Annotated in this window: 44 protein-coding genes; 28 read left to right on the forward strand and 16 right to left on the reverse strand. The window is 48.5% G+C overall.

The genetic code is table 11. From position 1 onward, the window contains the following. The first annotated feature begins 33 nt into the window (after nucleotides 1-33). The 3 genes from FHP88_RS14040 to FHP88_RS14050 all read left to right on the forward strand — a co-directional run bounded on the left by FHP88_RS14040 (nucleotide 34) and on the right by FHP88_RS14050 (nucleotide 2,636). Nucleotides 34-960: an electron transfer flavoprotein subunit alpha/FixB family protein gene (locus FHP88_RS14040; protein WP_144359723.1), complete on the forward strand. Its 927-nt coding sequence runs from the start codon at nucleotides 34-36 to the stop codon at nucleotides 958-960. Nucleotides 961-1,031: 71 nt separating this feature from the next. Next, on the forward strand, nucleotides 1,032-1,607 hold the full coding sequence (locus tag FHP88_RS14045; RefSeq protein WP_260843319.1) for a chalcone isomerase family protein: 576 nt from the start codon (nucleotides 1,032-1,034) through the stop codon (nucleotides 1,605-1,607). Nucleotides 1,608-1,928: 321 nt separating this feature from the next. Further along, on the forward strand, nucleotides 1,929-2,636 hold the full coding sequence (locus FHP88_RS14050; RefSeq protein ID WP_144359724.1) for a DUF3581 family protein: 708 nt from the start codon (nucleotides 1,929-1,931) through the stop codon (nucleotides 2,634-2,636). Between the two features lie 41 nt (nucleotides 2,637-2,677). Here FHP88_RS14050 and FHP88_RS14055 read toward each other — a convergent pair whose 3' ends face one another. Both FHP88_RS14055 and FHP88_RS14060 read right to left on the reverse strand, forming a co-directional pair. Beyond that, nucleotides 2,678-3,622 carry an MBL fold metallo-hydrolase gene (locus FHP88_RS14055; RefSeq protein WP_144359725.1) on the reverse strand — a complete coding sequence of 315 codons (945 nt, stop codon included), beginning with the start codon at nucleotides 3,620-3,622 and terminating at the stop codon, nucleotides 2,678-2,680. A gap of 114 nt (nucleotides 3,623-3,736) precedes the next feature. Further along, nucleotides 3,737-4,051: a hypothetical protein gene (locus FHP88_RS14060; RefSeq protein ID WP_144359726.1), complete on the reverse strand. Its 315-nt coding sequence runs from the start codon at nucleotides 4,049-4,051 to the stop codon at nucleotides 3,737-3,739. A 286-nt stretch (nucleotides 4,052-4,337) separates the two neighbouring features. Between FHP88_RS14060 and ubiM the strand changes: the two genes are divergently transcribed. Then, nucleotides 4,338-5,540: a 5-demethoxyubiquinol-8 5-hydroxylase UbiM gene (ubiM, locus tag FHP88_RS14065; protein WP_144359727.1), complete on the forward strand. Its 1,203-nt coding sequence runs from the start codon at nucleotides 4,338-4,340 to the stop codon at nucleotides 5,538-5,540. Here the strand turns inward: ubiM and FHP88_RS14070 are convergent. From FHP88_RS14070 to FHP88_RS14080, 3 genes are all read right to left on the reverse strand, one after another. After that, nucleotides 5,535-6,269, reverse strand: coding sequence for a DUF599 domain-containing protein (locus tag FHP88_RS14070; protein ID WP_144359728.1), 735 nt, complete (start codon nucleotides 6,267-6,269; stop codon nucleotides 5,535-5,537). The genes ubiM and FHP88_RS14070 overlap by 6 nt on opposite strands. Before the next feature lie 146 nt (nucleotides 6,270-6,415). Beyond that, on the reverse strand, nucleotides 6,416-8,224 hold the full coding sequence (locus FHP88_RS14075) for an AMP-dependent synthetase/ligase (RefSeq protein ID WP_144359729.1): 1,809 nt from the start codon (nucleotides 8,222-8,224) through the stop codon (nucleotides 6,416-6,418). A 222-nt stretch (nucleotides 8,225-8,446) separates the two neighbouring features. Beyond that, the gene (locus FHP88_RS14080) at nucleotides 8,447-9,157 is read right to left on the reverse strand and encodes a TetR/AcrR family transcriptional regulator (protein ID WP_144359730.1); all 711 of its coding nucleotides are present in this window, start codon (nucleotides 9,155-9,157) and stop codon (nucleotides 8,447-8,449) included. A 153-nt stretch (nucleotides 9,158-9,310) separates the two neighbouring features. Here FHP88_RS14080 and FHP88_RS14085 point away from each other — a divergent pair, with 153 nt between their 5' ends. Further along, nucleotides 9,311-9,574, forward strand: a complete 264-nt coding sequence (locus FHP88_RS14085; RefSeq protein WP_260843320.1) for a sulfurtransferase TusA family protein — start codon at nucleotides 9,311-9,313, stop codon at nucleotides 9,572-9,574. Between the two features lie 76 nt (nucleotides 9,575-9,650). Further along, complete coding sequence (locus FHP88_RS14090; protein ID WP_144359731.1) at nucleotides 9,651-10,280, forward strand: MBL fold metallo-hydrolase; 630 nt, start codon at nucleotides 9,651-9,653, stop codon at nucleotides 10,278-10,280. 15 nt (nucleotides 10,281-10,295) lie between these two features. On the opposite strand, the gene FHP88_RS14095 is transcribed toward FHP88_RS14090, so the two are convergent. Next, entirely contained in the window at nucleotides 10,296-11,480 is a 1,185-nt protein-coding gene (locus FHP88_RS14095; protein WP_144359732.1) for a PLP-dependent aminotransferase family protein, read from the reverse strand. 110 nt (nucleotides 11,481-11,590) lie between these two features. Here FHP88_RS14095 and FHP88_RS14100 point away from each other — a divergent pair, with 110 nt between their 5' ends. Beyond that, nucleotides 11,591-12,520, forward strand: a complete 930-nt coding sequence (locus tag FHP88_RS14100) for an AraC family transcriptional regulator (RefSeq protein ID WP_186297732.1) — start codon at nucleotides 11,591-11,593, stop codon at nucleotides 12,518-12,520. A 159-nt stretch (nucleotides 12,521-12,679) separates the two neighbouring features. Further along, the gene (locus FHP88_RS14105) at nucleotides 12,680-14,035 is read left to right on the forward strand and encodes a GGDEF domain-containing protein (protein ID WP_144359734.1); all 1,356 of its coding nucleotides are present in this window, start codon (nucleotides 12,680-12,682) and stop codon (nucleotides 14,033-14,035) included. Here FHP88_RS14105 and rarD (FHP88_RS14110) read toward each other — a convergent pair. Together rarD (FHP88_RS14110) and FHP88_RS14115 are read right to left on the reverse strand one after the other, a co-directional pair. Then, complete coding sequence (gene rarD, locus FHP88_RS14110; protein WP_144359735.1) at nucleotides 14,030-14,962, reverse strand: EamA family transporter RarD; 933 nt, start codon at nucleotides 14,960-14,962, stop codon at nucleotides 14,030-14,032. The two genes, FHP88_RS14105 and rarD (FHP88_RS14110), sit on opposite strands and share 6 nt — an antisense overlap. An 88-nt stretch (nucleotides 14,963-15,050) precedes the next feature. Further along, complete coding sequence (locus FHP88_RS14115) at nucleotides 15,051-15,518, reverse strand: Lrp/AsnC family transcriptional regulator (protein ID WP_144359736.1); 468 nt, start codon at nucleotides 15,516-15,518, stop codon at nucleotides 15,051-15,053. A gap of 160 nt (nucleotides 15,519-15,678) precedes the next feature. Here FHP88_RS14115 and FHP88_RS14120 point away from each other — a divergent pair, with 160 nt between their 5' ends. From FHP88_RS14120 to FHP88_RS14160, 9 genes are all read left to right on the forward strand, one after another. After that, nucleotides 15,679-16,644 carry a hypothetical protein gene (locus FHP88_RS14120; RefSeq protein ID WP_186297733.1) on the forward strand — a complete coding sequence of 322 codons (966 nt, stop codon included), beginning with the start codon at nucleotides 15,679-15,681 and terminating at the stop codon, nucleotides 16,642-16,644. Further along, complete coding sequence (rarD, locus tag FHP88_RS14125) at nucleotides 16,641-17,561, forward strand: EamA family transporter RarD (RefSeq protein ID WP_144359738.1); 921 nt, start codon at nucleotides 16,641-16,643, stop codon at nucleotides 17,559-17,561. Before FHP88_RS14120 ends, rarD (FHP88_RS14125) begins: the two co-directional genes overlap by 4 nt. Before the next feature lie 116 nt (nucleotides 17,562-17,677). Beyond that, the gene (locus FHP88_RS14130) at nucleotides 17,678-19,501 is read left to right on the forward strand and encodes a diguanylate cyclase (RefSeq protein WP_144359739.1); all 1,824 of its coding nucleotides are present in this window, start codon (nucleotides 17,678-17,680) and stop codon (nucleotides 19,499-19,501) included. Between the two features lie 87 nt (nucleotides 19,502-19,588). Then, the gene (locus FHP88_RS14135; RefSeq protein WP_144359740.1) at nucleotides 19,589-21,202 is read left to right on the forward strand and encodes a response regulator; all 1,614 of its coding nucleotides are present in this window, start codon (nucleotides 19,589-19,591) and stop codon (nucleotides 21,200-21,202) included. A 24-nt stretch (nucleotides 21,203-21,226) separates the two neighbouring features. Next, the gene (locus FHP88_RS14140; RefSeq protein ID WP_144359741.1) at nucleotides 21,227-21,895 is read left to right on the forward strand and encodes a sensor histidine kinase; all 669 of its coding nucleotides are present in this window, start codon (nucleotides 21,227-21,229) and stop codon (nucleotides 21,893-21,895) included. Nucleotides 21,896-21,982: 87 nt separating this feature from the next. Then, nucleotides 21,983-22,717, forward strand: coding sequence for a DUF4124 domain-containing protein (locus FHP88_RS14145; RefSeq protein ID WP_186297734.1), 735 nt, complete (start codon nucleotides 21,983-21,985; stop codon nucleotides 22,715-22,717). Between the two features lie 102 nt (nucleotides 22,718-22,819). Then, complete coding sequence (locus FHP88_RS14150; RefSeq protein ID WP_144359743.1) at nucleotides 22,820-23,062, forward strand: CDGSH iron-sulfur domain-containing protein; 243 nt, start codon at nucleotides 22,820-22,822, stop codon at nucleotides 23,060-23,062. Nucleotides 23,063-23,120: 58 nt separating this feature from the next. Beyond that, nucleotides 23,121-23,651: an HAD family hydrolase gene (locus FHP88_RS14155; RefSeq protein ID WP_144359744.1), complete on the forward strand. Its 531-nt coding sequence runs from the start codon at nucleotides 23,121-23,123 to the stop codon at nucleotides 23,649-23,651. Nucleotides 23,652-23,747: 96 nt separating this feature from the next. Beyond that, a complete protein-coding gene (locus tag FHP88_RS14160) occupies nucleotides 23,748-24,176 on the forward strand; it encodes a hypothetical protein (RefSeq protein ID WP_144359745.1) in 429 nt (142 codons plus the stop codon). A gap of 10 nt (nucleotides 24,177-24,186) precedes the next feature. On the opposite strand, the gene FHP88_RS14165 is transcribed toward FHP88_RS14160, so the two are convergent. Both FHP88_RS14165 and FHP88_RS14170 read right to left on the reverse strand, forming a co-directional pair. After that, nucleotides 24,187-24,708 (reverse strand): ferritin-like domain-containing protein, encoded by a 522-nt coding sequence (locus FHP88_RS14165; RefSeq protein ID WP_144359746.1) that lies wholly within the window; start codon nucleotides 24,706-24,708, stop codon nucleotides 24,187-24,189. A 185-nt stretch (nucleotides 24,709-24,893) separates the two neighbouring features. Continuing rightward, nucleotides 24,894-25,574, reverse strand: a complete 681-nt coding sequence (locus FHP88_RS14170; protein WP_186297735.1) for a thiol:disulfide interchange protein DsbA/DsbL — start codon at nucleotides 25,572-25,574, stop codon at nucleotides 24,894-24,896. A 247-nt stretch (nucleotides 25,575-25,821) separates the two neighbouring features. On the opposite strand from FHP88_RS14170, the gene FHP88_RS14175 reads away from it, so the two are divergent. Both FHP88_RS14175 and FHP88_RS14180 read left to right on the forward strand, forming a co-directional pair. Continuing rightward, nucleotides 25,822-27,540 carry an HAD family hydrolase gene (locus tag FHP88_RS14175; protein ID WP_260843321.1) on the forward strand — a complete coding sequence of 573 codons (1,719 nt, stop codon included), beginning with the start codon at nucleotides 25,822-25,824 and terminating at the stop codon, nucleotides 27,538-27,540. Between the two features lie 23 nt (nucleotides 27,541-27,563). After that, nucleotides 27,564-27,890 (forward strand): hypothetical protein, encoded by a 327-nt coding sequence (locus FHP88_RS14180; protein WP_144359748.1) that lies wholly within the window; start codon nucleotides 27,564-27,566, stop codon nucleotides 27,888-27,890. 26 nt (nucleotides 27,891-27,916) lie between these two features. Here FHP88_RS14180 and FHP88_RS14185 read toward each other — a convergent pair whose 3' ends face one another. Then, nucleotides 27,917-28,132 (reverse strand): hypothetical protein, encoded by a 216-nt coding sequence (locus tag FHP88_RS14185; RefSeq protein WP_144359749.1) that lies wholly within the window; start codon nucleotides 28,130-28,132, stop codon nucleotides 27,917-27,919. Between the two features lie 125 nt (nucleotides 28,133-28,257). Here FHP88_RS14185 and FHP88_RS14190 point away from each other — a divergent pair, with 125 nt between their 5' ends. Next, on the forward strand, nucleotides 28,258-29,325 hold the full coding sequence (locus tag FHP88_RS14190; protein WP_144359750.1) for a hypothetical protein: 1,068 nt from the start codon (nucleotides 28,258-28,260) through the stop codon (nucleotides 29,323-29,325). A gap of 359 nt (nucleotides 29,326-29,684) precedes the next feature. After that, nucleotides 29,685-29,867 (forward strand): hypothetical protein, encoded by a 183-nt coding sequence (locus FHP88_RS14195; protein WP_144359751.1) that lies wholly within the window; start codon nucleotides 29,685-29,687, stop codon nucleotides 29,865-29,867. Between the two features lie 60 nt (nucleotides 29,868-29,927). On the opposite strand, the gene FHP88_RS14200 is transcribed toward FHP88_RS14195, so the two are convergent. Next, entirely contained in the window at nucleotides 29,928-30,404 is a 477-nt protein-coding gene (locus FHP88_RS14200) for an Lrp/AsnC family transcriptional regulator (RefSeq protein ID WP_144359752.1), read from the reverse strand. Nucleotides 30,405-30,584: 180 nt separating this feature from the next. Here FHP88_RS14200 and ipdC point away from each other — a divergent pair, with 180 nt between their 5' ends. The 5 genes from ipdC (at nucleotide 30,585) to FHP88_RS14225 (ending at nucleotide 35,441) form a co-directional block, all read left to right on the forward strand. Continuing rightward, complete coding sequence (ipdC, locus tag FHP88_RS14205; RefSeq protein ID WP_335341535.1) at nucleotides 30,585-32,216, forward strand: indolepyruvate/phenylpyruvate decarboxylase; 1,632 nt, start codon at nucleotides 30,585-30,587, stop codon at nucleotides 32,214-32,216. Nucleotides 32,217-32,336: 120 nt separating this feature from the next. Then, nucleotides 32,337-32,885, forward strand: a complete 549-nt coding sequence (gene sigZ, locus FHP88_RS14210; RefSeq protein ID WP_144359753.1) for an RNA polymerase sigma factor SigZ — start codon at nucleotides 32,337-32,339, stop codon at nucleotides 32,883-32,885. A 101-nt stretch (nucleotides 32,886-32,986) separates the two neighbouring features. Further along, nucleotides 32,987-33,892, forward strand: coding sequence for an arsenite methyltransferase (locus tag FHP88_RS14215; protein ID WP_144359754.1), 906 nt, complete (start codon nucleotides 32,987-32,989; stop codon nucleotides 33,890-33,892). Between the two features lie 274 nt (nucleotides 33,893-34,166). After that, on the forward strand, nucleotides 34,167-34,358 hold the full coding sequence (locus FHP88_RS14220; protein ID WP_144359755.1) for a hypothetical protein: 192 nt from the start codon (nucleotides 34,167-34,169) through the stop codon (nucleotides 34,356-34,358). Between the two features lie 306 nt (nucleotides 34,359-34,664). Next, nucleotides 34,665-35,441 carry a hypothetical protein gene (locus FHP88_RS14225; protein ID WP_186297736.1) on the forward strand — a complete coding sequence of 259 codons (777 nt, stop codon included), beginning with the start codon at nucleotides 34,665-34,667 and terminating at the stop codon, nucleotides 35,439-35,441. A 306-nt stretch (nucleotides 35,442-35,747) separates the two neighbouring features. Here the strand turns inward: FHP88_RS14225 and FHP88_RS14230 are convergent, their stop codons facing one another. Together FHP88_RS14230 and FHP88_RS14235 are read right to left on the reverse strand one after the other, a co-directional pair. Then, on the reverse strand, nucleotides 35,748-36,674 hold the full coding sequence (locus tag FHP88_RS14230) for a bifunctional helix-turn-helix transcriptional regulator/GNAT family N-acetyltransferase (RefSeq protein ID WP_144359757.1): 927 nt from the start codon (nucleotides 36,672-36,674) through the stop codon (nucleotides 35,748-35,750). Between the two features lie 115 nt (nucleotides 36,675-36,789). After that, nucleotides 36,790-37,179 carry a hypothetical protein gene (locus FHP88_RS14235; RefSeq protein ID WP_144359758.1) on the reverse strand — a complete coding sequence of 130 codons (390 nt, stop codon included), beginning with the start codon at nucleotides 37,177-37,179 and terminating at the stop codon, nucleotides 36,790-36,792. A gap of 158 nt (nucleotides 37,180-37,337) precedes the next feature. On the opposite strand from FHP88_RS14235, the gene FHP88_RS14240 reads away from it, so the two are divergent. Beyond that, nucleotides 37,338-38,807, forward strand: coding sequence for a 2Fe-2S iron-sulfur cluster-binding protein (locus tag FHP88_RS14240; protein WP_144359759.1), 1,470 nt, complete (start codon nucleotides 37,338-37,340; stop codon nucleotides 38,805-38,807). 251 nt (nucleotides 38,808-39,058) lie between these two features. Here FHP88_RS14240 and FHP88_RS14245 read toward each other — a convergent pair whose 3' ends face one another. Beyond that, complete coding sequence (locus tag FHP88_RS14245; protein WP_144359760.1) at nucleotides 39,059-39,418, reverse strand: group I truncated hemoglobin; 360 nt, start codon at nucleotides 39,416-39,418, stop codon at nucleotides 39,059-39,061. A gap of 170 nt (nucleotides 39,419-39,588) precedes the next feature. On the opposite strand from FHP88_RS14245, the gene FHP88_RS14250 reads away from it, so the two are divergent. Further along, complete coding sequence (locus tag FHP88_RS14250) at nucleotides 39,589-40,293, forward strand: winged helix-turn-helix transcriptional regulator (protein ID WP_144359761.1); 705 nt, start codon at nucleotides 39,589-39,591, stop codon at nucleotides 40,291-40,293. Nucleotides 40,294-40,421: 128 nt separating this feature from the next. On the opposite strand, the gene FHP88_RS14255 is transcribed toward FHP88_RS14250, so the two are convergent. Further along, entirely contained in the window at nucleotides 40,422-41,777 is a 1,356-nt protein-coding gene (locus FHP88_RS14255) for an SLC13 family permease (protein WP_260843322.1), read from the reverse strand. Nucleotides 41,778-42,029 lie beyond the last annotated feature (252 nt).

The following is a 42,029-nucleotide window of genomic DNA, read 5'->3' on the forward strand; positions in this document are numbered from 1 at the left end:
CGAAAAACTGCGTAACGAAGCGAAGGTGATCTCATGAGTATCCTGGTCATAGCCGAACACGACAATGCCCAACTGAAGGCCGCCACCCTCAACACCGTCACAGCGGCCAGCCAACTGGGGGACGATATTCACCTGCTGGTGGCCGGATCCGGTTGCGGTGCGGTCGCCGAAGCGGCCGCCCAGATCAACGGCATCAGCAAAGTGCTGGTAGCGGATGACGCCGCCTACGAACACCCGCTGGCGGAAGGGCTCTCGCTACTGATCACCCAACTGGCGGAAGGCTACAGCCATGTGCTGGCCTCCGCCACCACCTATGGCAAGAACTTCATGCCCCGAGTGGCCGCATTACTGGATGTGGCGATGCTCTCTGATATCACCGCCATAGAGAGCGAAGACACCTTTGTGCGCCCCATCTATGCCGGTAACGCATTAGCAACGGTACAGAGCCGTGATCGGATCAAACTGATCACCGTACGCGGCACCGCGTTTGATGCGGCAGGCGAGGGTGGCAGTGCCGCGATAGAAAACATCGCGGCAGGCGAGGCCTATGGCCAGTCCAGCTATGTAGGTTCTGAACTGACCGTATCGGAGCGCCCTGAACTGGCCGGAGCCAAGATCGTGGTCTCCGGTGGTCGTGGCATGGGCAGTGGCGAGAACTTCAAACTGATCGAAGCGGTGGCAGATAAGCTCAACGCTGCGATTGGCGCATCCCGTGCGGCGGTGGATGCGGGTTATGTCCCGAATGACTACCAGGTGGGACAGACCGGCAAGATTGTCGCACCAGACCTCTATATTGCAGTCGGTATCTCCGGTGCCATTCAGCATCTGGCGGGTATGAAAGAGAGCAAGGTGATTGTGGCGATCAACAAGGACGAAGAGGCACCGATCTTCCAGGTGGCCGATTATGGTCTGGTAGCGGATCTGTTTGTGGCGTTGCCTGAGTTGGCGGAAGCACTTTAACGCATCACGCACTCAGTCATGATGGCGGTACATGGCCGGGTGTTTTTTCAAATTCAAAAGGAGAAGCGAGGATGAAAAAAACCATCATCAATTTGCTGGCAGGTTTATGTCTCATTATGGCCTTACCGTCATCAGCTATGGAGATTGCAAAACAGACTATTCCTGATCAGGCCACTTTAGACGGGGTTGAACAATCCCTGGTACTGAATGGGGCCGGTATTCGTTACAAGTTTGTTTTCAAGATTTATATCGGTGCACTCTACCTGCCTGAGAAGAGTCAGGATGCGGAGGCTATCATCGCCAGTGAAGGTCCAAAACGAATCCTGATGCATTTCCTCTATGACAAGGTCCAGAAGAAGGATATGGACAAGGCATGGAAAGAGGGTTTTGCGGATAATCTTGATAAAGCAATGTTGGTACAACTCGGGCAACGTATGGATGATTTTTCCGACTTATTCACTGATACGGTGGAGGGGGATACCATTTGGCTCGATAACATCCCTGGTAGTGGAACGCGAGTGACAATTAATGGTGCAGAAAAAGGGCTTATTCCTGGTGATGATTTCTATCCTGCATTGATACAGATATGGATCGGTAAGGATCCAATCACAACCGATCTTAAAAAGCAGATGTTGGGGCTGGAATGACGCCTTAAAAGAAGTCCGTAGCGTTTACTGACGTTCTTGATTATGTTGTTTCGCTGAATCCACAATCCCGGCGAAAGCCGGGATCTTGTACGCATCCTGCTCAGAATGGTTGATAGGTAGTGTGAAAGATCTCTTTTCACTCGCCCAGCCTGACTCCTCGTTACTCATTTTAGTAGGGCCTCCAGCCACAATTTTTTGACCAACTCCCCATTTTTACGCAGAAAAGCAGATCTGATGCCTCTGTCAGGCTTTCTTATTACGGCTTTGTGACAACACCTGTTATCATGCGTTCGGCAGCACCCATAAAACCGGACAATAAATATGGTATTGAAGAACTATTACAACGAAGATGAGTCAGGGCTTCGTTTCACCCGAATTCAGGCCAGTGAATTTGCTAAAAAAATAGCCGATGACTTCAATCCTCTACATGATCAGGACGCCAAACTGTTCTGTGTGCCAGGGGATCTGCTGTTTGCAGTAACTCTGGAAAAATATGGATTGAGTCAGCGGATGTGCTTTACTTTTTCCGGAATGGTGGGTGACGGCATCAATCTGCACTACCTTGAACATGAAAATCAGGATTTGGTCCTCGTCGATGAACAAGATAAGGCCTGTCTTGGTATCGAACGCGATGGGGAGATCAGCACAAATAGTCAGCTCGTATGGGAATTTTCCAGGCGCTATGTGGAATTTTCCGGACATAATTTCCTGCAGGTATTGGTGCCAATGATGGAACGGGAAGGTGTGATGATAAACCCTGATAGGCCTTTGGTGATGTATCAAAGTATGTCGATTGATTTACGGCGCCTGGATATTGAAGACCCGGCGCTTGAGTTGATGGAGACTGAGATTAAGGTAGAGGGCAAAAGAGGGGACGTCCGGATGCGTTTCTGCCTGAAATCGGCTGGCAGCATTGTCGGTGAAGGGGAGAAACGGATGGCCTTACGAGGTTTGCGACCCTACGAGAAGAGCGGCATGAATAAGATGGTGAATGCCTACAAGGGTTACAAGCTCGCGCATACCGCCTGAATGTTGTTGCGGAGCGTCTGAGCAGACGCTCCATTCCGATATTAAAATTGTTCTTTTTCCACTTCCAGGTAGGCACGATTGATATGTCGACCTATCTCATCTTCAAAGCCCACCCAATTTGTGAAATCTCCCAGTGTGCTGATGATTTTCGGCTTCATCTCAAAATCTGACAGTCCCTCTTCGATGAGCGAAGTGACCTGAGTGCGTATCTTGTTTAGGTAGGTACGGTAGTGTTCCGCGACCTCTCGTCCACCAGCCGGTCCGTGCCCAGGAACAAAGTTTTTGCTGGATGATGTGAGGGCTAGATCAATTGCTGCAATATTCCCTTTGAATGTGCCGTGGGTCATCTGTCCGAAGCGCTTGCTCATGACATTATCACCTAAAAACAGTAAATCCTCTGTTGGGATATCTATCATCAGATCCGTATCGCTGTGTGCTTCGGCGACATACAGTGAATGGAATGTGATATCGCCAATGGTGATGACGTCTGCGTGTTCCAGTGCATGGTCAGGACCGATTACCTGAGTGCCGGCAGTGGCCTGTTCAGTCATCGAAAGCATAGATTGGCGCCAAGACTCTCCCTCTCCCAGTTTCACTCGTTCCAGCATTTTGCTGTGGCCGTAGATAACCGCCGTCGGGTAATGTTCCCGTATGGCCTGATTGCCTAGCCAGTGATCGCCGTGAATATGTGTGTTAAACACGGCGATGACCGGATCGCTGGTTTTTGTGGCGACCTGTCGTAATACCATTTCGCCAATTTGGACACTGCCACCAGGATCAATGACAACAACGCCGTCTTGGGTGAGGATAAAACCAGGATTGTTCATGAAGCCCTGATTCTCTGCTGATGGACGGCCAAGTGGTCCCTCTATCAGATAACTGTTGGGTCCTATCTGTTTTAGCGGATAGTCAGGAAGTGGTGGCGCCTTTTCTGCAATCAGCAGTGTTGGTAATACCAAAAGAACGAGTGAGAGTAAAAGACGCATGGTTTCCTCCTGATAATGTCCACTCCATTCTAGCTGTCTGAAATGGCGGAATCAGTTGTGGAATATACCAATGATCTAGGGGTAATCCGGAGGAGTGTGCTGGTGCTGTGAAGGCTATACAAAGAAGAAAATGGTAAGTAATGCGCCGATGCCAATAAGCACATAAGGGGCAGGAGAGGGTGGAGCGCCTTTTTTTTGCATGCCGACAAAGCCTTCAAAACGTGACCGGGTCAGCAGGCTGAGAATGCCAAGTAGAATAAAAAAGAGGCCGGCATACGAGGCAATTTGTTTAAGGATGCCCAGTTTATGACTATCTTCCCCACTCACCCCGCCACCAATGGTGGTGAATTTATTGGCCAGAGCAATTTCGGGTAACAGTATCGCCGCAAGCACCATGACTAACAAAGTGAATAATATGGGTCTGCTCATAGTGTTTTATCCAGACGTCCAAAGTGTTGATTGAGCCAATAACTGCTTCAAGGAAAATGTATAGCACGGTTTATTAGCGTCCTCAATGTCTATAACCTTTAATTCTCTAGTGGAAATGGATGGGGGTGGCTTAATGGCGGGCGTTGTCATTTACATAATATGAAGGCTTGCCGTGTTTTTTGACAGGCCTGTCCGTCATCTTCGTTAGCCGTTATCATGTAGTATAAGGATTAGGATTGATGATCCGGGAATCGAACTCAGCATGCACTGCTCAAATGAGGCATTTATGAAGTATGACATTGTCATTATCGGTGGTGGTCCTGCCGGACTGAGTTTTGCGCGCTCCCTCTGCGACAGCAAATTCAGTGTTCTGGTGGTTGAACGTGCTACGGTTGATGATCTAAAAGCCCCATCGATTGATGGGCGCGATATTGCGTTGACCCATCTCTCGAAGAAGATTCTCACTGAAATGGGGGTGCTGGCGCGTATCCCGGAGAGTGAAATATCACCTATAAAACAAGCCAAAGTAATCAATGGCAACTCATCTTATTGCCTTGAGATCGATAGCAAAAAGGCCGCTGTGGAAGCGCTCGGGTATCTGGTGCCCAATTATCTGATTCGAAAGGCACTCTATGAGGTAGTTGCACCACATAAGAATGTGCAGATTCTAACGGAAACTACGGTGAGTAATGTTGAGATTGGTGAACAGCAAGCCACTGTATATCTTTCCAATGGCGAGGCGGTAAATGCCACATTGGTGGTGGCCGCTGATAGTCGCTTCTCTGAGTCCCGGAGAAAAGTGGGCATCTCTGCCTCGATGCAAGATTTTGGGCGTGTCGCGATTGTCAGCCGCATGACCCATGAAAAACCCCATGAGCAGATTGCCTATGAGTGCTTTCATTACGGCCGCACACTGGCTGTCTTACCACTCGCCGGTAATCTCTCATCCACAGTAGTGACGGTATCTGCTGATGTGGCTCAGCAGATAATGGCTTTAAGTGATGAGGCCTTTGCAGCAGAAGTGCAGACGCGTTTTAAAAACCGCCTTGGAAAGATGCAATTGGTGGGTAAGCGGCATGCCTATCCTCTGGTTGCGGTGCATGCCAATAAATTCGTTAAATCTCGCTATGCCTTGTTAGGTGATGCGGCTGTTGGCATGCATCCCGTTACGGCACATGGCTTTAATCTGGGTTTGCGGGGGCAGGATACGCTGTATCGCGAGATTATGGCGGCGCATCTTCTGGGGCAGGATATCGGTTCTCTTTCTGTATTGGAGAAATACCAGCGTAAGCATCAGCGCGTCACCTGGCCGTTATATACCGGGACCAACGAGATCGTAGACCTCTACACAAATGACTCCGTTCCTGCAAAGATTCTGAGAGGATTGGTGCTAAGATTTAGTAACAACTTCCCGCCGATTAAACAGATGATCTCTCGTAAGCTTACCGAACTGGGTGGACATGAAGAGGCAGGACTGCCTTTTTTATAAGGGGTCCGACGTCCCCTCTTCGGCGCGGCTGGTGATCAGCTCTTCCAGTGTGCGAGATTTGAACTCGCGTCGATAGAGTACCCATACAATGCCGGTGCTCAATGCCAGGAATAGCCAGGGATTGATAAACCAGCCAATCACCGCGAGGCTGAAGTAGTAGGTCCGCAAGCCCTGGTTGAAATTGTTGGCCGCAAGGGATGCAACACGGGCGATACGTATCGCGTAAGCCTTGCGTTCACGGTCAGATACCTGGTTGTCAGGTGTGGGGGCTCCACCTAACATGACGGCGCAGAAACCATACTGACGCAGACTCCAGGTGAATTTGAAAAAGGCATACATAAAGAGCCCAACCAGCAGTACCAACTTCATCTCCCACTCCGCACGACTCGCTACAATCGCGAAAGGGACGTCCGCCACCATATCGATAACCTTGTCGGTAGATCCCATAACCGTCATGAGGCCCGCCAAAATCAACATGGTCGAAGAGGCAAAAAATGCGACGCTGCGCTCGAGATTTGAGAGTACGGTTGTATCTGCCACGCGCACTTCCCGTGACAGCATGTGTTCCATCCATTCCTGGCGGTATTGATGCAGTACGCTGGAGAGGCAGTGCGTGGTTGCAGCCATGCGCTGTGAATAGAGCATGTAACCGTAAAAGCAGACTAAGAACCAGAAAAAAGCGAGGATACTTTCCCAGTGTGCTTTAGAAAATAGAATAAACTCATTCATACGCGCCAGGCCAGTGTGATCGAAGGGAGAGTGAGGGCTCCACTATAGCAGGGCTCGATGGGAGAGATAACCACCATTGATGGTGGACTAGCAAGCGCTGTACCCAGGGTTTAATCTGGGCACAGCGTTGAATGCTGTGTGTCAGGCTAGTGTCCGCTATAGATATCAGCGATCACCTGACTGTTGTGTTCGACGATCAGTTTTCGTTTGGTCTTGAGTGTCGGAGTCAGATAACCGTTTTCTACACTCCAGGCTTCACTTAGCAATACTGCCTTACGAACCTGGGCATAGCCGGGGAACTCGCTGATCTGCTCACTAATCCGATGATTGATGTGTTCCAATACCTGTGGGGCTTTATAGGAGGATGGATCATCTGGATCCAGCCCCAATCCTTCAGCGAAGTTTTTCCAGTGTTCAGCTTCCGGAACGATCAAGGCGGATAGGAATGCCCGGCCTTCGCCAATGATCAAGACCTGTTCAAACAGGGCGTCCATGGCTATGGCGATCTCCATGTCTGCAGGTGAAACCTTCTCCCCATTTGCCAAGACGATAATGTCTTTTATGCGACCGGTAATATACACATGACCATCGGGGTCTATGCGTGCAATGTCTCCCGTGTGAAACCAACCGTCCTGATCAATAACCCGATCAGTCTCGGCCTGGTTATTCCAAAACCCCAGCATGATAGCGGCACCTTTGGCGAGTAATTCACCATTATCCGCAACCTTTAATTGCGTACTGGGCAGCGCTAGACCAACACTCTCAGGAATATTGTCATCAATCCGGCTGACTGCCAGTACCGGGCTGGTTTCTGTCAGGCCATAACCCTGTAATACCGGTACGCCAAGCGCAAGAAAGGTGCGTGCCACATCCGGTGGTAGTGGGGCACCGCCACTGATCGCGGTCTTTAGTCGGCCACCGAGTTTCTCAACAATCTTACTGGCGACCAGTTTATTTAATAGCGGCCAGAGCAGCATTGACAGTGACCAGCGGCCTCTCCCCTGCAAGTATTCAAAACGCGTCCAGCCAACATCAACAGCCAAGTTGAACAGTTTTCGTGCGATGGGTGGCTTTGCATCCAGCCCTTCCTGAATCTTTGCGTAGATACGCTCATAGATCCTTGGCACGCTAATCATAAAGGTTGGACGGATAATCACCAGATCTTCAGCCAACTGCAGTATTGAGCGCGCATACGCGACAGTAATTCCCGCCATCATGGGCAGATAGTAGCCGCCTGTTCGTTCCAGCATATGCGAAAGGGGCAAGAACGAGAGCAGTATGTCGTCATCATTGATGGTAGTGGTTTGCAACGCCTCGTGAGTATTGCTCAAAATATTGTGATGGCTCAGCATCACGCCTTTAGGATGACCCGTGGTACCGGACGTATAGACGATTGAACAGAGCTCATGAGGATCAATGCCATCCACTACCTTATAGTTTTCGGTTGTCTCAGGTAACCAGGCGTCAAGCAGACGCACACGATCATCGTGTGCCATGCCATCCAGTGATTCAATGGAGACAATCCGGTGAATGGTGGTGATTTCATCCCGGACCGGCTCCAGGCTTTTCCACTGTTCCCGGCCAAGAATCACCAGCAGTTTGATGCCTGCCGCTTCAGCGATATAGGAGACGTTGCCCCCACGGTCATTGTAAAATAGCGGAACGCTTACCAAGCCGAGCCCCAATGCGGCCTGATCAAACATGACCCACTCGCGCCGGTTGGACATCATGATGCCAACACGGTCGCCACGTTTTAATCCTTCTTTCTCGAATGCCGCCTGCCAGCGGGCTGTCTCACGCCCCATTTCAGCCCAACTGCAATCATGCCAGCTTGCTCGATCTGGATCGAAATAGCGGTAGGCGACACGATCAGCGCTTTGCCGAATTCTGGCCTGGAAAAGTCCTGCTAATGTAACGGCCTCATCCAGGGAGATGATTTCCTGGTTGGCTTTCATAATGCTCTCCTCTCACGAAGCGAATGTGTGCCAAAGATCTTTTTGTCTGTTTGTACACAATTGACTTCTTTTCAACCTGGGTAAAATAGGTATCCCGGTTGGCGTGGCGGGGGCTTTGTCACCTTCTTCGCCGGGTGGTTTTTAATTATTGTTTTAGTTTAATTGTCGGGCCTGTGCCCATTATTTATCAAGTTTTGTATTGACTGGCTTTTGGGTCACCTCTCAATCAATTGTGGATTTGGTCAGAGCAGCAGGAGCCGATAGGCCCCCCTGCAGAAAAGGCAGCAGGCGTTGGATTATTCCTTCAATATCTGCCGGATCGCAATACCGGCATGATTCAATCATCTCTAAAGCATCAGTGCCTGCAAGTGTGAAAGCGATTGTGCCAATCACAAAATGTACGCGCCAAGAAAGTTCTTCTTGTGACAGTTCAGGTAGTGTCAGCGCCAATGCTGAGCGGTACCGATCCTTTACTTTCTCATACAGCAAAGGGAGAAAATCATGCACTTCAGGCCCGGGCTCGGCATGTGTCCGTCCCAGCAGTCTGATGAAGTTTGTCCCCCCTTGATTGGGATTGAGGCTGGCACGCAGCGCCGGTTCAATAAAGGCGCGCAGGATATCTTCAAGTGCCAGCGGGTTTCCGTTGGCTTTCTGTTCCAGCGTTTCCAACATATCGATACGCTGCTTATTCATGGGGGCAACGCGACGTTGAAATACCGCTTGATAGAGCTGTGCCTTAGACCCGAAGTGATAGTTGACGGCCGCCAGATTGACATTGGCCCTGGAGGTGATCGTCCGCATGGATGTGGCGGAATAACCTTTCTCAGCAAAGATCTCCTCGGCTACATCAAGTATCTTGTCCTTGGTGTCGACGGGAGGCTTCATGTGCTGGCTGACTGTTTCAGCAACAGCATTTGCTCTGAACGGGTTCATTCGTCATATTACCTGATAAACTATGCCATAATAGGTTTCAGTTAAACGTTCGTTTTAATTTTTGTCAAGACGTTTTTTTGCACTATTATGTCGGTGAGTGTCCCTTCAAACAGGCACTCAGTCTATTAACTCAATGATTCCCTGGAGGGTGAGTTGACCCAAGTAATTGAAGAGATACGCAGTGATCAGCAGTTGGACGTGAGTGGCTTTATCTGTCCACTTCCCGTGTTAAAGACCAAGGCGGCGCTCTCGAGAATGGCGGTGGGTGAGGTACTAAAAGTGATCGTAACCCATCCCGATTCCCGCAAGGAGTTTCCGGTACTTTGTCGGTTGCCAGAATTTGAACTGCTGTCGAGCGCTGAGGAGGATGGGCATTTCCTCTACTGGATAAAGAAGGTCTCCGGCCATAAGGTTTAATTCGGGACTTTCTTTGCGACTACCGGAGACTCTTCCGGTATACTTTTTATTTTTCAACAATATCTGATGGTTTCATATGAAGTTTACGGTAATCCCTGTTACAGCATTTGAGCAAAATTGCACGCTGGTTTCTTGCGATGAAACTAAACGGGCAGCCGTGGTAGATCCGGGCGGTGATATCGATCGGATTCTCCAGGAGGCAGAGGAGCAGGGAGTAACGCTCGAGAAAATCCTTATAACCCATGCCCATATTGATCATGCAGGCGCGGCGGGTGAGCTTTCCAGACGTTTAGGGATTCCCATTGAAGGGCCACACAAGGAAGATCAGTTCTGGATTGATGACTTGGCACAGCAGGCGAAGATGTTTGGTTTTCCCCCTGCCGAGACCTTTGAACCGGCGCGCTGGCTTAATCAGGGTGATCGTGTGCAGGTGGGGAATCAAGAGCTTGAAGTACGTCATTGCCCCGGTCATACACCTGGTCACGTAGTCTTCTTTAATCCCAATGATAAAGTAGCCATCGTCGGTGATGTCTTATTCAGTGGCTCGATTGGTCGAACAGATTTTCCGAAAGGGGACCATGCCACCTTACTGCGCTCTATTCGTGAGCAGCTCTGGAGTATGGGGGATGATGTGGAGTTTATCTCCGGTCATGGCCCGGTCTCTACCATCGGCCATGAGCGGGCTACCAACCCTTTCCTGAACTGATCAATCAGTGGGCGTTTATGCGATGGATGAACGCCCTTCCAGGCGTTCATTATTGATCAGTGAAGCAAGTCGTTTCACGCCTTCGTTGATCAGATCCACATGGCTGTTGGAAAAATTGAGTCGCATGCTGTTATGTGACTCACCAAAGGCATAGAAGGCTTCTCCTGGAACGAAGGCGACACCCTGTTCAATGGCTGATTTGAACAGGGTCATCGTGCTCTCATTGCTGGTTAGGGTCGCCCAAATAAACATGCCGCCCTCGGGTTTGGTGAATTGAACCTGATCTGGCATATAAGTCGTCAAGGCGGCAGCCATCGCTTCAAGCCGTCTGCCGTAGGCCGTGCAAATCGTTTGTAGATGGGGTAGCAGTGCGCCGCTCTGGAGATAGTGCAAAACCAAGTGCTGATCATATCCACTAGAGTGGAGATCGGCGGCCTGTTTCAGCTTTTCCACAATTTTGATCACCTCCCGTGGCCCATTGATCCAGCCAAGCCGGAGTGCCGGTGCAATCACCTTTGAGAATGATCCGAAATGGATCACCCGATGGGGCATCAGTGTGTGCAGGCTGGGGAGAGATTCGCCTGAATAGCGCAGCGATGAATAGGGGGCATCCTCCAGAATCAAGAAATCATACTTTTCTGCCAACTCAACCAGCCCCTTTCTCCGCTCTAGTGAGTAGCTGGCGCCGGTAGGATTCTGGAAATCCGTTACGGTGTAGAAAAAGCGGATCGGCTCCAGTTTAACGATCTCTTCCAGGGCAGATAGGTCGGGCCCCTGATCATCAGATGGGATGGTCACCAGTTCAGCCTGATTAGCCCTGAGAACCTGCAAGGCGCCCAGGTATGTGGGCGCTTCGACAACGACCTTCTGACCGGGATCAATCAGACAGCGTACAACCAGATCGAGCCCTTGTTGTGAACCCGTGGTGATGATGATGTTATCTGGCTGGCTCTCTGCAATGGTCAGGTTCTGGGCAATATAGGACCGCAATGGTAAAAGACCGGCCGTTTCACTGTATTGATAGAGTGCATTACCCAGCTGCTGATGCATCTGCTGGGCGGCTTGCTGTAACTCATCAACAGGAAAAAGTTGGGGGTCAGGTAGCCCGCCCGCAAATGAGATAATGTGCGGCTGTTGGGTGACGGCAAGGATGTCCCGGATGAATGAGCTATTAAGGTTTTTCGTCCGTTGGGCAAACATCCGCTGATCCTCTCGTTCTAATAGTGATCATCGGAGCATAAGGCAGGCCACTGATTCCGAGTTTGATTGGAAGAGGGTATTCTTTTGTCGAAATGTGCTATTTTTGCACTATGGGGCTGCGCAGAAATACATCCTACGAACATCAGACGCGTATTAATGAGGCGCTGTATCGTATTCATGCCGATCTTTCCGCAGAACTCACTATAGCGGATCTGGCAAAGCGCGCCTGCTACTCACCTTATCACTTCCAGCGCATCTTCAAACAGATAACCGGCGAGAGTGTGCATGACTACATTCGCCGCTGTCGATTGGAGTGGGCGGCCAATCTGCTGATCTACAATCCAGACACGGTGATTGTTGAGATTGCCACGGAGTGTGGTTTTCATTCCAACGCCTCTTTTAATCACGCCTTTAAGTCTTTTTTTGGCTGTTCTCCCAGCATTTGGCGTAAGGAGGGCTATGCACAGAGGAGCCGCAGTTTAAAGGCGCTTTGGTCGACTTCAGCGGTCAATCCGCATCGCAAATTTTATGAGGATACACTCCGGGAAAACGAGCGGCCTCTGTTGCCGCCTGTCGTTATAAAACGCCTGGCCAGTCAATCGGTCGCCTATATTCGGCACATAGGTTATGACCAAGGTATTGGTGAGGTGTGGGAACGCTTATTGGACTGGGGGGCGGATCATGGATTTGATGTCGATAAGCAACAGATGATCGCACTACACCACAGCAATCCGGATTTGATCCCTTTCGATCAGTGTCGCTATGTGGCCTGTCTGACGTTACCCAAAAAAAGTTATCCCAGTGATGGCGTTGGCGTCATGGAGATACCCGGTGGTCTGCATGCGTGCTGCGAAGCGGAAGGGGTATTTGGAGACCTACTCTACCTGATGCGAAATCTGTATATGTACTGGTTGCCGGCCAGTGATTATCAGGCGAGAAGCATCCCTCCACATGCCTGTTACCAGGATAATCACTTCATTAATCAAAGTCATCGATTTCACCTCGAATTCCGCATTCCAGTAGCGCATAAGCGGCGTTAGCGGGTAGTCTATATATTTGATATTAATCAAGAAAGTAATTTATCAACCACATTGCCGGCGTGTTTTTTGCGCCATCACCTGACGCACATCATTAAGTTTGATCTGTTCCCTATGCTGCATATGGACAGGCCTATTATGAGTACATATTCTTGAATCGTGATGAGAACATTAAACGCCGTGCTTTACAGTGTGATTCTCTCCTTCCTAGTTGGTGGCGCGGTTTTTTTCGGTATTTTTTCTGGTTCCTGGATTAACTATCCCCTGCATGCCTTTATCGAAAGTCTGGGTGCCTTTATTGCCCTGCTGATTGCTGTCCTTATTCTGATGCTGCGCATCTATGATCGCCTGCCTGTTCGCTATATCTGGATCATATCGGCCTTAGTCAGTATGGGCGTGCTGGATGGTTTTCACGCGGTTACACAAGAGATTCAGTCTTTTGTCTGGTTACACTCGATGGCGATGTTAAGTGGCGGGTTGATATTTGCCTGCATATGGCTACCCGATGAGATTGCGCGGCGTGTTTATCGAAGGGGACTGCCACTCATTTTTCTTGCGTCTATGTCGATCATCGGCGTATTTGCGCTTATTAGTCCCTCTTCAGTTCCGGTGATGATTGAATCGGGGGCGTTTACCGCGTTAGCCAGAATAATGAATTTGGCGGGTGGCATACTCTTCCTCACTGCTGCGGGTTACTTTTTATTGCAGCAGCGTTCATCCATCAGCCGGGATAACACGATCTTCAGCAGTCACTGTCTCCTGTTTGGACTGTCAGGACTATTATTCGAATATTCAGTGCCTTGGGATGGGATTTGGTGGTACTGGCATCTCTTGCGATTTGTCGCCTATGCGTTGGTGCTTTATTACTTCTTTATGTTGTCCCATGCTGAGGAGCGACAACTGCATCTCTTAAACAGCGAATTGGAAAATCGGGTTGCGCTGCGCACGCTTCAGTTGAGTAATGAGCTGAAAGAACGCAAAAGGATGGAGAAAAAACTGAAGCATTTGGCAACACATGATCCGCTGACGGGGCTCTACAACCGAAATGAACTTGAGCGCCGAATAGCCGAGGACCTTGAACGTGCCGCCCGTTACCAGCATCCCCTCTCTATCTTTATGGTGGATATCGATCACTTTAAAGAGATTAATGACAACTACGGGCATGCAGGCGGGGATCGTGTTTTGCGAAGTATTGCCTTCGAATTGGAGCGCTCGCTACGAAAAACGGACTATGTTGCCCGATTTGGGGGTGAGGAGTTTCTGGTTGTGTTGCCTGAGACGTCACTTGCCCGGGCAATCGAACTCGGTGAACGATTACGCCATAGGATTGCCAGCCATGAAGCGATACTGGGTGATGAGAAAGTGGCTTTGACGATCAGTATCGGTGTGGCCAGTTTTCCAGCTATCTCGACCAACTGGAGTGATCTATTGGATGCCGCCGATACGGCTATGTATCAAGCCAAGCATGATGGGCGGAATTGTCTGCGCTCGGCTCCTGAGCGAGGCGGTGGATTATGAAGAGAGTTGACCTACTTTTCTGGCCAAAGACTCCTGCCTGATCCGATTCCTTGAGTCGAGCGTAAACACGATCAGACCGAGCCAGATAAGGGCAAAAGTGATTAAGTGAGGCTGCGAGAACGGTTCATCAAATAAAAATACAGCCAGCAGAAACTGGCAGGTTGGATTTAGGTACTGTAATAGACCAACGGTTCCCAGCCGCAGGCGTTTTGATGCCGAGGTGAAGAGGATCAGGGGCAGGGCGGTCATCAGGCCTGATCCAATCAGCAACAGGTCAAAGCTTATCGTTTGGGTGCCAAAGACAAGTGTCTCCTCTCGATGCAGTAGCCAGAGGTAACCCACTGCGAGCGGTGCGAGAAAAAGGCACTCCATGGTCAGGCCCACCAATGCACTCACATCAATCTTTTTTCTAACCAGACTATAAAACCCAAACGAGATGGCCAACAGCAATGCTATCCAGGGGAGTTGCTGGATCGCAATCAAAAGATTCAGTACGCCTAAACAGACCAGAATCAGAGAAATGATCTGGTTGCGGTTTAGCCGCTCGTCGAGAAACAACCTGCCCAACACAACCATCACAATGGGCATGATGAAATAGCCCATGCTGGCTTCCAGTGCTTTTTCGTTGTTGACCGCCCAGATAAATCCAAGCCAATTGACCGAAACAAGAATCGAGCTGGTGAGTAGCGTCAGCAACATTTTACGGTTAGAGAACAGCCTTATAAAAATCCGAATCTGTCCGCTGAAACCAACCAGGATCAGTGTGAACAGCAGTGACCAGATAGCGCGGTGGGCAATGATTTCGAGGGCTGGGGCCTCGCCAATAGCCCTATAGTAAAGCGCAGAAAAGCCCCAGATGAGAAAGGCACCCAATGCACTGGCAACGCCGATGTTTACAGCACGATCAGATTCTGTGGGCGAGTTCATGGTTATGCTGTTTCCAGACGATAGTTGGTTTCAACTGTAACAGTCAACCAACAGGCAGGTCGAGTGATCCCTGGATAATACAGGTTGGTTATAGCTTGACAGCCGTTTCAAATTTTACCCGATCCAGTGAGATCAGGCTGCGGAATTTTCTGAGATTGGGTTGGGTATAGAATACTTTATGGGTGAAGGCATCATAGGCCTGCATGTCTGGCACTGAAACAACCAGAATGAAATCGACCTCTCCTGTGACGGCATAGCATTGAGTGACCTCAGGGGAGGCTATTATTGTCTTCCGGAATTGCGCTGATAACTCCAGATGATCCCTCTCCATCTCCACTTCAACAATAATATTAATAGTATGTCCCGCTATATGCGGTTCTACCAGCGACACATCACCTGAGATGATTCCCTCGTCCCGCAGGCGTTTTACCCGTCTGAGGCAGGCGGGCGGAGATAGCCCAACTCGTTCGGCAAGTTTTAAATTGCTGATTTGGTTGTTTTTTTGTAATTGATTGAGGATGTGTCGATCAATTCGGTCAAGGGTATCTGATTTCATAGTTAATTAAATTACAATTAATATTGATAATATAAAATAAAATTAAGAAAATTCTAATAATAAAAAATTATATTACATAATCATATGCATAAACAAAATCATAGCAGAGATTCATTGATTACAATATGCACTATTGATATCAACTGATTTGAGGCCTCGCTTGAAAAACTGGTTTAAAGAACTGTTACTCGATATCTACCAGGTAACCAGCACACTCTTCAAAATCATGATTCCCACACTGCTGGTGGTGAAGCTGCTGGAAGAGATGGGAGGTGTTGAACTCATCGCCTGGGTCTTGGGGCCGGTGATGGCGTTTGTTGGTCTTCCTGAGTCAATGGGATTAGTTTGGGCAACGACGCTTCTAACCAATATCTATACCGGCATGATTATCTTTTTCAATGTGGCGCAGTCTGAATCGCTCACTGTTGCCCAGGTGACGGTAGTAGGCACCATGATGCTGGTTGCTCACACCTTGCCGATTGAGGCGCGAATTGCACAGAAAGCGGGCGTACGTCTTGGCGTCACACTGTTGATCCGCCTTTCCAGTGCCTTGCTACTTGGGTTTATGCTGCATCATCTCTATGCCTGGGGAGGCTGGTTGCAACAGCCTAATCAACTGCTCTGGTCGCCCAGCGTGATTGATAGCTCGCTGCAGGCTTGGTTGGTTTCCCAAGTGCAGAGTCTTGGTATGATTTTATTGATCATATCCCTATTGCTGACGACACTAAAATTACTGCGTTTGTTGCATATCGAAAGGCTGCTTCACTGGCTGCTTCAACCCGTTCTTAGACTACTGGGGATAGGACCCACGGCAACCACTATTACCATTGTGGGGTTCACTCTGGGATTGGCGTTTGGTGGCGGACTGCTGATCAAAGAGGCGAAGGCAGGTCATGTACCGTATCGGGATGTATTCAGCGCCATGACACTGCTGGCGCTCTGCCACAGCGTTATTGAGGATACCCTATTGATTCTTCTGCTGGGTGCCGATATCAGCGGCATCCTCTGGATGCGCTTGCTGTTTGGTTTTTTGGTGGTGGCGCTGGTCAGTCGTCTGATGAATCGCAGCAGTGAGCAGTTTCACCGACGCTATCTAGTTCGTGAACCAGAGGCGGCAAAGCCATGAGTGCGCCTATCATATCGCCCAGTGAGGCGCGTACAGGGTTTATTTACGGACTGCTGGCATTTGCCATGTGGGGCTTTGGGCCTGTCTATTTCAAGGCCGTTTCGTCGATATCACCCATGGAAGTGTTGGCGCATCGAGTCATCTGGTCAGTGGTTTTGCTTGTGTTGCTCATTACTTGGCAGAGACAGTGGCGGGATCTGGGACGCTTGCTCAAGGATTTTCGCAGGGTGAGTTGGTTGTTGGTGACTGCGTTACTGGTCGCGGCCAATTGGTTGACCTTTATCAGTGCTGTATCTCAAGGTGAGATTGTTGCCTCTAGCCTGGGCTATTTCATTATCCCTTTATTCAGTGTCTTGTTGGGTGTTCTCTTCTTTAGCGAACGATTGAGGCCGCTACAGATGATTGCCATTCTTTTGGCAATCTGCGGTGTTGCTAACCAAGTCATTACCTTGGGTGAGCTACCGATCATTGCGCTTACACTGGCAGTCACATTTGGACTATACGGCTTGATTCGTAAAAAGATTGCAGTTGATCCCCTGCTGGGATTAGGTGTGGAAACGCTGCTGTTATCGCCGTTCGCCTTCGGTTATCTCTCATGGCTTGATGGCCAAGGTGGGCTGGGTTTCGGATCAATCTCCATCACCATGGACCTTTTGTTGGTGCTGGGAGGGCTGGTGACAACACTGCCTCTGGTCTGCTTTGCGGCCGCCGCCAATCGCCTGTCACTGACTACGATTGGGATTTTGCACTATCTGGCCCCGAGTATCACATTTCTACTGGCCATCTACCTCTATAATGAACCCTTTGGCAGTTATCAGCTGATTACATTTGGCTTTATCTGGACGGCGTTGGCGATCTTCTCCTGGGAGGGTTGGCTGAACCAGAGAAAGGTTGTGCCGGCATTTCAGGGGGTATGAGTAGAATTATCCCGTTTTTTTGAACAGTGGCGCTCTATTGCGCCATTTTTTTATTAAACTCCTCTCACTATGCTGCCGATAGGTTCTTTAATGAGCCAGGGGTTAACGAGGGGATAATGAATCAACCGTCTGACGAGTGGAAAAAAAAGTATTTTGACAGCTTGGCTGATCTCGAACGCAAGGAGAAACAGTGGGAGACGGTCGAATCAGCCTTGAGGCGTTGTATCTCCCGTATCTCTTTTATTGGCGACGGCCTTGATCCGACGTTGGATGAACGGCTGGAGCATTTGCGTAACCGTGTCAGGGGCGAAAAAGATACCCGGGCCTTACTCCGATTGGTGGAGGATATTGCAGCCAAGGCCGAGGGTATTCAGGGTAAATCGGAACCTTTGGGTGGCATGGCGTCATCTGATAAATTCCTCGGCGACCTTTTTTCCCAGGCAACTTTCCCCAAAACAGTTGAAAAACGGGCGCGTAAACTTGCCAAGGCACTGAGTCAGCCGGCGGTTTCAACTGATACGCTGCAGGCCGCTAAGGCCTTGATATTGGATGCCTTGTCTCAGCCGTCTACCCCTGAGGCAGAGAAGGGGAAAGGGTTGATAGGGAAGCTGTTCGCGAAAGATAAAGAGAAGGAAGATGAGCGCACGTCAGCACCTGCCACAGCCTCTGATCATTCGGCTCCTACGGTACAGGAGGAGCGGATCGAGGGGCAGACGTTACTCGTATCCCTGATAAACCAGCTCGAATCGTCCCTGCGGCAGATGGATGAATTGCATGCGCTTGCCAAGAAAGCTGCATCAGCTTCTAGCCATCGTGAGTTGGAGCTACTCGCGACTGATCTCGTGAAGGTGTTGTCATTCAATGAAACGTCCGCCGCAGCCGATTTGCTTCCTCCCGTTGATCAGGTACTACTACAGCTGATTGAACGGATAGATATCACTAAACAACTCGAGCCCAGGATTCAAGCCCTCAAAAAACAACTGGTTCGAGGCATCATCGCTAAAGATATCCCTTCAATTCTTACAGAACTGCTACAGCTGGTAGAGTATGCCAAGACTCAGGCTGAAAATGAGCGTCAGGAGGTAGAGCGTTTTCTTCTGCAGATGACGGAACAGTTGCAACAACTGGACCAGGAGGTCACTGGAGTCAGTGCGATAGGTGGTGAGCTTATTGAGGGTAGCAGGCAACTTGACCAAGAGATGCAGACTCAAGTCGACCATATCCAGTCCAGTGTGGATCATGCGACAGAGTTGAATGACCTCAAACTATCTATCACAGAAAGATTAAACGTGATTCAGGAGCGTCTGAGAGACAACCGGAGCGACAATGAGCGGCTGGTAGAGGATTTTGAGCACCGCATTGATCTACTCACGACAAAGATCGGGAGCATGGAGCAGGAGACTGCTTCATTAAAAGAATCTGTCCAGAAAGCCAGAACAGAGGCATTCACCGATGCCCTGACCGGTTTACACAACAGACATGCATTTGATTGCAAGTTGGAAGAGGAGTTTGCACGTTGGAATCGCTACGGCTTTCCGCTCAGCATGATTATCGTGGATGTTGATCACTTTAAGAAGGTGAATGACACCTACGGTCACTTAGCGGGGGATAAGGTACTGCACGTAATAGGTGCGCATCTGAAAAAAGCGACTCGAAATGTTGATTTTCCTGCGCGCTATGGTGGTGAGGAATTTGTGGTACTGTTGCCAGAAGTGGATTTAAAAGGCGCCAAGATTGTGGCTGAAAAAATTCGGCAAGCAGTTGAAGAAAAACCGTTCCGCTCTGGTGACAATCGGGTCAATATAACAGTCTCTTGTGGTATCGCCTCATTCAGGAAGGGTGATGCTCGAAAAACGCCTTTTGAGCGAGCAGATGAAGCGCTGTATCTGGCAAAGCGGGGTGGACGTAATCGATGTTGCAGTGAAGAGCAGGTCAAATAAAGCAGTTGAGACAAATTGATTCGATAGCCCCTTTTTCTGATAGAAGTGCGGATAACGGTAGACGACAGTGCAGTATGAGATCGTTGTATGACACACAAAATTGAACAGCTTAATTTTCTGATCGTTGATGACTATGGCGATATGCGTGGTGTGCTGCGCAATATGTTGCAGTCATTTGGTGTGGCCAATATCGATTCTGTGGCCAATGGGCGAGAGGCTATCGCGCACATCGAGGCTAAAAGGTATGACGTAATCCTTTGTGATTATAATCTGGGTGATGGTCGGGATGGTCAGCAAATACTTGAAGAAATCCGCGCCAGAAAACTGATAGGCGTAAGCAGTATATTTGTCATGATCACTGCAGAGAATACAAGGCTCATGGTCATGGGGGCTGTAGAGTATGAACCGGACTCATATCTAACCAAGCCCTTCACCAAAGATCTGCTTGCGCAGCGGCTTGAGCGCCTACTGAATAGAAAGGCCGATTTATTAGAGATCGAAAATGCCATTGATCATAAAGAGTATGAGCTTGCTAACGTAATGCTTGATAAGCGAATTGCGGAAAATCCACGCAATGTAAATGAGTTCATAAAACTCAAGGCTGAACTCTGTATTAAGGCGGGTGCCTATGATCAAGCCGAGGCTATCTACTCCGATGTGCTGGTTCAGAGGGATATCGCCTGGGCACGCCTCGGCATTGGAAAGGCCTACTATGGCAATCGGCGTTTCGATGATGCCAAGCGCGTGTTCGAAGGCTTGCTTGAGGGTAATGAGCGTTTCATGGCTGCCTATGATTGGCTAGCGAAGACCCAGTTGGCATTAGATGAGCCACAGAAAGCACAAAAAGTGCTGGAGACAGCGACAGCGCACTCCGCCAAGGCAATAGTCCGACAACGCGCACTAGGGGAACTGGCACTCTCTAATCATGATGAGAAAGTAGCCGAGCATGCCTTCAGTCAGGCAATTCATCTGGGTCGACACTCTATCTATAAGCATCCATCAATCTACGCCAACCTGGCAAAAGCCAAGGCGACGACCACAAACGGGGAAGCGGGTCTAAGGGTGCTTCGTGATCTAAAAAAGGCCTTTAAAGGAGATAAAGAGGCGGATCTCTACTCCTCCATGACGGAAGCTGTTTTACAGGAAGACATGGGCAATGGTGAGCGGGCCAGGACCTGCATGATCAATGCCCATGAACTCTACAAGGAGTTGGGTACCCGGGCCGCACCCGAACTTGCACTGGATATGGCACGCTCATGCAGCAAAATGGGTGAGACGGAGCGGGCGCATGAACTGTTGCAACAGGCGGTCAAAAACAACCACTCAGATGAAACCTTCTTGAAACAAGTTGGATCAACCTTGGCTGACCTAGGCCTTTCGGACGACCCCAATGCGCTTATTGCCGATATCAAGAAGGGCATTGTACGTCTTAATAATCGCGGTGTTGAACTGGCCAAGGTTGGCAAACTGGATGAAGCGATGCTGCTGTTTGAGGAAGCCGTAGAGGGCATGCCGGGGAACAAAGTGGTAAATCTTAATGCGGCGCGTATCTTTATGTTACAGATGAAAAAATCTGGAATTGATCCTAAGCGGTTAGATCAGGTGCGCGAATACCTGACACGAGTACGGCAGATGGATTCCGAGAATAGGACATTGCATAAAATGGAACGAATGCTCAAGCAGCTTTTGAGCGGTTCATAGAAAGCAGTAACAAGGAGATTTCAAATGAAATTTTATGATGTACTGGCTTCGTTGATCCATGATATGAAAAATTCCCTGAGTATGGTCGTGCATACCCTGGAACAGCTCACAAGTGATCCATCGTTTCACTATGATAAACCGGAGCAGGTTACGGCCCTACAGAATGAAGCACGGCGACTGAATAATAACCTTATAGAACTGCTCACCCTGTATAAGATCGAGAATGAACGTATCTCGCCTACGATTGAGGATGTGGATGTGGCCAATTTTCTCGCCGAGATTGTGGCTGAAAGTTCCTCATCGGCCACTGCCAATCATATTAAACTGAGTTACGATTGCGACCCTGATCTGTATGGGTACTTTGATGAGGGATTATTACGTGGGGTGTTAAATAACTTGGTGGGGAATGGCCTGCGCTATACCATGGATGAATTGCGGATTTCGGCTGCTCAGGAGGATAACTACCTGGTTTTTAGGGTAGAGGATAATGGTGTAGGATATCCCAAACAGATGCTTGCTGCTCAGACCTCAGAAGATCTACATCGAGACCTGGCTGAGGGGCGGACGCAGTTGGGTATATATTTTGCCACTATGATTGCCGAGATGCATAAGAATAAAGACCAGTCAGGATTTATTCGGCTTGAAAATAATTACCGGTTACCGGGAGGCTGTTTTTCTGTCTGGTTGCCGTAATAGTTCGGAAAATACAGTGTATTAGATAAAAACAAATTATTTGTTCTGGAACACCAATTAAATTGATTGCGAAGTCTTATGATTGTAATGAATAGAGAGCCTCTGGTGTTGATTCCATGGTTGGTACTGTGTCTCTGTTTATCTGGATATGGTACTGCGTTCGCTGCCAAGATGTATAAATGGGTGGATGAGAATGGCGAAGTACATTTTAGCCAGACCCCGCCCATTCCAAATGAAACATCGGTCGACCAAGATCAAGTGCAGGTACAGACCACTTCTGGATCGGTGCTGATTCCCATGGTAGTCGAGGGTCAACCCTATTGTGGTGAATTAAAATTAACCAAGCCACGGGAAAATCGGCAGATGAGTGTGAAAACACTCAGTGAAAAGATTAAATATTGGAATCAATCTCTGGATCGATCCAAGCAAGCGCTTGATAGGTATCTTGCTCCAAAAAGAAAACGCTACTCCTCCTATAATAAGTCATCCACTAATAAGTCATCCACCTTCAACGAAGAGCTGGCACGCTATCAGAAACCGGTCAATGAGTATCAGTGTGCGATTGAGTGGGCTAATAAAAAAATGGATGATGTGCGGCAATCTGAAGCCGAATATATGCGGGATGTAAGCAAGGCTCAAAAAGATGTCGATGTGGCAACGGCACAGATGCATCGCCTCTGTGGGGAAGAGCCTGAAGAGTATAATGAGTACAGTAAAAAACGTGAGCGGTATCTGGCCTGGAAAAAATGTACTCGAAAATACGGTGCCGTAGTACGTGAAATGCAGAATAAATTGCACACGGTCGAAAGAAAACAGTACTGAGTTTTAGCTTGAACGGTGATGCATAGCGCGCGCTAGTACTCAATGGAATGGCGTATACAGCTGTGTATTGATCAGATAATCAGTAACAAGGGAATTGACATAATGGATAAGCCAGTGCGGGCTGCAGAAAGCCCTTTTGCTATTGATGTTGAACAGGGTAAATCCTATTTTTGGTGTGCCTGTGGAAAAAGCGCCAAACAACCTTTTTGTGATGGTTCACATAAAGATACAGCATTCAAACCCGTCAAGTATGAGGCTAGTGAAACAAAGACGGTCTACTTTTGTGGATGTAAAGTGACACAGACGGCCCCTCTTTGTGATGGCAGTCATAAGAAGACAGGGTGAGTTTAAGTACATCCATGCCAGGGCCTGCTCTAGTTATATCAGCGCTGGATGATCTTGGGTGACTGTTGTTCAAACTCTCCATGATTTAGAGGGGAAGCCCCCCTCTGGTTATGTGCGCAAGCTTGATATTCAGCACTGCATATTTGACTGGGGTAATACCCTCATGGTCGACCTACCAGAGATGGAAGGTCCCATGTGTAGTTGGTCACAGGTGTCTATGGTGGAAGGAGCTGACCGCGTTTTAGCGGCGCTCTCTGCTCAATATAGGTGCCATTTGGCGACCAGTGCGGCTGACTCTGACGAGCATCAGATCAGGCAGGCACTGGAGCGTGTTGGGCTGTCCCGATTTATTGAACGTATTTTTTGCTCCCATACACTTGGATGCGGCAAAGATTCCCCTCAATTTTATACGCAAATTCAACAATCCCTCGGCTGTCCATCGTCTAATATCGTGATGATAGGTGATTCCTTTAGTAGTGATGTTGCGAGTGCTATCGCGAGTGGTCTGCAGGCGGTCTGGTTTAATCCAATGCGTCAGTCGGTACCTGAGGGGATAATCGCTATCCATTACCTTGAAGAACTGATCTAAGAAGCGAAATGTTTTGCTTCTGATCAATTTGATGCCACTTTTTATTGGTTTATAATCAGACAGCTAACGAAAAGAGGAAGCCGAATGAACGGTTTTATGAACTTGAAGATATTTGCCACAGCTCTGGTGGTTACTGTGCTGGTTGGGCCGGTTGTTCAATGGCTGATGCCCGCTTGGTCTGTCTTGGCAGAAGATGTAGGTGCTGGCGGGGCTTGGTTTGCCTCGATCATGTACCATATTGTCTACGGCATTATAATTGGTGCGGGTGCGGCACTTGCGGTGACTGTTTTACGACGTTTTGGAAAGGTTGTTACCGTACAGGCGGCCGTTATAGCGGCCTGTACGACGATTGTGCTGTTCGATGTCGGTTTTGTCCTGCTCGGGCAAAAGGTACAAGCCTTTACTTATCTGGCGCTACTGCTGGCACTCTCCAGCTTTATTCTGCAGACAGTGATCTCTATTTCACCCATTGGTAAAGCGACAGCCTCTTCAAACGATCATGCGGCAAATACTACTGATGCCTGAAATTGTCGCATTAACCTGCCATGGTGCCGTGTTCTCTATCGGCAAAGAAACCCTGGGGGTCTTCCAGCATCTGGATTGAATCCTGGATGGCTTTTAGATGGTGAAACTCTTCATGGGCCAGTTGGGTATAAAAATTCTTCTCGAATAAATCAGTGACCTCTTCGGCTCTTTTGGCGTAAAAGTGTTCGCCATTTTGCTCAAAGACGGCGGCCTGTCTGAGTGCCTCAATATCATCGGCATTTACGGTCTGTTGTTCTTGTAGCTCATGTAGTGCATCAGAAAAGATTGTTTTCACCGTCTCTTCAGGTGTGTCAGCCTGGGGTGGATTTTGAGGCCATGTGCCCGAAAGTTCCAAAGCATGGTAAATCTCGCGGATTCGCCGAATATGTCCTTCTTCTGATTTGCGCAGATACTCAAACATATTTCGACCCATTTCACTGCTGGCCTTGTCCCGTGATGCGGCGTAGAAGGCCATGCCTTCTTTTTCTAATTGCATCGCCTTCTTTAGCGCGTCTAAACGTACATCCAACATAGGATTGGCCTCGGCTATAACACATAATCATGGAATTCAGTTAAGGATAGGATTCAAAATATATCCCGTCGCTGAAAAATATGTATCATTATTAGCATGGTTTGTACGTACTAGGCAAAGGAAATATCAGTTGCCATTCATATTCGAGGCAATCCTGGTTTGTGTGCTCATTATAGGAGAGTAAGTTATTTTTTTCCTAAAGATAGGATGGTTTGCATGAAGTCTGCGGCGAAGTTTTCACTACTCAGTTTGGAGAATTCAAGCTGGTATTTACCGTTAATAATTAAGGATGGCACTCCGGTTAGCTCGGCCTGATCAAAGAGCTTCTTTGAGCGTTCGATCTGGATGGAGACTTCATCACTGTTCATGCTGGTTTCAAGTACCTCTTTTGTGATGCCTTGTTGATCCATTAGGCTAACGACTTCATCCAAGGTGGGATACCGCTTTTCATTGCGTTTATCTGCATAGAGTTTAAATACTCGATCAAGCAGGGCGTCTTTTATACCCAGTGCTTCCATTGCGTAAAAAAGCCGCGCTTCAATTTCCCAGCGGCTGTTAGGTGCAGCAGGTATCATAATGAACTGGAAATCTGGATTATCCTCCTTAAACGCCTTGGTCAAGGGCTCTAGGCTGTAGCAATGGGGACAGCCGAACCAGAAAAATTCAACCAGGTAGGGTTTTTGAGACGCTAATTCTGCGCTGGGCAGTGGGGACTTTAACGTCGTGTATTTTCCTTCAGTTGGATCGCTTACAGGCTGCGCAGTTTTATTCAGTTGGTCCGTGGGACTGGGTGGCTGTGTGCTGTTATCACAACCCGTTAAGAATATGAGCAGTGTCAGAACAGCGATGAGAAGGCCTTTTTTCATTATAATACCGTTAGTTAGGTTGTCTTTATGTGTGTGTCTTGCGGGACTGTTGCAAACAGGAAGCATAGCCGTTGACTATTAGGACTTCAACTGGAAAGCGCGCTATAGGGATGAACCTGATTGCCTTGTTGTTGTCTTCACGGAATCATATTGAGTATGTAATACTCGAGACAGCAAGAATTGCCATGCTGGGCCTTCGAAGTAAGGCGGCGCTTAATTTAGAGAATTGATTGAGGAGATTTATCCATTGAGTTATCGAATCGACCACAGTGTGCCACAGCTTGTTCCTCCTAAGATCTTGTTGTTGGATTGGCATGCAACACTGGTTGATTCTTTGGATGCGATGTACCTTGCCATTGATGATCTATTGCCTCAGTTCGAAGCGTTGGGGTTATTAAACCGCCTGGCTCCTGAGGAGTTGAGTAAGACACCCGATGATCGGAAGCTGGTCCGCTTCGTTCGTATCTTCAGACGCTTGCATCCGAAAATTCGGGCGGAACGGCGCGTTTCCCGCACCGATATTTTTGATGCCTTATTTGGTCCGGATTTGGAAGCCATATCCATTGCCCACAAGGCATTCAATAAGTGCTATCGGGATCATTATGGTGCTGTAGCCCCTTTTGAAGAAGGCATGCGTGAGCGTCTACAGTTTTTGCGAAAATTAGGCATAAAACTGGGCGTGCCAACCAACCGCAGTCGAGAGTTTCTTGGGCATGAGATGAGAAGCCTGGAAGGTGGCAGTTGGATTGATCTTTTTGATACCACGGTGTGTGGTGATGAGGTGAATCATCATAAACCGGCTCCCGATGTATTGCTGAAATCAATCGCTAATTTAAAGGCGACACCGGGTCCTGATGTGTGGTATCTGGGTGATAGTCGAACCGATACCATAGCGGCAAAAGAAGCGGGTATTACAAGCATTTTCTATAACGGCGCAATGTGGGAGTGGGATTGGATAGAGCGGATTTTTCCCCGCACTCAACAGCATCCGCATAAACCCGATGCGGTCGTTGATGATCTCGATTCATTGCTGGATTTGATTCAAAAAATAGACGGGCCTGAAAGGGCCGAGATTTGGGCAGAGCGTCCTGAGCGTGCTCCGGCAAGACGCAAGCCACCTGCACGCATTGAACCTGACTGGCATCCGGCCGTCGTTGAGTTAACTGCGCCTATATTTTTATTGTTTGACTGGCACGCCACCTTGGTGGACACCCTGGATGCCATGTACCACGCTGTAGACGATATGCTGCCAGAACTTGACACGTTAGGACTTGCGGAAAGACTGGTAGATCCCTCTCAGAGTAAAACCGTTGAAGATGCCAAGCTGGTGGAGCATGTACGTGACTACCACCAGTTGCACCCTAAAATTAAGGCGGACCGAAAAATATCGCGGACCGATATTTTCGAAGTGCTTTTTGGGGCTGATGAAGAGGCAAAACAGATCGCCCATGCGGCGTTTAATCGGCACTATAGAAATCACTACGGCGCAGTCTATCCCTTTGAGCCTGGAGTAAAGGATATGCTCATTGGATTGCGTGCACTCGGTTTAAAATTGGGCGTGCTAACGAATCGTGATCGTGAGTTTTTTCAGCATGAGCTGGCTGCGGTTGAAGGAACGGGCTGGGCTGACCTGTTTGATACCACCGTTTGCGGAGATGATACAGCGTTGCGAAAACCCCACGCTGATCCCATTCTCAAGGCACTGGAGAATTTGCACTTCTTGCCTGGGCCTGAAATCTGGTATATCGGGGATAGCACCACAGATACCATTGCGGCCAAGAAAGCTGGAGTGACAAGTGTTTTCTTCAATGGGGCCCAGTGGGATCAAAAGTGGCTGGATAAGATCTTTCCAGGAACAGAGCGCCATCCCCATAAACCCGATGTGGTGGTGAATGATTTTGGTGAGTTATGGGCCCTTACCTTAGCCTGTCGTGCCGCCCGACCCAGGATAGGGTGGAGTATTTAAGTTACCTAGGGATCTGATTGTTTGTGGCGCAAAGTATTAACCATTTTGATTGTCCGGTATGCAACACCCAGATTGCATCATGGGTTGTGCGGCGCCCAGTGTTCACCTGCACTGCTTGTGGTCAAGCCTTCACATCAAACTACCGTCGATCACTTAAAAGGAGCGCGCTATTAGGTTTGTTACTCTGGATAGGTGGTGCATTGGCTGGTATTCTATTTATCGATCCGTGGCAGATGGTGCTCGCCTTTTCGCTGGAATTTGGTGGCCTCATAGCTTTTCTTTTCGCTTATCTTGTTCATCATTTTTCCATTCGGATAGACATCAACAATGAAACATCGTCTATTGAATAGACGCGCTTAACACGGGTGTATATGTACTAAGTCGTTGGTCCCATTCCAACCTTGCTGAAGTCAGTGCCTTGCTTGAGCCCATAGTGCTGATCAAGATTAAAATATTCGATCAGCTGATCAACGGCATGCTGGCCCTGAGTGCGCTGAATGTCCCCAAGGATCATGCGTACGGCATTGCGGTTATAGCCGCTATTGAATTGCAATTGAACCTGTATCAATTCTTTGGCTCTGTCGATATTCATAATGCGGCCTCTGAACAGGGTCTCTGAGTCATACTGTACCTCTAACCCTATAGTATTTGTGATTTTTATTTCGCCAATTGACGTTAGACTTTCCTATAGATGCCTATTACGGACAAGGATTTCCCATGATGCGAAAAAACACGGACGAAATTGAAAAGCTCTACCAGCGTATAGTGCTACTGCATCAAGATGTTGACACAATCCGACAGCCTCTGCTCAATATCAAGTCGATTATTGACGAAATGAAAAAGCTATTGGATCTGCCTGACACTATAGCAAAAGATCTGAAGAAACTCAGGACAGTTATTTTAGCGCTGAATGAAATCACACAGTTACTTGAGTGGGTCCCTGGTCAATTAGGCAGTGCCTGTAAAGCCGCGCACAATCTACTCTCTCCATTGGTGTCGCCAACCAATAAAGGTGTCTTGGATAAGATGATCAAGACAACCGAAGATATGGATAAAATGGCGTCTAGAATAAAACAGTATCTTGAAAAGGTTGAACCGCTGGTTAATAAGGGGCTTGAGGAGTTAAACGCGCTACGTGGCCGCGTGATCTCACTTGAAGAGAAACTGGCCGAATTAGTTGAGCACTATAAACGTATTCCGCCCTCAGCCGATACCGTGGCTTGTGTGCATGAGATTAACCACGCGCTTGATCAACTGGACCAGTCCGTTCAAGAAATTAAAAATCAGTTTAATAAGGCCATCCAACCGCTCGTAATGGTATTGCAAACGATTAAGAATACGCTTGATCCTATCGCTGATCTGGCACAGAAAATCACCCAGCTACTAAAACAGATTGATATTAAACCAATCAATGATCTCATTCGTCAGGTAAACCAGTGCAGAAAGAAAATTGAAGACTTTAGAAAAAAGGTTGTATCAAAAGTAGAGGCGGTAGTTAAAGCGGCATTCAAACGCTTTGGTATTGATATTGATGCCGTAGACAAACTGATTCGCGGATTGATTGATTCGGTGTTGAAGCCAATAAGGAAGTTCATTGACCAGATATGTGACAGTATAAATGGCATGCTGGAGCAACTCACCCGAATGATTGATGGCATGCTCCCTGTTGATCAACTGAAGCAGATCATTGCTACACTTGAAACCTGGCGAGACAAGCTTGAGTGCGAACTGGATAAGCTGGCAGGGTCGACCTGTAAATCTGTTTTAAAGGTCTGGCGGTGTTAGGTCGTGAATAAAATCGCAGCAGCATTTATTCTCTCGGCATTTGTAAAGCAAACGTGTAAAGACTGCATAGGGTAGAGAAGATATGCCTTCCATGGATGACGTAAAGGGAAAAGGCCTAAAAATTCGGTTTGCAATGGGTTTGTGATTTGGCGACTTGTCATCTCTCACTGGTCAGTATTGTAAAGGCGCTGCAGGAGACCTATGCCCATTAGAGTGACTTATGCAGTTGTTCTAGGTCATGTAAATCGCAAAGTGGTTTTATTTGGAAAGTAAAACGGTATAGAGTCGGAATAGGTCTAGATACGGCTTGGTTTTCTGGATTCTGGGCTCTATATCAACCAAACAGTGGAGAAGTGATAATGGGAAAAAAGAAAAGTGATAAGAAAGACGATAAAAAAGCTGATGAGCTGAAGAAAAAATTAAAAGCAAAGACTAAAAAGCGTAAAGCCAAGAAGAAGGCGAAGAAAAAAGCTGCGAAAAAAGCTAAAGCTAAGAAAAAGAAATCGAAGAAGAAAAAAGGCAAGAAGTCGAAAAAGAAATGAATAATAGCCCCCTGCACGTTAAGTGACACCCGCTTGTGCGGGTGTTTTTACTTTAGCGCTCTATTCAATATCGAGTAGGGGTAGGGGAGCGCGGGCCTTTATTTGTGATAGCTGAATATTCGACTTGATGGAAGAGACCCCAGGCATTCTCATCAGATGCTCAGAGATAAAGCGCGAAAACTCTTGCAGGTTCTTTGCAATAACGCGCATTTCGTAATCACCATCACCTGTAATCAATAAGCATTCCAGAATTTCAGGTCTTTCTTGAACGGCCTTCTCGAATGCCGCTGCAATGTTCTCCTGATGCTTCTCCAGTGTGATGTTAATCAGCGCAACCACATCCATACCCAGTGCCTGGGGATCCAGTATGGCCGAATAACCGCGTATCACGCCCTCGTTTTCAAGCTGTTGAAGCCTCCTGGCGCATTGAGAGGGCGAGAGATTAACGCGTTCTGACAACGCAACGTGCGAGAGGCGGGCATCCTCCTGCAGATGGTGAAGTATCAGTCGGTCGTACTTGTCGAGTTTGATGCTCATGGGCTGATTCTTTGTTTTGTAAAGAGTATCTAAAGCGATAAAAGCGCAGTTAAATAGCAAAAAAATAAAATATATGCATGAATATAGCATATCTGGCTTATTTGGCTATGGATAACACCCGATAACGTCATGTCAGATCGACTATGCTAGCCTCCAAATTGAACCACTATTTTGGAGAGCATGATGACACTGGCAGAGGCGTTACTGAACGGGTTGAAGCTGCATGGGGCAAAGGAGTTGTTCGGCATCCCCGGGGATTTTGCATTGCCTTTTTTCAAGGTCATTGAGCAGTCAGAGATTCTGCCGTTCTATACGTTGAGTCATGAACCGGGTGTTGGCTTCGCGGCTGATGCGGCGGCACGGGGAAGAGGATCACTCGGCGTTGCTGTAGTGACCTATGGTGCCGGGGCCTTCAATATGGTCAATAGCGTTGCCTGCGCCTATGCGGAGAAGTCTCCACTGGTGGTCATTTCGGGTGCACCGGGTATTTCTGAACTGCAAGGCGATCTGTTGCTGCATCATCAGGTGAAGACACTGGGTTCGCAGTATGAGGTCTTTAAAGAGTTCACCTGTGATCAAGTGTTGCTGAATGATCCGTTGAAGGCACCCGAGCAAATTGCCCGGGTGTTACGCCGTTGTCTTGAAGAGTCCCGACCCGTCTATATCGAATTCCCGCGCGACTTGGTGAATGTACTCTGTGATCCGGTTCCTCAGTTACCCCCTACAATGGCCGATCCACAGGCACTGTCGGCCTGTGCGGATGAGATACTCAGCCGATTGTCGGCGGCTGAGAATCCTGTGATTCTGGCGGGTGTAGAAGTGCGCCGCTATGGGCTGGAAAATAAAGTAGCCGAACTCTCTCGTCGCTTGAAGCTGCCTGTAGCAACCAGTTTTATGGGTAGAGGGCTTTTCTCAGATGCTGACTGTCAATTGATCGGCTCCTATATCGGCATGGCAGGCGATCAGGCCATTAGTAACACGGTGGAAACATCCGACCAGTTGTTGATGTTGGGCGTCATTGTCTGTGATTCAAACTTTGGTGTTTCAGCCAAGCGATTGGATATCCGCCATACCATTAATGCCTCCGATCAAGAGGTGAAGGTGGGCTATCATCTTTATCAGCAACTCTCACTGACTGAACTGATTGATGAGTTGCTTTCCAAGACAACGCCCAATTCCCATCATGCTTCTCCAATGAAGCCTAATTATCCGCGCGGCCTTGAGGCTGATGATAACCCAATTGTGCCAACCGATATTGCCCGGGCTGTTAATGATCTTTTTGATCAGCGTGGTGCCATGCCCATTGCCTCGGATATTGGTGATTGCCTGTTTACCGCCATGGATATGGATAACACGCAACTGGTTGCGCCGGGCTACTACGCCACCATGGGGTTTGGTGTGCCTGCAGGATTGGGATTACAAGCCTCAACGGGTCAGCGTCCCCTCATTTTGGTTGGTGACGGCGCCTTTCAAATGACCGGTTGGGAGTTGGGCAACTGCAGACGCTATGGCTGGGATCCAATTGTGCTGTTGTTCAATAACAGTTGCTGGGGCATGTTGGCTACGTTTCAACCGGAGAGTCGTTTCAATCAGCTGGATGACTGGCATTTTGCCGATATGATGGGTTCGATGGGCGGTGATGGTGTGCGTGTGCAGACCCGTGCAGAACTACAACAGGCGCTGAGCCAGGCTGTTGAGCGGCGCGGGCGCTTTCAGCTGATAGAGATCATGATGACCGCCGATGCGCGCAGCGCTACGCTACAACAGTTCGTTGAGGCACAGGGACGGCGTACGGGTATGCGCAAGGGTTAAAGGTACGAGTATCATAAGGGTCGCACTTAAATGGCACTAGCTTAATGCCGGGGTCCTGTTATTTTATGGCGGATTATTCTACAGCTGCGTTAGCTGCGTTATGTCATTGGATGAAACAGCATGAATACAACTGAAGAAATGTGGAATAAGTATCACACCAATCTTCGCGCTTTCATAGGCAAGCGGGTCAACGATAAAGATGCGGCTGAAGATATTCTTCAGGATATCTTTGTTCGGGTTCATTCTCGGATTGATACCCTTGAAAACAGGAACAAGCTTGAAAGCTGGCTCTATCAAATAACAAGAAATGCGCTCATTGATTACTATCGTTCTCACAAGCCGCTGGAAGCATTACCGGAGTGGCTTGAACAACCGCAAGCCAACAGGGAGGAGACTAACAGGCGGGAGTTATCGTCGTGTCTTGCCCCGATGATTCAGCAATTACCGGAAAAATACCGCCATGCGGTTCAGCTCTCTGCGATGGAAGGGAAGACCCAAAGTGAGATAGCGGAAAAAGAAAACATTTCACTGTCCGGGGCGAAGTCGCGCGTCCAACGGGGAAGAGCGCTGTTGAAAACCATGCTTTACGACTGCTGCACAGTAGAAATTAACGCGATGAACCAAATAGTTGATTACGACAAAAAAGAGGGCGATTGCAAATTCTGCTAAGAAGTTTTACTGATTTTGCGTCTTTTTCGTGATGTCTCCGTCTACCTGTGTAGGAAGCAGAAATCGTTCTGATTCAATTGTAATCATGAAAGGAGACACAGATGAAACCACTCAACACGGATCAAGTCCGCGAAGCGGTACGTAGCCACTATGGCAAAGTAGCGGAAGGCTGCTGCGGTGGGCCAGCCCCGAAAGAAACTGATGCCTGCTGCGTGGCAGATGCCGAGGCAAAAGTAGCCGGTGAAGACGGTTGTGGTTGCGACACTGCAACACCATCAAGTGATAACAACAGCGTACAAGGCGCGTGTTGCAGCGGCCCGGCGCTATCGCCGGATGAAACCTCAAAAGCACTTGGCTATTCATCAGGCGAGCTGGCTTCCTTGCCGGAAGGGGCGAATCTTGGCCTTGGTTGCGGCAATCCTCAAGCCATTGCCTCAATTAAACAGGGAGAGACCGTTCTTGATCTGGGAAGCGGCGCCGGAATTGATTGTTTTTTGGCGGCAAAGGCCACGGGTGATAAGGGCTTTGTGATCGGGGTGGACATGACGCCCGAAATGATCTCCAAAGCCAAGTTAAATGCCGAAAAGACCGGCGTGCAAAATGTGGAGTTTCGACTGGGTGAGATCGAAAATCTTCCCGCAGCAGACAACAGTGTAGATGTCATTATCTCCAATTGTGTGATCAACCTGTCCCCGGAGAAGCGGAAGGTTTATTCGGAGGCCTTTCGTGTCCTGAAACCTGGTGGCCGTATCGCCGTCTCCGATATTGTTCTAACAGCGGCGTTGCCGGAAGCACTGCAAAATGACCTATTCCTTTACACCGGTTGTATGGCAGGGGCCAGTTCACTTCCAGACATTGAAGCCTATCTGAGTGATACGGGGTTTGGGAATATCCGCATCTCGCCTAAGGATGAAAGTCGTGACTTCATCCGCGAATGGGTTCCGGGCAGCAAAATAGCGGATTATGTGGTATCAGCTACAATCGAGGCAACTAAACCCATGGCATAGCCAACAAAAAACGGGTCAGAGAAGAATAGTACTTACTTAAGCAGATTCGTATCCAATGTAGGGTGGGTTAGGCGCGTTGTTTGCGCCGTAACCCACCAACGGTGCCGTCAGGCACACCTTAAATAAACGCCTTGTGTTGCTGCGCAACGCTTGGTGGGCTACGCAAAAAACGCTAACCCACCCTACATTTGAGCTTAAGTAAGTACCATTCGGGTCAGAGAACAATTAACTCTAATATTGGCGACAATTGTTCTCTGGCCCGGATTGCTATGTGATGGGTTCAATGGGCGGTGATGGTGTGCGTGTGCAGACCCGTGCAGAACTACAACAGGCACTGAGTCAGGCTGTTGAGCGGCGAGGGTGCTTTCAGCTGATAGAGATCATGACGACCGCCGATGCGCGCAGCGCTACGCTACAACAGTTCGTTGAGGCACAGGGCCGGCGTACGGGTATGCGTAAGGGTTAAAGGTGCAAAGGTTCAGATCGTTTCTGACACAAGGCTGCTATTAGAAAAATCTAGGTGCTGGTTAAGAAACATCCAAAAGCGGCCGCTTACTCCTGCACCGGCTTGTACGTAGAAAATAAATCTGCCCTTTTTAATTCATGTGCAAACAACACAAAGTGTCAGGTAATTTTACAGGTCGGCTGAAGGAACACTAAATAAGTCGTTGATTTATATTGAATGGCATCATAATTGCAATCCTCGTAAAGTGTGATATCGACGGATTTATTTCAAGAATTCTTTAAGGAAGTAAAGACTATGCTAACCCACATGAAAATAATAACCGCTGTCGGATTGATGAGTATTGCAGGATCTGTTTTTGCCGTTCCGACACCCATCGACCTGAATACCTTCCAGCAGGAGGGGCCTCTGGGCAATGGCAATTGGGTGGTATCGGGTGACGGAAACAGTGTACTGCAAACAATCAACGGCAATCCTACAGCCTTTGTAAGCCCTGGGAACTTTTTCAATACGCAATTCCAGGGATCATTTTCCGCCGCCAACGACGGGGATGATGACTACATGGGCTTTGTGTTTGGTTTTGATGCGAATGATACAACACCATTTTTCCTGTTTGACTGGAAACAGGGCCAGCAGTCGGGCTCCGCGCCTGGATTCTACCTCTCCGAGGTGTCTGGAGGTTTGAACGCAATTCCGTTCGGAAACCACCATCTGGACGCGACCGGTTACGATGTACTGGCCACCAACCTGGGAACTGGCTGGGTGGATAACGTTATTTACGACTTTACGTTGGAATACACTGCATCCCTGATCAAGATCGACATCTCCGGAGGCAGTTTCGGGACCGGTACCAACATCTTCAACTACGCTACGTCCGGCAACACCACGGGCCGCTTTGGATTCTACAACTTCTCCCAGTCTCAGGTTGCTTACCAGGGATTCACCGAGACGGTTGCCCCCACATTCTGTGAGCTGAATCCGACAGACCCCCAATGTACTGGTGCACAGGTACCCGTACCGGTACCGCTCAGTCTTATAGGTCTTGGCCTTGGCCTGCTGGGATTGTCCCGCCGGATTAAAAGGTAATCACCGGGGGGGCTACACAGCCCCCCTTTTTTTGTTGCGAAAGCAAACCGACAGACTTACTCAGCCAGGTAGGGTGGGCACGTTTTTTGTGCCCACGGGTATGCGCCATAATTATCGCGTGGGCACACACGGCGTGCCCACCCTACCGATCTGGGTTGAGTGGCAGCTATTGGATGGTTTCTGCCGAACAAACTGAATGACTCAATGGTCGCTTTTGGCAACCAAACGAGAAAGTAACACCGCAATCAGCAGTAAACAAAATACACTCGACAGTAACTGCCAGATCCAGGCACAAGGTACTGTACCTTAAAGCACCTTATCCCAGCTTTCACTGGTCAGATCGGCGCCAAATATATGTTCATCCCACGCCTTGGTGCAGGTGAAACCCGATTTGGTATAGAGCTTTCGTGCCTGAGTAAGGCAGGAGCAGGTCCAGAGCGTCATCTTCTTGTATCCACATTGGCGACAGAAGTCGATGCACTGTTGAATCAGTTGTCGGCCAATCTGCATGCCGCGAAATTCGGGTTCGACTAACAGGGCACGCAGCCGAGCTGTTTCAGTATCTTCTTTGACAGCAAATATACTGCCAGCGAATCGGCCATCTACTTCAGCAATCCAACCTCGTTCGCAGGTTTCATCATAGTTGTTGGCAAACGATGCAAGCACTTCCAGCACGGTACGCTCAAAACTTTTATCCCATTGATATTCTGTGGCGTAGAGCACCGCGTGACGATTGATTACTGTGCTGATATCACCCAGTTGTAGGGGGCGTATCAGTACAGAGCGCTTTCGTGTCGGCTCAAGCAGGTCCATTATGCGATGCATGGCGTCTACCAGTTCGCGGCGTTGATGCATGAGCAAGGGCTTAAGCAGTTGATCCAGATTGTCCCGGGCAAGTCCATCCAGCGCTTGTAATGTTGTCAGTCCGGCGGGGGACAGCGTAAGCCGTTTTCTGCGTCGATCCGTTGGATCTGTTGTTTTCTGCAACAGGCTCTGTCTGAGCAGTTTAGCCAGTATTCGACTGACATAGCCGGGATCCATTCTCAGGTAGTCCGCAAGCGTGGTGGCGGTCAATGTGCTCTCTTTTGCCACCTCAAACAGGACGCGAATCTCTGGGAGATTAAGTGCTTGTCCCAAGAACCCTTCATCCAGGATACCTATGTGACGGGTATAGAATCGATTAAAGGCACGTATCTGATCAATTTCGTCCAGCGAGTCTGCGATTTGTTTCATGACGACCACCCATGATGCTCTATTGCATGCAATATGCAACTTATTAATTGACTATGTCAACTAATATTGAATGAAAAATAATCCATAGGGTGGAAATAGATGCGGATGTGGCTATCTAGTTAAAGCTGAAGCGGCCAATGATGGGATACCGGAATTCAGCGCCAGCCATGGCTTTGGCCAATCCTACGATACCCAATAGGACCAGTGTGGAGTGGACGGTGGTAAAATAGAGAATTAATACCATCCATGTATTCGCGCTTTGATAACCCCCAAGCCAGAGTATGGCCAGGTTGGCTATAACTAATAAAATGCCGCCAATAATGCTCGCCACAAAGGTTTGTTCAAGATGACTGCGGGCAAGCGCTGAGGCTGTGGTGCGGTGTTTGAAATAGAGGTAAGTCAGCCAGGCAAAACAGACCCCTGGAAGCAGGAGCAAGTTAGCCAGGAACAATCCCTCTGCCATAACGGCAAGCTGTGTGTCATTGTTATCAATGGTTTCATTCATAGTTGTAACCAAACTGTCCAATCCAGCACATTGCAGTAATTAAGACCAATAATACGGCTAACGGTTGCAGTTGTCTCTTCTGGCTGGAATCAATCTGGCTTACTATTCTTATAATAGTTGATATATTGGATTGGAAAGTGAATCAGGAGGGAAGCCGTATGCCACAACTGTTATCACTGTCTCGGGCTGCACGTCTGGCTGATGTCAGCCGTGGCGAACTGCAGAAGAGAATCCGAAAGGAGCGCGTAGAGACCTTCGAGGGGGAGATCTCCCTGGAGACACTGCTGGCGCTCTATCCCCATATCGATATGGATGAAGACCCTGTTCTGGAACGGGTGCAGCGTATCAAGTCCGAGGCGCGTCCCAAACGACACTACAGTGATGGGTGGATGCCAGATCCGCAGGTGCTGATGACGCGTTTGCATGAGTTTCAACATACGCTAGTACATACGAAGGCGGCATTGAATTCATCAGAGGCCTTAATTGACGAGGCTGTAACTGATCTTACATCCGCGCTGGAAGAACCAGAGAAAGCACTGCGTGTTTCGGTTAAAAAGTGCATTGAAAAGCTTGAAGGCGCGATAGGGCGCCTTGACCGGGCCAGTGATGCAAAGGCGCGTCTGTTTGCCAAAGATGCGCTGCTCAAGATAGTGACCGCCAGTGTTCGAATATTACCGAGTGGGCATGAGTATTTTATTGAAGGTAATGATTCGATTCTGGAAGCTGGACTCAAAGCAGGACTGTATCTCGATTATGGCTGTACCAGTGGGAATTGCGGGGCCTGTAAATGCAAAGTGACCGCCGGTGCCGTGCGAAAATTGCGTCATCACGATTATGTTCTGAGTGCGCGAGAACAAGAAGAGGGCTATATCCTGGCGTGTTCCAACACGGCTATTTCAGATTTGGTGATCGAGGCGAATGAAGCGCAAGTCTCTGACACACTTCCCCATCAGGTCATTCGAGCGGTTGTGCGTAAAGTTGAGCAAGAGGGCCCTGAACTCGCTTTGCTCCATGTACAGACGCCCCGCACACATTCGTTGCGCTTTAAGGCTGGGCAGCGGGTCACAGTGACAACAGAGGATGGCATCAGTGATCAGCTCTATATTGCCAGTTGCCCCTGTGATGGGCGTAATCTCCAGTTCCTGATTTTTGCCGAATCAAAATCACCATTAATGCAAGCTGTCTACAGTGGAGAGCTGGCCAAACAGACGGTTGTGCTCGAGGGACCCGAAGGTGGTTTTGTGCTGAATCAGGACTCCTCGCGTCCGGTGGTGTTTATGGCAAAAGGCAGTGGGTTGGCACCCATCAAGAGCCTGGTTGAACAGGCCATCACGATCGATGATGCAGAAGACATCTCGCTGATCTTGGTCGGGGGTAATCCTGCAGGTTCTCAGCTGGAGAAACTCTGTCGGTCCTGGAATGATGCCCTGGATAATTTTCATTACAAGGATACAAAAAAGGATATCACGGTTGATGAATTAGCCAACCAGCTCATTGAAGAGATTACCGAGAACAGAAAAACGCAGATCTATTTAGCAGGACCAATTGACTGGATTCAATCAATCAAAAATGCTGTCGAGAAACAATCCATTGATACCGGCGAATGGTTTGTAGAGCCGGTAAGTTGAGCATCAAACGATTTGGATAAATGGGTCAACGTGATTAAATTGCTGTCGTGCCTAATCCTGCTGATAGGATTGGGTTATAACATTTACGTCACTCATGGTTAGTTTCAATCACTCTCTAAGAACAGCTTATATGAGTTCGCTGGAAAATGAGATTTGCGCGTTATTAAACAGAATGCCTTTCCATTTCTTATTGAGATCAGCATACCCCTCTATTTCTGGGGCATGCTGATTCAATAAGGTGTTTTTGAGTATTAGACCAATACAATCTGTGAACGCATGCTGTAGAGAACATACAGCACTTCCTCCTGTTCCCGTTGACCAACGTTATTATTTTCAAGTGCTTTTAACGCATCATCCAAGACGGCCATAAACTCACCGGCAGAAATATTCATACCCTTATGGGCAGAGAGCATATCCACCCCCTTATACACCTCGGGTCCACCTGTTCCGGTGATAAAAAAGGTGGCTGCCGCATGCTTCAGCTTATCGGCATCTGAATTTTCAAACCTTGTAGATATAGTTGAATTTATCAGATGATTATCAACTACGTCATTCGCAATGCTGGTTATGCCCTCACTTCCACCTAATCGCTCGTATAGTGACTGTGACATGATTCGGTTTCCTCCTGTGAATCAGTAATGAACTCTGCATCGTTACGTTTTTGTTGTGTACAGCGCGAAATTAGCACTGCTGATTAACAGAAAGAAGTACAGAATCTGTAGTAGCTGCTAGGCTTAATAGCGTTGTATATAAGAAATCAAATAATGAATAAGGAGTAAGCATGAAGGCGTACGGTCAGTTTTGTCCATTAGCACAAGCAACCCAGTTACTCTGTGAGCGTTGGACCTTGCTTATTGTAAGGGAATTCATTGCTGGGAGTACCCGTTATAGCGAGTTGCAAAAAGGCGTGCCTTTAATGTCTCCAACATTGTTATCAACACGCCTCAAGCAATTGGTAAAAGCAGGTGTTATCACAATGAAAAGCGAGAGTGGGAAAAATCATTATGAATTGACAAAGGCAGGGATAGAGTTGAAACCCGTAGTAGAATTGCTCGGTGCTTGGGGTCATCGTTGGGCGCAAACCAATTTAGATGAGGGTGATCTGGATGCTGGATTATTGATGTGGGATATGCGGCGCAGTGTAGATCCTGCTGTTTTTCCGCAAAACCGTATTGTTGTTCAGTTTGAATATCCCGATGCACCGAAGGGCGCCCATGATTGGTGGCTGATTTCGGAGGATGGGATCATTGATCTCTGTCTGTCTGATCCTGGTTATGAAGTTGATATTCTCATAAAAAGTTCTTTAGCGGATATGACGGCAGTGTGGACCTGCCAAAGACCATTCAAGCAAGCCGTAGAGTGCGGGGATATTAAGGTTATGGGTGATAAGAAGCTCGCTTCTAACCTTCAGGATTGGCTTAAATCAAGTCTCCTGTCTCGACTTGGATCCCTTGAAGAACTTCCTAAATTGAATTGGGTTGTTTGAGTGTTTTTTCCATCTAAACAACGGGCGCTATCAACACTGTAGCTATTTCTACCGGCTCTTTGACGGCGACACGTGCTGTTTCTAACCCAGTAGAGTTAAGCACTCAAGTTGTTTCTGTACTGTGCTGGCTAGATAATAAACCAGGTAACGAGGCTGATTAGACACGCCAGTACCAGATTTAATACCAAGCCGATCCGTATCATCTGACTCTGGGGGATATAGCCCGATCCAAATACTATCGCATTAGGTGGTGTTGCGACAGGAAGCATGAACGCGGAGGAAGCGGCGATAGCAATCACCACTGCCATAACGGCAGACGATATTCCCATAGCCTCAGCGATGGAGGCAAAAATAGGAATCATCAGTGCACTACTGGCGGTATTGCTTGCCACCTCAGTCAGCATCACCATAAAAAAGACAATAACAAATAGCAGTAAGAGTAGCGGTGCCCCCTGAAGCAGACTGGCAGCCCCCTCCGCCAGAAAGACACTGGTGCCGGTTTCTTTGAGCAAAGCGGAGAGAGTGAGACCACCGCCGAACAGCAACAACACACCCCAGTTCGCGGAATTTTCAATATCCTTCCACTCCACCAATCTCAGTGCAGCGATCAAGACAATAGCCATGATTGCGACCAGAGAGTCAAAATCCTTGGAAATCCCCAGAACCTTTGAAATAGGTTGACTCAGTAGCCAGAGCAGCACAGTAAGAAGAAACACACCCAATGTCAGGTATTGCGGCTTTGTAAAATGGTTATTTGATGATTCTGGTATCTCTTGCTCAATACGATGTGACAGGTCTGGGCGGAAGACTAGTCGCAGCAGTAGGAACATCAGGGGCAACAGGACTAGCACAATTGGCACACCGAAACTCGACCATTCGGCAAAGCTAATCCCTGCTGCTGCCGCTGCAATCGCATTAGGCGGACTTCCAACCAAGGTGCCGATGCCACCGATATTGGCTGAGTAGGCAATTCCAAGAAGCAGGTACCAGTAGGTCGGGCGATAGTTTTCATAGGGTAGACAGACTAGCAGACCCAGCGCTAGCGGCAGCATCATCGCGGTGGTAGCAGTGTTAGAGATCCACATGGAGACAAAGGCAGTGGTGATGAACAGTAGCAGCGCGGCGACAGAAAGCCGCCCCTTGGCGGCCCGCATCACCAACGAAGCAAGACGGATATCCAACTGCTGTCTGTGCAGCGCCGCCGCTAGAGCGAACCCGCCTAGAAACAAGAATATGATCGGATGGGCAAAGTTACTGAGGGCTTGATCGACACTGAACACTCCACTGCTGACTGTGAGCACCGGTATCAGCAGCGCGGTGATGGTAATATTGAAAGTCTCGGTGACCCAGAGCAGGGCAATGAGAGTGAGTATGGAGAGACCGATGCGCAAAGGTGTTTCGAGATCGCTACCCCAGTAGAGACCCAAAGCGACCAAAATTGTCATGCTCAGAGTAATCCAGCGTCGATCCATCTCAATCCTCATTTATGCCTGCTTTGCATACATGGCGGTTTTGGATAATAAGTACAATTGGTAGAAGAGAGGTCAGCTGGTAGAGTCAGCGCTCCTCCCGACCAAGAAATGAAACGCTATAATCTGCAATCAACTGGCCGAGTATGAACGATACCAAATTTACGCCCTGTTGAAAGCAATGGGATGGACTCCTCCTCACCCTTACGGCATCGATGTGCCAAACTGAGATTGGTGTTTCAGTTAACGGTGAGCATGAGGAGTCCA

It is taken from the genome of Sedimenticola selenatireducens, from assembly GCF_007625115.1.
GTDB lineage: Bacteria > Pseudomonadota > Gammaproteobacteria > Chromatiales > Chromatiaceae > Sedimenticola > Sedimenticola selenatireducens_A.

Bases quoted from the DNA above. Each gene is read 5' to 3' on its own strand.
- ubiM (WP_144359727.1), top strand. From the start codon at position 4,338: ATGAAGTATGACATTGTCATTATCGGTGGTGGTCCTGCCGGACTGAGT.
- FHP88_RS14135 (WP_144359740.1), top strand. From the start codon at position 19,589: ATGACACACAAAATTGAACAGCTTAATTTTCTGATCGTTGATGACTAT.
- FHP88_RS14200 (WP_144359752.1), bottom strand. From the start codon at position 30,404: ATGAGCATCAAACTCGACAAGTACGACCGACTGATACTTCACCATCTG.
- FHP88_RS14080 (WP_144359730.1), bottom strand. From the start codon at position 9,157: ATGAACCCGTTCAGAGCAAATGCTGTTGCTGAAACAGTCAGCCAGCAC.
- FHP88_RS14170 (WP_186297735.1), bottom strand. From the start codon at position 25,574: ATGAAAAAAGGCCTTCTCATCGCTGTTCTGACACTGCTCATATTCTTA.
- FHP88_RS14040 (WP_144359723.1), top strand. From the start codon at position 34: ATGAGTATCCTGGTCATAGCCGAACACGACAATGCCCAACTGAAGGCC.
- FHP88_RS14090 (WP_144359731.1), top strand. From the start codon at position 9,651: ATGAAGTTTACGGTAATCCCTGTTACAGCATTTGAGCAAAATTGCACG.
- FHP88_RS14095 (WP_144359732.1), bottom strand. From the start codon at position 11,480: ATGTTTGCCCAACGGACGAAAAACCTTAATAGCTCATTCATCCGGGAC.
- rarD (WP_144359738.1), top strand. From the start codon at position 16,641: ATGAGTGCGCCTATCATATCGCCCAGTGAGGCGCGTACAGGGTTTATT.
- FHP88_RS14230 (WP_144359757.1), bottom strand. From the start codon at position 36,674: ATGAAACAAATCGCAGACTCGCTGGACGAAATTGATCAGATACGTGCC.
- FHP88_RS14145 (WP_186297734.1), top strand. From the start codon at position 21,983: ATGAATAGAGAGCCTCTGGTGTTGATTCCATGGTTGGTACTGTGTCTC.
- FHP88_RS14235 (WP_144359758.1), bottom strand. From the start codon at position 37,179: ATGAATGAAACCATTGATAACAATGACACACAGCTTGCCGTTATGGCA.
- FHP88_RS14130 (WP_144359739.1), top strand. From the start codon at position 17,678: ATGAATCAACCGTCTGACGAGTGGAAAAAAAAGTATTTTGACAGCTTG.
- FHP88_RS14140 (WP_144359741.1), top strand. From the start codon at position 21,227: ATGAAATTTTATGATGTACTGGCTTCGTTGATCCATGATATGAAAAAT.
- FHP88_RS14185 (WP_144359749.1), bottom strand. From the start codon at position 28,132: ATGAATATCGACAGAGCCAAAGAATTGATACAGGTTCAATTGCAATTC.
- FHP88_RS14105 (WP_144359734.1), top strand. From the start codon at position 12,680: ATGAGAACATTAAACGCCGTGCTTTACAGTGTGATTCTCTCCTTCCTA.
- FHP88_RS14225 (WP_186297736.1), top strand. From the start codon at position 34,665: ATGAAAATAATAACCGCTGTCGGATTGATGAGTATTGCAGGATCTGTT.
- FHP88_RS14255 (WP_260843322.1), bottom strand. From the start codon at position 41,777: ATGAGGATTGAGATGGATCGACGCTGGATTACTCTGAGCATGACAATT.
- sigZ (WP_144359753.1), top strand. From the start codon at position 32,337: ATGAATACAACTGAAGAAATGTGGAATAAGTATCACACCAATCTTCGC.
- FHP88_RS14115 (WP_144359736.1), bottom strand. From the start codon at position 15,518: ATGAAATCAGATACCCTTGACCGAATTGATCGACACATCCTCAATCAA.
- FHP88_RS14075 (WP_144359729.1), bottom strand. From the start codon at position 8,224: ATGAAAGCCAACCAGGAAATCATCTCCCTGGATGAGGCCGTTACATTA.
- FHP88_RS14220 (WP_144359755.1), top strand. From the start codon at position 34,167: ATGGGTTCAATGGGCGGTGATGGTGTGCGTGTGCAGACCCGTGCAGAA.
- FHP88_RS14165 (WP_144359746.1), bottom strand. From the start codon at position 24,708: ATGTTGGATGTACGTTTAGACGCGCTAAAGAAGGCGATGCAATTAGAA.
- FHP88_RS14150 (WP_144359743.1), top strand. From the start codon at position 22,820: ATGGATAAGCCAGTGCGGGCTGCAGAAAGCCCTTTTGCTATTGATGTT.
- FHP88_RS14215 (WP_144359754.1), top strand. From the start codon at position 32,987: ATGAAACCACTCAACACGGATCAAGTCCGCGAAGCGGTACGTAGCCAC.
- FHP88_RS14060 (WP_144359726.1), bottom strand. From the start codon at position 4,051: ATGAGCAGACCCATATTATTCACTTTGTTAGTCATGGTGCTTGCGGCG.
- FHP88_RS14050 (WP_144359724.1), top strand. From the start codon at position 1,929: ATGGTATTGAAGAACTATTACAACGAAGATGAGTCAGGGCTTCGTTTC.
- ipdC (WP_335341535.1), top strand. From the start codon at position 30,585: ATGATGACACTGGCAGAGGCGTTACTGAACGGGTTGAAGCTGCATGGG.
- FHP88_RS14070 (WP_144359728.1), bottom strand. From the start codon at position 6,269: ATGAATGAGTTTATTCTATTTTCTAAAGCACACTGGGAAAGTATCCTC.
- FHP88_RS14245 (WP_144359760.1), bottom strand. From the start codon at position 39,418: ATGTCACAGTCACTATACGAGCGATTAGGTGGAAGTGAGGGCATAACC.
- FHP88_RS14240 (WP_144359759.1), top strand. From the start codon at position 37,338: ATGCCACAACTGTTATCACTGTCTCGGGCTGCACGTCTGGCTGATGTC.
- FHP88_RS14045 (WP_260843319.1), top strand. From the start codon at position 1,032: ATGAAAAAAACCATCATCAATTTGCTGGCAGGTTTATGTCTCATTATG.
- FHP88_RS14160 (WP_144359745.1), top strand. From the start codon at position 23,748: ATGAACTTGAAGATATTTGCCACAGCTCTGGTGGTTACTGTGCTGGTT.
- FHP88_RS14100 (WP_186297732.1), top strand. From the start codon at position 11,591: ATGGGGCTGCGCAGAAATACATCCTACGAACATCAGACGCGTATTAAT.
- FHP88_RS14055 (WP_144359725.1), bottom strand. From the start codon at position 3,622: ATGCGTCTTTTACTCTCACTCGTTCTTTTGGTATTACCAACACTGCTG.
- FHP88_RS14190 (WP_144359750.1), top strand. From the start codon at position 28,258: ATGATGCGAAAAAACACGGACGAAATTGAAAAGCTCTACCAGCGTATA.
- FHP88_RS14195 (WP_144359751.1), top strand. From the start codon at position 29,685: ATGGGAAAAAAGAAAAGTGATAAGAAAGACGATAAAAAAGCTGATGAG.
- rarD (WP_144359735.1), bottom strand. From the start codon at position 14,962: ATGAACTCGCCCACAGAATCTGATCGTGCTGTAAACATCGGCGTTGCC.
- FHP88_RS14250 (WP_144359761.1), top strand. From the start codon at position 39,589: ATGAAGGCGTACGGTCAGTTTTGTCCATTAGCACAAGCAACCCAGTTA.